At 43.9% G+C, this 57,671-nt stretch carries 58 protein-coding genes and 2 tRNA genes (2 of these 60 cut by a window edge); 37 read left to right on the forward strand and 23 right to left on the reverse strand.

All coding sequences use genetic code 11. From position 1 onward, the window contains the following. The 3 genes in view from egtB to PO830_RS05590 are tightly spaced (at most 10 nt apart) and all read left to right on the forward strand, a layout consistent with a single transcriptional unit that may run on beyond the window. Window positions 1-916, forward strand: the 3' portion of a protein-coding gene (egtB, locus tag PO830_RS05580; RefSeq protein WP_272852553.1) for an ergothioneine biosynthesis protein EgtB. Its footprint begins 245 nt before the window's first position; 916 of the gene's 1,161 nt are visible here — the last part of the coding sequence; its start codon lies off the left edge, out of view; its stop codon occupies window positions 914-916. A gap of 10 nt (window positions 917-926) precedes the next feature. After that, complete coding sequence (locus PO830_RS05585; RefSeq protein ID WP_272852554.1) at window positions 927-1,904, forward strand: L-histidine N(alpha)-methyltransferase; 978 nt, start codon at window positions 927-929, stop codon at window positions 1,902-1,904. Continuing rightward, window positions 1,905-2,429, forward strand: coding sequence for a DUF3124 domain-containing protein (locus tag PO830_RS05590; RefSeq protein WP_272852555.1), 525 nt, complete (start codon window positions 1,905-1,907; stop codon window positions 2,427-2,429). Window positions 2,430-2,439: 10 nt separating this feature from the next. Here PO830_RS05590 and PO830_RS05595 read toward each other — a convergent pair whose 3' ends face one another. Beyond that, entirely contained in the window at window positions 2,440-3,510 is a 1,071-nt protein-coding gene (locus tag PO830_RS05595; protein ID WP_272852556.1) for an aminotransferase class V-fold PLP-dependent enzyme, read from the reverse strand. 54 nt (window positions 3,511-3,564) lie between these two features. On the opposite strand from PO830_RS05595, the gene PO830_RS05600 reads away from it, so the two are divergent. Genes PO830_RS05600 through fabD form a run of 4 tightly spaced genes read left to right on the forward strand, consistent with a single transcriptional unit; the run spans window position 3,565 to window position 6,272 of the window. Next, window positions 3,565-4,008, forward strand: a complete 444-nt coding sequence (locus tag PO830_RS05600; protein WP_272852557.1) for a 2TM domain-containing protein — start codon at window positions 3,565-3,567, stop codon at window positions 4,006-4,008. Continuing rightward, complete coding sequence (locus PO830_RS05605; protein WP_272852558.1) at window positions 4,005-4,487, forward strand: dihydrofolate reductase; 483 nt, start codon at window positions 4,005-4,007, stop codon at window positions 4,485-4,487. The genes PO830_RS05600 and PO830_RS05605 overlap by 4 nt, the downstream gene beginning before the upstream one ends. Before the next feature lie 6 nt (window positions 4,488-4,493). After that, a complete protein-coding gene (locus PO830_RS05610) occupies window positions 4,494-5,339 on the forward strand; it encodes a fructosamine kinase family protein (RefSeq protein WP_272852559.1) in 846 nt (281 codons plus the stop codon). 51 nt (window positions 5,340-5,390) lie between these two features. Next, window positions 5,391-6,272, forward strand: a complete 882-nt coding sequence (gene fabD / locus PO830_RS05615; RefSeq protein ID WP_272852560.1) for an ACP S-malonyltransferase — start codon at window positions 5,391-5,393, stop codon at window positions 6,270-6,272. 65 nt (window positions 6,273-6,337) lie between these two features. Here fabD and PO830_RS05620 read toward each other — a convergent pair whose 3' ends face one another. The 4 genes from PO830_RS05620 to PO830_RS05635 form a co-directional block, all read right to left on the reverse strand. Further along, on the reverse strand, window positions 6,338-6,529 hold the full coding sequence (locus tag PO830_RS05620; RefSeq protein WP_272852561.1) for a hypothetical protein: 192 nt from the start codon (window positions 6,527-6,529) through the stop codon (window positions 6,338-6,340). A gap of 78 nt (window positions 6,530-6,607) precedes the next feature. Continuing rightward, window positions 6,608-7,885: a metal-dependent hydrolase family protein gene (locus PO830_RS05625; protein WP_272852562.1), complete on the reverse strand. Its 1,278-nt coding sequence runs from the start codon at window positions 7,883-7,885 to the stop codon at window positions 6,608-6,610. 9 nt (window positions 7,886-7,894) lie between these two features. Continuing rightward, window positions 7,895-8,914: a UDP-glucose 4-epimerase GalE gene (galE, locus tag PO830_RS05630; RefSeq protein WP_272852563.1), complete on the reverse strand. Its 1,020-nt coding sequence runs from the start codon at window positions 8,912-8,914 to the stop codon at window positions 7,895-7,897. Next, window positions 8,911-10,071 carry a DegT/DnrJ/EryC1/StrS family aminotransferase gene (locus PO830_RS05635; RefSeq protein ID WP_272852564.1) on the reverse strand — a complete coding sequence of 387 codons (1,161 nt, stop codon included), beginning with the start codon at window positions 10,069-10,071 and terminating at the stop codon, window positions 8,911-8,913. Before PO830_RS05635 ends, galE begins: the two co-directional genes overlap by 4 nt. A 145-nt stretch (window positions 10,072-10,216) precedes the next feature. Between PO830_RS05635 and PO830_RS05640 the strand changes: the two genes are divergently transcribed. Beyond that, a complete protein-coding gene (locus tag PO830_RS05640; protein ID WP_272852565.1) occupies window positions 10,217-11,470 on the forward strand; it encodes a 3-deoxy-D-manno-octulosonic acid transferase in 1,254 nt (417 codons plus the stop codon). Here the strand turns inward: PO830_RS05640 and PO830_RS05645 are convergent. Next, window positions 11,452-12,105 (reverse strand): DUF2461 domain-containing protein, encoded by a 654-nt coding sequence (locus PO830_RS05645; RefSeq protein ID WP_272852879.1) that lies wholly within the window; start codon window positions 12,103-12,105, stop codon window positions 11,452-11,454. The genes PO830_RS05640 and PO830_RS05645 overlap by 19 nt on opposite strands. A gap of 116 nt (window positions 12,106-12,221) precedes the next feature. On the opposite strand from PO830_RS05645, the gene PO830_RS05650 reads away from it, so the two are divergent. From PO830_RS05650 to PO830_RS05660, 3 genes are read left to right on the forward strand one after another with little or no spacing between them, the layout of a single operon-like run. Next, a complete protein-coding gene (locus tag PO830_RS05650; RefSeq protein ID WP_272852566.1) occupies window positions 12,222-12,437 on the forward strand; it encodes a hypothetical protein in 216 nt (71 codons plus the stop codon). Between the two features lie 30 nt (window positions 12,438-12,467). Continuing rightward, complete coding sequence (locus PO830_RS05655) at window positions 12,468-12,722, forward strand: hypothetical protein (protein ID WP_272852567.1); 255 nt, start codon at window positions 12,468-12,470, stop codon at window positions 12,720-12,722. A gap of 32 nt (window positions 12,723-12,754) precedes the next feature. Then, on the forward strand, window positions 12,755-13,012 hold the full coding sequence (locus PO830_RS05660) for a PepSY domain-containing protein (protein ID WP_272852568.1): 258 nt from the start codon (window positions 12,755-12,757) through the stop codon (window positions 13,010-13,012). Between the two features lie 57 nt (window positions 13,013-13,069). On the opposite strand, the gene PO830_RS05665 is transcribed toward PO830_RS05660, so the two are convergent. Beyond that, window positions 13,070-13,867, reverse strand: coding sequence for a LexA family transcriptional regulator (locus PO830_RS05665; RefSeq protein WP_272852569.1), 798 nt, complete (start codon window positions 13,865-13,867; stop codon window positions 13,070-13,072). Between the two features lie 72 nt (window positions 13,868-13,939). Here PO830_RS05665 and PO830_RS05670 point away from each other — a divergent pair, with 72 nt between their 5' ends. The 9 genes from PO830_RS05670 (at window position 13,940) to PO830_RS05710 (ending at window position 18,098) form a co-directional block, all read left to right on the forward strand. Continuing rightward, window positions 13,940-15,226, forward strand: coding sequence for a putative DNA modification/repair radical SAM protein (locus PO830_RS05670; RefSeq protein ID WP_272852570.1), 1,287 nt, complete (start codon window positions 13,940-13,942; stop codon window positions 15,224-15,226). A 9-nt stretch (window positions 15,227-15,235) separates the two neighbouring features. Further along, window positions 15,236-16,012, forward strand: a complete 777-nt coding sequence (locus PO830_RS05675; protein ID WP_272852571.1) for a TIGR03915 family putative DNA repair protein — start codon at window positions 15,236-15,238, stop codon at window positions 16,010-16,012. A gap of 33 nt (window positions 16,013-16,045) precedes the next feature. Further along, complete coding sequence (locus tag PO830_RS05680) at window positions 16,046-16,297, forward strand: hypothetical protein (protein WP_272852572.1); 252 nt, start codon at window positions 16,046-16,048, stop codon at window positions 16,295-16,297. 62 nt (window positions 16,298-16,359) lie between these two features. After that, entirely contained in the window at window positions 16,360-16,581 is a 222-nt protein-coding gene (locus PO830_RS05685; protein ID WP_272852573.1) for a hypothetical protein, read from the forward strand. Window positions 16,582-16,667: 86 nt separating this feature from the next. Further along, window positions 16,668-17,099 (forward strand): hypothetical protein, encoded by a 432-nt coding sequence (locus PO830_RS05690; protein ID WP_272852574.1) that lies wholly within the window; start codon window positions 16,668-16,670, stop codon window positions 17,097-17,099. A gap of 95 nt (window positions 17,100-17,194) precedes the next feature. Then, window positions 17,195-17,317 (forward strand): hypothetical protein, encoded by a 123-nt coding sequence (locus PO830_RS05695; protein ID WP_272852575.1) that lies wholly within the window; start codon window positions 17,195-17,197, stop codon window positions 17,315-17,317. Between the two features lie 10 nt (window positions 17,318-17,327). Further along, window positions 17,328-17,789 (forward strand): hypothetical protein, encoded by a 462-nt coding sequence (locus tag PO830_RS05700; RefSeq protein ID WP_272852576.1) that lies wholly within the window; start codon window positions 17,328-17,330, stop codon window positions 17,787-17,789. A 107-nt stretch (window positions 17,790-17,896) separates the two neighbouring features. Next, window positions 17,897-17,969 (forward strand) — tRNA-Gly (locus PO830_RS05705). A gap of 43 nt (window positions 17,970-18,012) precedes the next feature. Beyond that, window positions 18,013-18,098: transfer RNA gene (locus PO830_RS05710), tRNA-Leu, on the forward strand. Window positions 18,099-18,202: 104 nt separating this feature from the next. Here the strand turns inward: PO830_RS05710 and PO830_RS05715 are convergent. Both PO830_RS05715 and mutS read right to left on the reverse strand, forming a co-directional pair. Continuing rightward, complete coding sequence (locus PO830_RS05715) at window positions 18,203-18,994, reverse strand: tail fiber domain-containing protein (protein ID WP_272852577.1); 792 nt, start codon at window positions 18,992-18,994, stop codon at window positions 18,203-18,205. A gap of 50 nt (window positions 18,995-19,044) precedes the next feature. Next, window positions 19,045-21,660 (reverse strand): DNA mismatch repair protein MutS, encoded by a 2,616-nt coding sequence (gene mutS, locus PO830_RS05720; protein ID WP_272852578.1) that lies wholly within the window; start codon window positions 21,658-21,660, stop codon window positions 19,045-19,047. 120 nt (window positions 21,661-21,780) lie between these two features. Between mutS and PO830_RS05725 the strand changes: the two genes are divergently transcribed. Next, on the forward strand, window positions 21,781-22,323 hold the full coding sequence (locus PO830_RS05725) for an RNA methyltransferase (RefSeq protein ID WP_272852579.1): 543 nt from the start codon (window positions 21,781-21,783) through the stop codon (window positions 22,321-22,323). Here PO830_RS05725 and folK read toward each other — a convergent pair. After that, on the reverse strand, window positions 22,320-23,450 hold the full coding sequence (gene folK / locus PO830_RS05730; RefSeq protein ID WP_272852580.1) for a 2-amino-4-hydroxy-6-hydroxymethyldihydropteridine diphosphokinase: 1,131 nt from the start codon (window positions 23,448-23,450) through the stop codon (window positions 22,320-22,322). The genes PO830_RS05725 and folK overlap by 4 nt on opposite strands. Window positions 23,451-23,529: 79 nt before the next feature. Here folK and PO830_RS05735 point away from each other — a divergent pair, with 79 nt between their 5' ends. Together PO830_RS05735 and PO830_RS05740 are read left to right on the forward strand one after the other, a co-directional pair. Beyond that, entirely contained in the window at window positions 23,530-24,234 is a 705-nt protein-coding gene (locus tag PO830_RS05735) for a queuosine precursor transporter (RefSeq protein WP_272852581.1), read from the forward strand. Window positions 24,235-24,240: 6 nt separating this feature from the next. Beyond that, the gene (locus tag PO830_RS05740) at window positions 24,241-26,859 is read left to right on the forward strand and encodes an AsmA-like C-terminal region-containing protein (RefSeq protein ID WP_272852582.1); all 2,619 of its coding nucleotides are present in this window, start codon (window positions 24,241-24,243) and stop codon (window positions 26,857-26,859) included. Here the strand turns inward: PO830_RS05740 and PO830_RS05745 are convergent. After that, window positions 26,849-27,646 (reverse strand): DUF2797 domain-containing protein, encoded by a 798-nt coding sequence (locus PO830_RS05745; RefSeq protein WP_272852583.1) that lies wholly within the window; start codon window positions 27,644-27,646, stop codon window positions 26,849-26,851. The two genes, PO830_RS05740 and PO830_RS05745, sit on opposite strands and share 11 nt — an antisense overlap. 45 nt (window positions 27,647-27,691) lie before the next feature. On the opposite strand from PO830_RS05745, the gene PO830_RS05750 reads away from it, so the two are divergent. Both PO830_RS05750 and PO830_RS05755 read left to right on the forward strand, forming a co-directional pair. After that, window positions 27,692-29,206: a GH3 auxin-responsive promoter family protein gene (locus PO830_RS05750; protein ID WP_272852584.1), complete on the forward strand. Its 1,515-nt coding sequence runs from the start codon at window positions 27,692-27,694 to the stop codon at window positions 29,204-29,206. Between the two features lie 172 nt (window positions 29,207-29,378). Next, window positions 29,379-29,558, forward strand: coding sequence for a hypothetical protein (locus tag PO830_RS05755; protein ID WP_272852585.1), 180 nt, complete (start codon window positions 29,379-29,381; stop codon window positions 29,556-29,558). A gap of 74 nt (window positions 29,559-29,632) precedes the next feature. Here the strand turns inward: PO830_RS05755 and clpX are convergent, their stop codons facing one another. The 8 genes from clpX to PO830_RS05795 form a co-directional block, all read right to left on the reverse strand. Next, on the reverse strand, window positions 29,633-30,865 hold the full coding sequence (clpX, locus tag PO830_RS05760; protein WP_272852586.1) for an ATP-dependent Clp protease ATP-binding subunit ClpX: 1,233 nt from the start codon (window positions 30,863-30,865) through the stop codon (window positions 29,633-29,635). Window positions 30,866-30,890: 25 nt separating this feature from the next. Continuing rightward, window positions 30,891-31,562, reverse strand: a complete 672-nt coding sequence (clpP, locus tag PO830_RS05765) for an ATP-dependent Clp endopeptidase proteolytic subunit ClpP (RefSeq protein WP_272852587.1) — start codon at window positions 31,560-31,562, stop codon at window positions 30,891-30,893. Window positions 31,563-31,670: 108 nt separating this feature from the next. Further along, window positions 31,671-32,993, reverse strand: coding sequence for a trigger factor (gene tig, locus PO830_RS05770; protein ID WP_272852588.1), 1,323 nt, complete (start codon window positions 32,991-32,993; stop codon window positions 31,671-31,673). Window positions 32,994-33,084: 91 nt separating this feature from the next. Next, window positions 33,085-33,429 carry a phage holin family protein gene (locus PO830_RS05775; protein ID WP_272852589.1) on the reverse strand — a complete coding sequence of 115 codons (345 nt, stop codon included), beginning with the start codon at window positions 33,427-33,429 and terminating at the stop codon, window positions 33,085-33,087. Window positions 33,430-33,507: 78 nt separating this feature from the next. Further along, window positions 33,508-35,040, reverse strand: a complete 1,533-nt coding sequence (locus PO830_RS05780) for a G-D-S-L family lipolytic protein (protein ID WP_272852590.1) — start codon at window positions 35,038-35,040, stop codon at window positions 33,508-33,510. A gap of 21 nt (window positions 35,041-35,061) precedes the next feature. After that, entirely contained in the window at window positions 35,062-36,312 is a 1,251-nt protein-coding gene (locus PO830_RS05785; RefSeq protein WP_272852591.1) for an OmpP1/FadL family transporter, read from the reverse strand. A 132-nt stretch (window positions 36,313-36,444) separates the two neighbouring features. Continuing rightward, window positions 36,445-37,206, reverse strand: coding sequence for an alpha/beta fold hydrolase (locus PO830_RS05790; RefSeq protein WP_272852592.1), 762 nt, complete (start codon window positions 37,204-37,206; stop codon window positions 36,445-36,447). A 2-nt stretch (window positions 37,207-37,208) separates the two neighbouring features. Beyond that, window positions 37,209-37,922 (reverse strand): pyridoxine 5'-phosphate synthase, encoded by a 714-nt coding sequence (locus PO830_RS05795; protein WP_272852593.1) that lies wholly within the window; start codon window positions 37,920-37,922, stop codon window positions 37,209-37,211. A gap of 83 nt (window positions 37,923-38,005) precedes the next feature. Here PO830_RS05795 and PO830_RS05800 point away from each other — a divergent pair, with 83 nt between their 5' ends. The 8 genes from PO830_RS05800 (at window position 38,006) to murI (ending at window position 45,960) form a co-directional block, all read left to right on the forward strand. Next, complete coding sequence (locus PO830_RS05800) at window positions 38,006-38,662, forward strand: CBS domain-containing protein (RefSeq protein ID WP_272852594.1); 657 nt, start codon at window positions 38,006-38,008, stop codon at window positions 38,660-38,662. A gap of 3 nt (window positions 38,663-38,665) precedes the next feature. Next, window positions 38,666-39,550 carry an NAD kinase gene (locus PO830_RS05805; RefSeq protein WP_272852595.1) on the forward strand — a complete coding sequence of 295 codons (885 nt, stop codon included), beginning with the start codon at window positions 38,666-38,668 and terminating at the stop codon, window positions 39,548-39,550. Between the two features lie 99 nt (window positions 39,551-39,649). After that, entirely contained in the window at window positions 39,650-40,342 is a 693-nt protein-coding gene (gene porG / locus PO830_RS05810; RefSeq protein ID WP_272852596.1) for a type IX secretion system protein PorG, read from the forward strand. A 1-nt stretch (window position 40,343) separates the two neighbouring features. After that, complete coding sequence (locus tag PO830_RS05815) at window positions 40,344-41,087, forward strand: isoprenyl transferase (protein ID WP_272852597.1); 744 nt, start codon at window positions 40,344-40,346, stop codon at window positions 41,085-41,087. Then, window positions 41,068-43,659, forward strand: coding sequence for a BamA/OMP85 family outer membrane protein (locus PO830_RS05820; protein WP_272852598.1), 2,592 nt, complete (start codon window positions 41,068-41,070; stop codon window positions 43,657-43,659). The genes PO830_RS05815 and PO830_RS05820 overlap by 20 nt, the downstream gene beginning before the upstream one ends. Window positions 43,660-43,694: 35 nt before the next feature. Beyond that, entirely contained in the window at window positions 43,695-44,558 is an 864-nt protein-coding gene (locus PO830_RS05825; protein ID WP_272852599.1) for an OmpH family outer membrane protein, read from the forward strand. 35 nt (window positions 44,559-44,593) lie between these two features. Then, window positions 44,594-45,100, forward strand: a complete 507-nt coding sequence (locus PO830_RS05830) for an OmpH family outer membrane protein (protein WP_336375863.1) — start codon at window positions 44,594-44,596, stop codon at window positions 45,098-45,100. A 71-nt stretch (window positions 45,101-45,171) separates the two neighbouring features. Then, window positions 45,172-45,960 (forward strand): glutamate racemase, encoded by a 789-nt coding sequence (gene murI / locus PO830_RS05835; RefSeq protein WP_272852600.1) that lies wholly within the window; start codon window positions 45,172-45,174, stop codon window positions 45,958-45,960. Here murI and PO830_RS05840 read toward each other — a convergent pair whose 3' ends face one another. Further along, window positions 45,961-46,692 (reverse strand): LytR/AlgR family response regulator transcription factor, encoded by a 732-nt coding sequence (locus tag PO830_RS05840; protein ID WP_272852601.1) that lies wholly within the window; start codon window positions 46,690-46,692, stop codon window positions 45,961-45,963. 1 nt (window position 46,693) lies between these two features. Beyond that, window positions 46,694-48,907 carry a histidine kinase gene (locus tag PO830_RS05845; protein ID WP_272852602.1) on the reverse strand — a complete coding sequence of 738 codons (2,214 nt, stop codon included), beginning with the start codon at window positions 48,905-48,907 and terminating at the stop codon, window positions 46,694-46,696. 191 nt (window positions 48,908-49,098) lie between these two features. Here PO830_RS05845 and PO830_RS05850 point away from each other — a divergent pair, with 191 nt between their 5' ends. After that, on the forward strand, window positions 49,099-50,247 hold the full coding sequence (locus tag PO830_RS05850) for a vWA domain-containing protein (RefSeq protein ID WP_272852603.1): 1,149 nt from the start codon (window positions 49,099-49,101) through the stop codon (window positions 50,245-50,247). A 56-nt stretch (window positions 50,248-50,303) separates the two neighbouring features. On the opposite strand, the gene PO830_RS05855 is transcribed toward PO830_RS05850, so the two are convergent. After that, window positions 50,304-51,314 (reverse strand): PorP/SprF family type IX secretion system membrane protein, encoded by a 1,011-nt coding sequence (locus PO830_RS05855; RefSeq protein WP_272852604.1) that lies wholly within the window; start codon window positions 51,312-51,314, stop codon window positions 50,304-50,306. Window positions 51,315-51,531: 217 nt separating this feature from the next. Continuing rightward, window positions 51,532-54,876: a T9SS type B sorting domain-containing protein gene (locus tag PO830_RS05860; RefSeq protein ID WP_272852605.1), complete on the reverse strand. Its 3,345-nt coding sequence runs from the start codon at window positions 54,874-54,876 to the stop codon at window positions 51,532-51,534. Between the two features lie 162 nt (window positions 54,877-55,038). Here PO830_RS05860 and PO830_RS05865 point away from each other — a divergent pair, with 162 nt between their 5' ends. From PO830_RS05865 to PO830_RS05875, 3 genes are all read left to right on the forward strand, one after another. Further along, the gene (locus PO830_RS05865) at window positions 55,039-55,947 is read left to right on the forward strand and encodes a NifU family protein (RefSeq protein WP_272852606.1); all 909 of its coding nucleotides are present in this window, start codon (window positions 55,039-55,041) and stop codon (window positions 55,945-55,947) included. A gap of 76 nt (window positions 55,948-56,023) precedes the next feature. Further along, on the forward strand, window positions 56,024-56,224 hold the full coding sequence (locus PO830_RS05870) for a dodecin family protein (protein ID WP_272852607.1): 201 nt from the start codon (window positions 56,024-56,026) through the stop codon (window positions 56,222-56,224). 71 nt (window positions 56,225-56,295) lie between these two features. Beyond that, window positions 56,296-57,671: the 5' portion of a thioredoxin domain-containing protein gene (locus PO830_RS05875; RefSeq protein ID WP_272852608.1), read on the forward strand. The gene runs 736 nt beyond the window's last position; 1,376 of the gene's 2,112 nt are visible here — the first part of the coding sequence; the start codon lies at window positions 56,296-56,298; the stop codon falls past the right edge of the window.

A 57,671-nucleotide genomic window follows, 5' to 3' on the forward strand; every position in this document is an offset into this window, starting at 1 on the left:
AGGGAAGCGTGTGATGCGTTCCGATCGCGGCAACCTATCCAGGCCCGGTGTAGCAAAGGTGTATGATTACCGACATTATGTGACGGAAGCACTTGAAACACTTCTATCAGGACCGGTGACAGAGGAAGTGGAAGCCCTCCTGGAAATAGGAATACATCACGAAAAGCAGCATCAGGAACTATTGATCACAGATATTAAGTATATTCTGGGTCACAATCCCCTGTTACCTAAATATGCCGATGATGTTTCAGAGCATCTTCCCGAACCCAATAAAAGCACTTGGATTTCCATTCCCGGAGGCATCTACGCCATTGGTCACGACGGAACCGGTTTTCATTACGATAATGAAATGGGTAGACACGAAGTATTACTGGAGCCTTTTGAAATAGCTTCCAACCTCGTTACCAACAGAGACTTTCTAGCATTTAGGAACGACGGAGGCTATCAAGATCACAATCTCTGGCATGCAGAGGCATGGGATTGGGTACAACAGCAGCAGATCAATCGCCCCATGTATTGGCATCAAGTGGATGGAAAATGGCACTATTATACGCTCAACGGTCTTCAACCCATTGACCCCGAAGCTCCTCTTTGTCACATATCGTATTTTGAAGCCTTTGCGTACGCCCAATGGAAGGGGTGCCGTATTCCCACTGAGTTTGAATGGGAAGCGGCTCAAGACGAATTTAATTGGGGTCGGCGCTGGGAATGGACCGAGAGCGCATACCTGCCTTATCCCCGCTATAAGAAAGCACCAGGCGCTATTGGCGAGTACAATGGCAAATTTATGGTAAATCAAAAAGTATTGCGCGGAGGGTCGGTGGCCACTTCTCCAAAACATACAAGAGCCACCTATCGAAATTTTTTTCAACCCAATTTGCGGTGGCAATTTACCGGCCTTCGCCTCGCTAAATAATAGTCCTTTTATGCCAACTCAAGTAGCCAACTCCTTCGACACCATGTTTCAGCAAGACGTGTACGACGGACTCACATCTCACCCGAAATACCTATACTCCAAATATATCTATGATCAGAAAGGCGATGCCCTATTTCAAGACATCATGGCGATGCCCGAATATTATCTTACCGGGTGCGAGTATGAGATCATTGATACCCATTCTGAAGAAATAGCTTCCCTTTTTGAAGATAAAGAGACCGGATTTGACTTGATTGAATTGGGGGCAGGCGACGGAAAAAAAACCAAAGTACTGCTGAGGGAGTTAGTGGCACAGCAGATCGATGTTACCTATAAACCCATTGATATTAGCCAGAATGCCATCGATTCTCTGGCGGCTTCCTTAACCACCGAATTTCCGCACTTAGAGGTAGCCCCAGAACGCGGGGAATATTTTAAAGTGCTCAATCGATTGAAAAGTTTTACCGACCGTAAAAAGGTCATAATGGTATTGGGCTCAAATATTGGCAATTTGCTGCATCCTAAAGCCATTAACTTTTTAACGCAATTGCAGCAAAGTCTTGCGGAAGGAGATCTATTGTTCATGGGATTCGACCAAAAGAAGCACCCACAAACCATTCTAGACGCCTATAATGATCCCGCCGGTATTACCGAAGCCTTTAATAAAAACATACTGCATCGTATTAATGCAGAACTCGGCGGTGACTTTGAAGTCGATAAGTTTACCCATTGGGAAGTCTACGATCCCGAAACAGGAACAGCCAAGAGCTTTCTGGTGGCAACCGAGGCGATGAAGGTGTGTATAGATGCCCTTGACCTTACTATTACCTTCGATCCATGGGAAACGATTCACACAGAAATATCGCAGAAATATAACGATAAGATCGTATCTTGGTTGGCCGAAGAATCTGGGTTACGCATCCGAACTTCTTATTCGGACCAAAAAATGTATTACAAGAATTACGTATTTGAAAAAGGGAACGGTTAAATGAAACATCGTACGATAGCGTTGATATTAGGTTTGTTGATTGTGGGCTTCGGAAGCTGTGAAAGTCCGGTGAAACAACATAATGAATTGCTATTGCCAAAAGTAGATTGGTCGGCTCACGAATGGAAAGGAGAGCACACAGACAGCTTGGAAAGCGGAAGCACCTATCTTCCGGTCTATTCTGAAATTTACCAACGTACCGATGCATACACCTACCCGCTTACCATCACGGTGAGTATTCGCAACATGAGTAAAAGTGACACTATTTTTCTTCAAAATGCTGAATACTTCAACACCCATGGTGATCTTATCAGAGACTACGTAAAGAGCAAAGTGTTCGTAAAACCCATGGAAACCATAGAGATCGTGGTTCGTGAAGATGATCTTCATGGCGGTACTGGGGCCAATTTTATGTTTGACTGGGAAAAAAACCCGGGCACCGTAGACCCGCTCTTCGAGGCAGTAATGATTTCAACTACGGGACAGCAAGGTCTTTCCTTTACCACTCGTGGCGTTCGTAAGTAACGTCTGGCGCTTACAGAAAGTCGAGCAATTGTTGCAAATCGTCTTCCGTATTGTAAAAATGAAACCCCACACGAATTCCTCCTCCCCGTTGCGAAACCACTATTCCTGCTGATTTCAAGCGATTGAACAACGCTTGATCTCCCTTTAGATTGAAGAATGGAGCATGTTGTTTTCGATCTGCAAACGCTTCCGCTAAGCGACCCTTTTCAATAAAAGCGAGCAAGGCCTTGTGCGCGAGTTTTTTACTAGCTGAATATAATTCGGCTTTTCCCCATTGTTCGATAAGCTTTAGAGATTGGCCCATACTTCCGAAGGGTATCGGTGCTAAATGTCCGGGTTCCCAATGCTTCATAAAGCGGCTCGCTCCCGGCGGACTTCCAAACCCTTCTGAAGAATTGAACCCCACTGTTTTCGGAAAAATATGCTTCTGCGCTGCTTCCTTGATCATAAAGAAACCATTTCCGTAGCCACTCAACAACCACTTGTAAGCACTACCTCCCATGACGTCGACAGCGCTGTTTTGAAAGGAGAAAGTAGCTGTGCCCAGATATTGAGTGCCATCTGCGATTAATAACATTTGAGGGTGGTATGCCTTTACCTGGTGCAAAAAATCCTCCGAGATTTGAAGTCCGTTGAGCCATTGTGTCTGACTAAAAATAAAGATATCCGGACGGTGTTCGGCAATAGCGGTTTCAATATTTTTTTCCAGATTGGTATCTACCTTCGCATAGCAAACATCAAAATCGCGATGTTCTACCGGCCAGTTTACGGATGGGTAATCATTCTCCAGTAGCAGGATTTCTTGCCCCTGGGGTAGGCTATCCAGTAGCATATTAAACCCCAATGAGAAATTTGGAACCAGGGCAACCGTATCGCTAGGAGTATTGAAAAATCCGGCAATCCGATCACGTACGCTTTCGATGAGCTTAATAGCTTGTCCATAATCGCTTCCATGGGCAAGAAATGCTTCCTCTTGCTCACTGCGCCAGGTCGCGAGAGAGGTAGATAACAATCCTGAAGCAGGCGTGTTTAAATAGGTTTTTTCGGCAAGCGCGGGAAACTCATTTCTGATGGCATTCATAGGATTAACGATTGAAAAACGGTATTTTTACGATACGCTTAAAAGTAACCAACTATGGCTTCAAAAACCAACAAATCGGCAAGAATCGACGCCGAACAACGCGAACAATACGAATATGCCCGCAGACGCATCAAGCAAAAGAAGCGTTTGATGCAGCATTTCATTATCTTCTTAGCGGGCGCTGTGCTATTTATCATTCTCAATCCCGTATTGGGCGTAGGGGAAGATTTTCTCATCGCCGACTGGTATATATGGGCGATCCTTATCTGGGCTTTTATTTTGATCATTCATGTGTTCAATGTGTTTTTGATGAACAAGTTTATGGACAAAGAATGGGAGAACAGACAATTGGAAAAGCTAAAAGCCAAGCAGGAACAACGCATCGCTGAACTTGAAGCAGAGGTACAGAAAGATCAGGCACCAGACGTGCAACTTCCGACGGAAGAAGAAGTAAAAAAAAAGGAACATCCCAATCTCCTACCCCCCGACGTAGAATGATTACCCTTATTGCGGCAGCCGGCGAAAATAACGAATTGGGAAAGGATAATGACCTTGTATGGCACCTTCCGGATGACTTCAAACGCTTTAAACGGCTCACCACCGGCCATCATATCATTATGGGGCGAAAGACTTTTGAATCCTTTCCGAAGCCGTTACCCAACCGCACTCATATTGTCATCACCCGGAATAGGGACTACCATAGAAATGGTATTATTATAGTTCATACGCTTTCCGAAGCCATAGAAAAAGTTACTGAAGACGATCAACCGTTCATCATTGGAGGCGGTGAAATCTATCGTCAAAGCATGGAGATCGCACGAAAAATAGAACTTACCAGAGTGCATGGTACCTTTGCAGCCGATACCTATTTTCCCGAGATTCCGAAGAAACAATGGAAGTTGATCGAAACAAAATCGCATGAAAAAGATGACAAACACGCTTACCGATTCACCTACGAAACCTGGGTGAGAAAGTAATTCAGTTTGAAGCATATTCTTTCCGAAATAGCGAAACAACACCAGTGGCACATTATTAAAGCGAAACCCCTGTCGGGAGGCGATATCAATGCCGTCTATCTCTTGGAATGTTCTGAAATTTTTGTGGTGGTTAAACTGAATCAAAGCAATGCCTTTCCCGGCATGTTTTTCGCTGAAGCCAAAGGACTTTCGTTGTTGGCCTCTTCCAATAGTTTCCGCATTCCGGAAGTTTTGGCTACAGGACAATGTGATGAATACGACTATTTGTGTTTAGAATACATCCCCAATCGCGCTCCAAAGGCTGCCTTCTGGAAACAATTTGCTTCAAAACTCGCAAGCCTGCACTCGGTTACCTCCCCACAGTTCGGATTAGATCACGATAATTATATTGGTAGTTTGCCCCAGCAGAATGCAACCCAGCCCGATGCTGCTTCTTTTTACCTGGAGGAACGATTACAGCCGCAACTGGCGCAATCTGGGGTGTTGGGTTTTACCTTTCCGAAGGCAGCCTCAGCCTTTAAAAACATCGCTAAAGAAATTCCTCAAGAGCCTGCTAGTTTGATCCATGGCGATCTGTGGAGCGGTAATTTTTTAGCTTCGGAAACTGGCGAACCGGTTTTGATCGATCCCGCCGTAGGGTATGCTCCACGAGAAATGGATTTGGCCATGATGGCGTTATTCGGTGGCTTTCCTGCGGAAGTATTCGACCACTATACGGAACAGTTTCCCTTGGAGTCTGGATGGAAAGATCGGCAAGAATTGTGGCAGTTATACTACTTGTGGGTACATCTTAACATCTTCGGAAGAAGTTACTACGGCCGAGTTGCCGATATTCTGAAGCGCTATTCTTAATAGAATGGTTATTTTTGCTGCTACTAAAAGTTATGTAAACGCAATAAATCTATGAAAGCATATATATTTCCTGGCCAAGGCGCTCAATTTTCAGGAATGGGGCAAGACCTCTATGAAGCTTCTCCCATGGCAAAAGACTTGTTTCAAGAAGCTAATGAGGTACTGGGGTTTGACATCACCAAAATCATGTTTGAAGGTGCTGCCGAAGAACTGAAAGAAACAAAAGTAACCCAACCGGCCATATTTCTACATTCCACCATCCTTGCCAAGGTGTTAGGCGATTCCTTTCAACCCGATATGGTTGCCGGACATTCCCTAGGAGAACTCTCTGCATTAGTGGCCAATAGAACATTGGCATTTGGAGACGGACTCCAACTGGTCTCAAAGCGTGCACAAGCCATGCAGAAAGCTTGTGAACTGGAGCCTTCTACCATGGCAGCGGTATTAGGACTTGAAGATAGCACCGTGGAAGCCATCTGCGCGGATGTCGCCGGAACAGTAGTAGCCGCAAATTATAATTGCCCAGGGCAGTTGGTGATAAGTGGTGATGTGGCAGCCGTGGGAAAAGCGTGTGAGGCGATGTCGGAAGCCGGAGCCAGAAGAGCTTTAGTATTGCCAGTAGGAGGCGCATTTCACAGTCCGTTGATGGAACCGGCACGAGAGGAACTGGCCGCAGCCATCGAGGCGGTTCGCTTTACAGCACCAGCATGTCCTATATATCAGAATGTAAGTACCTTCGCGGTGACGGATCCTGCCGAGATCAAAAAGAACCTTATTTTTCAACTCACCGCACCGGTAAAGTGGACGCAGAGCATTCAGAATATGATACAAGACGGAGCAACACAATTTATAGAAGTAGGCCCCGGAAATGTATTACAAGGACTGGTACGAAAGATTGATCGTAGCGTTCAGACAGAAAAAGCGACGCTATAGCGAAAATCACCCCCAAACTAAAAAAGCCCTCAATTTGAGGGCTTTTTTAATACATTAGGTGTCTATTAAGCACTTAAAGAACAGGACTTGCAGTCCTTGATTTCCCCGTAATAGGTTTCACGATATTTGTGAACCGTTTTCACGGGAATATTTAAAAATCGTTTTTGGATATACACCACGTTTGCGGTTAAAATCCCCATTTTTTCGGAAAATCGTTTCTCTTGTTTGGTCTTTCTTCTGACCGTTACTAGCTTCATTGTCTTGGTTTTGTGCAAAGAAACAAAGGATCCTTCCCGAGCCCAAGCGATACTTGTTAAAGCTATGTTAAGACCTTGTTAATCCTTATAAACAACACCGTGTTTCATCACGAATACCACATTTTCCATAGTGTCGATCGTACGGGTAGGATCGTCTTCCACCGCGATGATATCTGCTAAGAAGCCTTCTTTAATTTGCCCAAGAGATGTTTCCATGTCAAGCAATTTTGCATTGGTAATGGTAGCTGATTGCAAGGTGGCCATTGCCGGCATTCCGGCTTCCACCATATAGCCAAATTCCTTTCCGTTTTGCCCATGCGGAAACACACCGGCATCGGTACCAAACGCAATATTCACTCCCTCTTCATACGCCATGGCGTACATATTTTGGATCTTGGAACCAATTTCCAATGCCTTGGGCACGATAATCGCCGGATAATATCCGGGTTCCTTTGCTTTATCCGCTACATAGCGCCCTGCAGAAATGGTAGGTACTAAATACGTTCCGTATTGCTTCATTAAGGCCGCGGTTTCCTTATCCATTAAAGAACCGTGTTCTATGGTCGTAACACCAGCGCGAATGGCTCGTTTCATACCTTCAATGCCGTGGGCGTGTGCCGCCACTTTCATGCCGTATTCCTTCGCCGTGCGTACAATTTCATCTACTTCTTCTTGCGTAAATTGAGGATTTTGTCCGCTTTTCGCCACACTTAAGACTCCCCCTGTGGCGGTAATTTTTATCCAATCGGCACCGTTTTTGTAACGTTGTCGTACCGCCTTTCGTGCGTCATCAACACCATTAATCACTCCCTCTTTAGGCCCTGGATCTCCCATCAATTCTCGATTTCGACCATTGGTAGGGTCTGCGTGACCTCCTGTGGTTCCGATCGCTTTTTCCGCCGTGAACACACGAGGACCCTTCACTTTTCCTCGGGCAATCGCATCTCGTAACGCTACATTCACGCCACTCCCCCCCAGGTCTCGTACCGTGGTAAAACCGGCCATCAAGGTACGCTCGGCAATTTCTGCGGCATTATAGGCAACGTCGGCGTCGTTTAACGTAAAGGTTTCTAGATACCGGTTGGGATTGGTTTCACCTTCAATATGAATATGCATATCGATCAATCCCGGCATGACTGTTTTGTCACTGAGATCGATGACGACATCGTCTGCGCGTTTCGTGGCAAAAAAGCCATCTCGAACCTGAGTGATCTTATTACCTTGAACGACGATCGTTTTTTGTTCTGAAATCGTTCCGGATTGGGTGTCTACCAATTTTCCGCAATGAATGTAAGTACTCTGGGCCGTAAGACCTCCAAACGCAAGAATAAAAATGAGACAGTAAAGATATTTCATAATGAATAATTATTGGTTTCTAATTTGTTGCTCCCACTTCCAAGCGGAAGCTAGCGCCTCCTCCATTGACTTTTTTGCCTTCCACCCAAGGACATTGTTCGCTTTAGTGGTATCGGCATACACCGAAACAACGTCACCTTGGCGTCTATCGGTTACCTCGTAGGGTAACGTGATTCCGGTTGTTTTTTCAAAAGCTTGGATCACTTCTACGACCGAACTTCCTTTCCCGGTACCTACATTAAATACTTCAAACGCTTCTTCAGATTGTTGCTGTAGCAATCGCTGTAAAGCTACCACATGAGCTTCAGCCAGATCTACTACGTGAATATAGTCGCGTATGCAACTGCCATCTGCTGTAGGATAATCGTTTCCGAAGACCCACAGTTTTTCTCGTATCCCTGCCGCGGTTTGCGTTATAAAAGGCACCAGGTTCTGCGGAACGCCTACGGGAAGTTCTCCAATTTGAGCCGACTTATGGGCTCCAATCGGATTAAAATAGCGGAGCGAAATGGCTTGCAGCTTAGAAGCCGCACAGGTATCTCTTAAAATTTCTTCATTGATCTGTTTGGTATTGCCATAAGGAGAAGTGGCCTGCTTTACCGGAGCTTGCTCGGTAATTGGGAGTTGATCTGGTTCCCCATAAACAGTACATGAGGAACTAAAGATGATATTGGGAATTTGATGTTCGATACAGTTCTGAAGCAGATATACCAGAGAATGAAGATTATTCTCATAATACAACAGCGGATTTTCAACACTTTCACCCACCGCCTTGCTCGCCGCAAAGTGAATAATGCCGTCCAAATCTTGATGTTCTCGGAAGAAATCGGCTACAGCCGACTTATCTCTAAGTTCCAGTCGCTCAAATTCTGGGGCCGTGCCTGTAATGGCTTCAATACCCACCAGTACGTCAATGGAAGCATTGGAAAGATTATCCACCACTACCACTTTAAACCCCCTTTCCTGAAGCGCGACTACGGTATGAGAACCGATGTATCCTAACCCACCTGTTACGAGTATTTTTTTCATGATGAGGTTACAAATTCTATCACCGCTTGAGTGATGTAGTCAATTTGTTCGTTGTCTAATTCGGTATGCATCGGTAGGGAAATCACTTCCTTGACCAATTGATTGGTTACCGCAAAATCTGCTTCTTGATAACGGGTATCGGCATATGCTTTTTGCAGGTGAAGTGGAATAGGATAATAGACGCCACAAGGTATTCCGCGCTTATTCAAGAAGGCTACCAATCCGTCGCGATCGGTGTCTAATACGCGCAATGTATATTGATGAAAGACATGACAGTCGCATACGTCGCAAATTCCTAAAGCCGCGTCACAAAAACCGGTTGGTGTGACAATTTTTTCTACACCTTGAAAGGCCTTTGTATAGGCTCTGGCAGCATTTCTCCTGCTAGCGTTGTATTGATCAAGTAGCGGCAATTTTGCCCGCAATATGGTCGCCTGAATAGAGTCCAGGCGCGAATTCACCCCTACCACGTCATGATGATACCGCACGTACATTCCGTGATTTACGATTCCTCGAATAGTGTGAGCTAAGGCATCGTCGTTGGTGAAAATGGCACCGCCATCACCATAGCATCCCAGATTCTTGCTCGGAAAGAAGGAGGTTGAACCCACGTGCCCAATGGTTCCTGTTTTTTTCTTGCTCCCGTCCTTGGAAGTGTACGTGCCTCCAATGGCTTGTGCGTTGTCTTCGATTACGTACAACTCGTGCTTTTTGGCGAGCTCCATTAGTTCGTCCATGGGCGCGGCAAGTCCAAATAAGTGCACCGGCACAATGGCTTTTGTCTTTGGTGTGATCGCTTTGGCTACCGCTTCAATGTCTATATTGAAACTCACCGGATCCACATCCACCAACACAGGGGTAAGACCCAACAAAGCGATCACCTCTACGGTAGCCGCAAACGTAAAATCGGCGGTAATCACTTCATCCCCGGGTTGCAACCCCAGACCCATCATGGCAATTTGTAGGGCGTCGGTTCCGTTTGCACAGGGAATGACGTGCTTCACATCTAAATAAGCTTCTAATTCTTGTTGAAACGCCTGAACTTCAGGACCGTTAATATAGGCGGTGGAAGAAATTACTTCCAGCACCGATTGATCTACCTGTTCCTTTATTTTTTCGTATTGACCTTTCAGGTCGACCATCTGTATTTTTTTCATACGCTGCGTTGAAATCTCCTATTATATACCTCGTAAAATTACAAATTTGTTCGCGTTAAACCGGCTTGAAAAAAGCTTTTTAGCAATAAGCGGAATGTTTCCGTTATCTTTGTTCTCTTCGATCCTGAAATTGCCGAGAGCGTTCATGCAACTTTTATACAACTTCTTAATTCGACTATCGTACGCCGCCATTTGGTGCCTCCAAGTGGTTAGTCCGAAACTGAAGACCTTCGTTCGAGGGCGCACTCAAAGTTTTCCGAAGCTTACCAACCACCTACAGCCACATGACAAAACTATGTGGTTTCACTGCGCTTCTTTAGGAGAATTTGAACAGGGTCTTCCTATCATGGAAGCCATGAAAAAAGCCTATCCCGCCTTCAAAATAGTCGTATCATTTTTTTCTCCTTCGGGTTATGAAGTGAAGAAGGACGCCCCTATAGCCGATGTGGTGGTCTATTTACCCTGGGATACCCCCTCCAACGCCAAACGGTTTGTTACGCTCGTGAAACCTAGTTTCGCCTTTTTTGTGAAGTATGAATTTTGGCCCAATTATTTGAAAGAATTAAAATCGAAGGAGGTGCCTACGTTTCTGGTATCGGGACTTTTTCGACCAAAGCAACTTTTTTTTAAGTCGTATGGAGGTTTCTATCGGAACGCACTGGGGAATTTTGATCACTTTTTTCTTCAAAACACAGCTTCTGAAACCTTGCTTCATGGCATCGGACTCACGAATACGACAGTAAGTGGAGACACGCGATTTGATCGTGTGGCCAAGCAAATTGAAATGGACAATACAGTGCCCCTGGCGGAGCAATTTGTACAAGACAAGCTTTGTTTGGTCTGCGGAAGTACTTGGCCTGAAGATGAAACCGTATTGCTTCCGTTTCTTCAAGACCTTCCGGAAGGGGTTCGATGCATTCTTGCCCCTCACCATGTAGATGCTGCGACCATTCGTCGGCTTCAAACCGCATTAGGGGAAAAGAGCCTATTATATTCCGAAGCAAAACAGCGCTTGCAAAAACCTGAGGCGACAATATTGATTATTGACAACATCGGACTCCTAAGCAAGCTATACAGTTATGCTGATATTGCCTACGTGGGAGGCGCCATGGGCAGCACCGGCCTACATAATATTTTGGAACCCGCTACTTTTGGAGTGCCGATCGTTATTGGTAAGAACATTGAAAAATTTCCAGAAGCCAAACGATTGCGGCAGTTAGCAGGGTTGTACGTGGTAGATCGTGCCGCAGCCTGCACCGAACGCCTTCAACACTTTATCCAAGACAAAACCTTCCGAGAAAAAACCGGAATGATTGCAGGCCATTACATTAATAGTAATACAGGGGCCACGGCAACTATCCTAGATTTTCTTCAGAAGCATTACACCGTAACGGCCTGATTGAGATAGCGCCGAAACGGAAGCATTTCTTTGTAGATTTCAACAACTACCTCTTCAAAATTGTCCGCCACAATTTCCGTTCGATTCAGTGGTCGTGTTACGGCAAACGATTTTCGCCTCAAGAGATTTATGTGCTCATGGTCTTGCGAAAAACCTTTGGGAGCGGTCTTTAACGGATCATCCACCACAAGCGAGCCAAACATTTTCTTAAAACTTGGGGTATCTAAGATCTTTTGCAACTCATTTCCGTTATAATCAATAGCCTGTCTTATGCTGCGAAGCAATTTTGAGTTGGGATGCCAATAGCCTCCACCAATAAAACACGCTTCCACGCCAAAGTGGAGATAGAAATCGCCTTGTTTGCTAACCTGATCGAGACCCGCGCCAAAATGATCCTTATAAACGGGACGGTTAGGATGAAACATTAAGTTATTATTGATTCGATTGATCGCTTTTTTACCCGGAGTATCAAAATAATCAGGGTCTAGCTGCGCCAAACGTAGGTTCATCTGGTCTAGCCAAGCAATAAAATCATCTCTAATGTCATGGTATTCGGACCGATGGTCGTCCATCCAATCGGTTGAATTATGCTGCACGAGGCGCTCTAGAAAAGAAAAAAGGGCGTTAAAATTCATATCTCGCATAAAAGTAGTAGTATCTCCAACGAAGCCACAAAAAATTTAATAAAACTTTACAATATGTCAAATGTTAAATCCTGTAGCTTTGTTTCCTAAATCAAAACCCTAACCTTATGAAACGTATTGTTTTAGTCATTGCCTTAGCTGCTTCTACAGCACTAACGTATTCTTGTAGAGAAACCACAGAAAAAGAGGTAATTCGCGAAGTTGAAGTGGAAACAACCGACGAAGAAGCCGAAGGAATTCTTGAGCGTACCGCCAAGGAGGTCGACAAAGAAGTCAATGAAGAGATCAACGAAGAAATTGACAAAATAGGGAACGACGATTAATTCTAAAACAACCTAATCAATTATTTTTTTATGAAAAAGCTAATGATAAGCTTGCTACTGGTAGCTGCTTTTAGTACCACCTTCATTTCCTGTCGCGACACCAAAAAAGCCGATGATATGGAAGATGTTGTGGATGATGTTGAAGATGCCATTGATGATGCAGCGGATGAAGTAGAAGACGCAGTAGATGACGACGCTACCGATCCTGTAGAGAATACGCTTCAAGAAGGCGTAAACGAAGCTCAGGAAAACACCGGTTTAGGCGGTACCGACGATGCCTCCTAATTAGAATTTACAAAGTAACCAAAATGAATATTATGAGAAAAATACTGTATATCAGTTTATGTATGCTCTTTATGGCTACCGCTTTTACTTCTTGTCGCGAGACCAAAGAAGAGGAAATGACGGCGGAAGAACTCGTGGAAGAAATGGAAGCCGAAGGAGCCGAGATCAAGAAGAAAGTAGATGACGACGAAACGAAGATCAAGATGGAAACCGAAAATAAAGAGGTGAAAATCAAAACGGAAGACGGCGAATCTAAAATCAAGATCAAAACCGAAAATGACGACGCTTAAGAAGCGATCATCCGAAAGTTAATGTTTTACAAAGGGTTTCTGAAAAGAAGCCCTTTTTTATGTATTCAAATTATGGATCTGTCCTTTAAGTTCTTCCATAGACTGCTGCAATTGGCGTAATAAAGTACTATCATTAGGTTCGTCTACACCAAAGGTAAGTTTGCTGTTCACTTGCCAAAGCTCTTGAATATCTTTTACCTCCACATCGATAGGTAAATACTCCGGGTTAAGGGAGATCAACCGAACTTTTTCAGGGTTTCCGGCGACTTTTTGAAGTTTTTTTACCAGCACCGAATCGTGTAATACAACGATAAAGATCTTACTGTCATTAGCTTCTGAAATGCTGGACACCGCCTTCCCCAGCACCCATTCATTGGGACGGATGTTAGGAAGCATACTATCGCCTTCTACCTGAAACCCTCGATAGGTCGCGTTTCGGTATTGCGGTAGAGGAATGTTGAAAGCTGGCAGACTTTGATACCACTCAACGTCCTGAATATTGTGAGGGTAACCCGCTGCCGCTTTTTGATTTACTAATAAGATACTGTCTTCGGAAGCTTCGTTTAAGGTGATCACTTTCGGACTTACATCGCCACCATTGATATCTACATACTGTCGAATACTGTTTCCGAACAACCACAACGGATTAATCTGAAACTGTCGCAACAGCTCCATCACTGCTTTTCCGGAAATCTTTGTCTTCCCGCGTTCAATATCGGCCGTAGTAGTACCAATTCCTAAGAGTTCTGCAAACGATTGTTGGGTGTGATGCTGTTCCTCACGAACACGCTTAAACCGTTTAGCCTCAATAGATACATCTTTTACCATACCCGAAAGATACGGTATTTTGGACATATTCCAAATTTTAAACGGACTTATTCCTTCTTATGGGATTTTTTCCATATTTTTGGAACAAATCCAATTGCTGTGAATTTTGAACGTATTAAAGAAAAATTAGAAGTATTAGCAGATGCTGCCAAGTACGATGTTTCGTGCGCCTCTAGCGGAAGCACTCGGAAAAACACAAATAAAGGTTTAGGCAATAGTTCGGGTATGGGTATTTGCCATTCGTATACCGAAGATGGTCGTTGTGTTTCCCTTCTGAAGATCTTATTGACCAACTATTGTATCTTCGACTGCGCCTATTGTGTCACACGAAAAAGTAATGATATAAAGCGTGCCGCGTTTCAAGTGCAGGAGGTGGTTGATCTTACCATTCAATTTTATAGAAGAAATTACATTGAAGGATTGTTCCTTTCCAGCGGAATATTTAAGAACGCCGATTACACCATGGAACGCCTCGTTCGGGTGGCGAAAAAACTTCGTGAGGAAGAAAACTTCAATGGATATATTCATTTGAAGTCCATTCCGGGTGCCAGCGATGAACTCATGCGCGAAGCAGGGTTGTATGCCGATCGTTTATCGGTGAATATTGAAATTCCCACGGAACAGGGATTAAAAAAACTAGCTCCGGATAAAAATCGGGAAGATTTCATTAAACCCATGCGGAAGGTGAAGCAGGAAATTCAGGTGTATCGTTCAGAGAAGAAAAAATTTCGCCACACGCCGGTGTATGCTCCGGCTGGGCAAAGCACTCAAATGATTATTGGCGCCAGTGGCGAATCGGACGCTCAAATTATGTACACTTCGGCCTATTTTTACAAGAAGTTTCAAATGAAGCGGGTGTATTACTCGGGCTATATTCCTATCAGCTACGATCCTCGGCTTCCGGCCATTGGCACTGAAGTCCCTATGATGCGCGAAAACAGGCTCTATCAAACCGATTGGTTATTGCGATTCTATGGCTTCGATATTCGTGAATTATTAAACAAAGAAACTCCTAATTTGGATATGGATATCGACCCAAAATTAAGTTGGGCGCTTCGCAACCTTTCCTTTTTCCCGGTTGATATTAATACTGCAGACAAATCATGGTTGGCCCGTATTCCGGGTATTGGAATGAAATCTGTTCATAAGATCCTCAGCGGAAGAAGACATCAAACCATTCGATGGTACGATTTAAAGCGTATGGGCGTGGCATTGAACAGAGCGCAATACTTTATTCATTGTCCTGGGAGTCCGCATACCCATAAAGACCACACTTCCGCTCAAATTAAAGGACTCATTATGTCGCAAAGTACGAGTAAATATCAGCACGCTTATAACGGTCAGCTTAATTTATTTCAATCGGCCACCACCGCCCTGGTCTCATAACGATATACTATGCTGCTCACCTACGATGGAACTTTTGAGGGGATGCTCACCGCCGTCTTTATGATGTATGAAGAGAAGATAGACGACCTTCAATTAGTACTTGCCAACCAACCCCAGGCATCATTGTTTATGACTTCGGAAGAAGTATTTAGCGATGCGACCAAAGCTGCACGGGTGTGGGACGGTATCGCGAAAAAAGGTGGAAAACGGGTGCAGCAATTAATGTATAAGGTGTTCTTAAGCGAATTACCCGAACGAGAATCATTGCTTATATCCTTTCTAAAAGCCTTCTTTAGCTCTCAGGGCACTGTGGCGAAGAATCCGGCGCACCCCCTAACAGCGCGTATGCTTCAGATTCAAAAAATGATCGGAAGAGAGAAACATCGCATGGATGCTTTTATTCGGTTTATGCAGACCAAAGAAGGTTGGTACGTAGCCACCGTGGCACCCGATTTCAATGTACTCCCGTTAAATGTTGCCCATTTTAAAGCGCGGTACGCAGACCAGCAGTGGTTGATTTACGATGTAAAGAGAAATTATGGATTTTATTATAACGAACAGACGGTTGAGGAAGTGCAATTAGAGCAGGCACTAGCTCCAAATCTTTCGGAACGACTAACGACCCTGTATCTTTCGGAAGAAGAACTGCAATTTCAGACCTTGTGGCAATCGTATTTTCAACATACTAATATCGCCTCACGCAAAAATACCAAACTCCACTTACGGCATGTTCCGAAGCGCTACTGGAAATATTTAACCGAAAAACAACCCGTAATAAAAAAATGATTAATTTTAACAGGTAACAGAAAACTAATCACCATGAAAAAACTCACGTTAAGTCTCTTACTTATGCTCTTTGTATTGGGAGTAAGTTGTAGAGAAACTACCCAAGAAAAAGCGGAAGATGCACTAGAAGCGGCTGCTGAAGACACTGAAAATAATTTAGAAAAAGCCGGAGAAGCTGTAGAAGAGGCTGTGGAAGAAACTGGAGATGCTCTTGAGGAAGCCGGAGAAGAAATAAATGAAGAAATTGAAGGCACCGACGAGATGCCGGGTGGTGATGATAACTAAATTTTAACAGATTTGTTTTATTATTGAAGTACCTTCGTCTTATTAACACAAAATATACCATTATGAAAAAACTATTTATAGCAATAACCGCTTTATTACTGAGTGTTTCTGTATTCTCTTGCCGAGAAACTACGGAAGAAAGAACAGAAGAAAACATTGAAGCCGCTATCGACGATGCAGGAGACGCCATGGAAGATGCCGCTGAAGATGTGGAAGACGCCGCGAACGAAGTAGGTGAAGAAATTGAAGAAGAAGTAGAAGGAACAGACGATATGGATAACTAGTCAGATTTCTCTCAAGAATAAAAAAGCCCGGTATATACCGGGTTTTTTTGTAGCTAATTTTATCTTAGACAAACATTATAGACATTATGCATCGCCTTATAGAACCCCTTGAAAAAACAACGCATCTTCAGTGGATCGTATACATCCTTTTCTACTTTTGTTGGGGACTCGTAATGAATTGGATTGGCCAGGAATTGGAAATTGCGAAATTCACTTACTGGTGGCAGGTCATTACCACCTATGTACTTTATATGGTTCCTATTTCGATCCTATTGCGACCCTATCCCGTTTTTACACAATATGCCTACGGACTAATTGCGATGGGATTGTTAGAATTTGGCGGATATGCGTTACAAACCTCCTATATATACCCTGATAATATTCTGGAAAGATGGTTCGGACCCCATGTGTTTGCCCTGTGTATGACGCTCTTTTTTGCGTGGTATTTTACCCTCGGAAATTATGTAGTTAATCGTATATTTGTGCCGTTAATCGATAAAACTGAAAAAAATAACTAACAAAGGTACCATAAACTTATATTTTTAAGGCTATTACATTTTTGGAAAGATCTGCGTAGGTTTGTTACATAATTAACAACAAAAACCTATTCTTCATGAAAAAATTAATGTTTATTTTAGCATTGCTTGCATTCGCTGCAAGTTGTACCCCAGAAGCCATCACTACTGATGAACAACAAATCGACAAAGCAGACTACGAAGTTCCTCCCAACGGATAAGAAACTCTCTATGATATCAGGGGTGTTCCTATCATTTTTATTGATAGCGACACCCTTTCTTTTTTACATCTACAAGTATGCACCTACCGATTCAAAGGAATGGCATACAATCGTAGGCACCATCGACGCTGGAAATTTCGCACATGCGCAATCGTATATGCACGCCCTTTTCACTAAAATTACCTTTGTACTCTTAACGGGGATTTGGTTCTTAACTTCCAAAAATTGGTGGAAATATGCCATTCTAGTGCCGCTAACCATGTTCCTCTTTCAACTGGCGGGCGTCATCAATCACAAGAATGATTATATTGATGAATTTGATTTTTGGTACTCGTTACCTATCATATTACCGATTCTTATTTTCTTGATTTATATCTCATATCAAATCGGAAAGCGACAGGAATCGAACACCATGGATCTTAAAGATCAGGTGGATGATGAGATCAGCAAAATTTTTAGTGATAAGTTATAGGTGCACCGGCAAACCCCTTTAAATTTTCCGAAATAAATACTTTGCATTTAGGACAAAAGTTTTAAATTTGCTCCCGCTTTCGAAGGAAAGCACGTTCTTTAGAATACGCGAAAATAGCTCAGTTGGTAGAGCGCCACCTTGCCAAGGTGGAGGTCGCGGGTTCGAATCCCGTTTTTCGCTCTAAGGCCGAAATTTGTTTTCGGCTTTTTTAGTAAAGTCTGATGCTCGGGTGGTGGAATTGGTAGACACGTTGGACTTAAAATCCAATGACCAGTAACGGTCGTACGGGTTCAAGTCCCGTCCCGAGTACTTGAAGCGAAAGCCGAACCGATAAGGTTCGGTTTTTTTATGCACAAAAGCCGTGAAAAACTGGTTTTTCTAAGGATAAGTTTCGGAAGGGTTATAAAACGTACTTACAGCGAAATCCCTGTTCGCTCTAAGGCCTTTTCTATTGTCAAAATACGTTCTTGAAGATCGCTGATTTTCTCATTTTTCGTCTCTAACTCCTGCTGTTGCTCCTGAATTGCGCGTACCAATAAGGGTGTTAATTTTCCATAGTCAATAGCCCATACAGTATCCTCCAAATGCTCTTTCGCTAAGGGACCATCACTACCTTTTTTAACAACATAGGGAAAATGTTGATAGAGTTCTTGGGCTAAAAATCCAACCTCTTTTTGAGTCTTGTCTACACCTTTGAAATTGTAGGATACCGGATTTATCTTTGCTACTATCGACAAAGCGCCGTGAATAGGCGTAATATTTTCCTTCAATCGCTTGTCTGACACTGAATTGAAAAGCACACTGCCTGAACCATTTCCGGAAACTGAACCGATTTCTGCACCATTGGCCAAAAAACGAAGAAATTTATTTGATGACTCGGGAGTTGTTCGTCCTAGGGCTAAATAAAGCACATCAGCGGTGGTCCCTGAACGCGTGTTCTCTATTTGCGCCACGGCATTGTTGTCTTGACCACTTACATCTATGAGCCTTGCCGGACTAATATTTCCAACGGCTATATCTCCATTGTCGAGCAGCTGCAGTCGTTGTAGGCCGCCAGAGCTAGTAAGATTGATAATTGGGAGGGTGGTACTGCTACTTTCCACATCGAGTGTGGCTTGCGGGGAGGTTGTTCCTATTCCTACTTGAGAGCTAGCAGTTACTCCAATAATTAAAAGGAAATTGAGAACAAAAAAGTGTTTATTCAAATTAATTGGGTTTTCTCAAAGGTACGAGAAAAAGACCTCCTCAGAAAACCTCAGCTTTTCAATTTCACCTTGTCCCTGGGCTGTAACAACCTCTTTATTTCATTGAGCTTCATTAACGCTTCCACCGGAGTGAGCGTGTCTATGTCTAATTGTAAAATCTCCTCTCGGATTTCAGCCAATAACGGGTCGTCTAATTTAAAGAAACTCAGTTGCATCTCGTCTTTGCCGATCTCCTTCATTTGATTTGATAGCTCTTCGGAACCGTGTGATTTTTCTAAGCGCTCTAATATGTTCTGAGATCGTTTCAACACCGTTTGTGGCATTCCGGCCATCTTCGCTACATGAATTCCGAAACTATGATGAGAGCCTCCCGGCACCAATTTCCGAAGAAACAATACCTGATCTTTCATTTCCTTTACGGCCACATTATAATTCTTAATCCGCTCGAACGTATCGGTCATCTCATTCAACTCGTGATAATGCGTCGCAAATAGCGTCTTGGGCCGTGCTGGATGCTGATGTAAATACTCGCTGATCGCCCAGGCTATAGAAATGCCATCGTAGGTGCTTGTACCGCGACCAATTTCGTCCAACAGCACCAAACTTCGGTCGGATATGTTATTGAGAATACTTGCCGTTTCATTCATTTCTACCATGAAGGTGGACTCTCCCATTGAAATATTATCGCTCGCTCCAACTCGTGTAAATATTTTATCGACACAGCCCATGGTCACTTCGGCGGCGGGTACGAAACTTCCCATTTGTGCCAATAAGACAATCAATGCGGTTTGCCGGAGTATGGCCGACTTACCACTCATGTTGGGTCCGGTAATCATAATAAGTTGTTGCGTCTCTCGATCTAAGAACACATCGTTTGGAATAAAAGGCGCTTCGGGGGGAAGCTGTCGCTCGATCACGGGATGCCGCCCCTCTTTGATATCTAAGACATAACTATCATTGAATTCTGGACGTTTATAATTGCAGCTTCGCGCTTGTTCGGCGAACGAACAGAGGCAGTCTAACCGACTCAAATGAGTGGCTGTTTGTTGCACCTTCGGAATAAACGCCAGGAGTTTTTCAAGAAGTTCTGAAAACAATTGTTGCTCCAAAAAGGCTATCTTTTCTTCAGCTCCTAGAATTTTCTGTTCGTATTCTTTTAATTCTTCGGTAATATACCGCTCGGCACTCACTAAGGTTTGTTTACGTACCCATGCTTCGGGAACCTTATCTTTGTGGGTATTTCGCACCTCGATATAGTAGCCAAAAACATTGTTTGAGGCGATCTTTAACGAGGTGATCCCGGTACGCTCACTCTCACGTGTTAACATGGCGTCCAAATACTCTTTGCCGCCAGAAGCGATGCTACGCAGGGTATCCAACGCTTCGTGGTAGCCTTTGGCAATAACATTTCCTTTGGACAGTTGTACGGGAGCTTCCTCTTGAAGTGCTTCCTTTATGATAGCACAAAGTTCATCACAGGGATCTAACGATTCGGCCATGGCTTTTATCTCCTTGGTGCCAGCCCCTTTCAGCAACGCTTGAATAGGTTCCACCGCTTGCAGAGACTGTTGTAACTGAATCACTTCTCTGGGATTGATCTTTCCCGTAGCCAATTTTGAAATGAGCCGCTCCAGATCATACATTCCAGCAAGTGCTTCTTGTACCAACTCCAACTGCTTTTGTTCTTGCACAAAATGCGCCACGCCCGACTGACGCTTCTGAATGGCCACTACGTCTTTTAATGGCAAGGCCAACCAGCGTTTCAACAGGCGCCCACCCATCGCAGATTTCGTCTTGTCGATCACATCCAACAGTGTGATTGCGTTCTCTTGGGTGCTATGATACAATTCGAGATTTCGTATCGTAAATCGATCCATCCAAACATAGGCCTCTTCAGCAATTCTTGAAATTCGCGTGATGTGTTGTAATCGATCGTGTCGCGTTTCGCTGAGATAATACAAGGCCGCTCCGGAAGCAATAATGCCTTCCTCCAAATGATCAATACCAAATCCTTTCAGCGATACCGTGCCAAATTGCTTTTCTAAGGATTCTTGCGCGAAATCTGCTTGAAAAATCCAATCCTCCATGTAGAACGCGTGATAACGGTCTCCAAAGATTTCCGTAAATCGTTTTCGCTTCGGTTTGCTTACCAATACTTCGGAAGGTTCAAAATTTTGAAGCAACGTATCGATGTATTCTGAGGAACCTTCTGCTGTAAGAAATTCGCCCGTAGACACGTCTAAAAAAGCAACTCCCAGCTCATGTTTTCCGAAGTGCACAGCGGCTAAGAAATTATTTCGCTTGCTTTCTAGAATATCGTCATTGAGTGCCACCCCGGGTGTGACTAGCTCGGTAACCCCCCGTTTGACGATCGTTTTTGTTTGCTTGGGATCTTCCAATTGATCGCAGATGGCGACGCGACAACCCGCCATCACTAGTTTTGGCAGGTAGGTATGTAAGGAATGATGCGGAAACCCTGCCAACTCAGTTTGATCCCCACCATTGTTTCGAGCCGTTAACGTGATATTGAGAATTTTCGCCGCGCGTACGGCGTCACTTCCGAAGGTTTCGTAAAAATCGCCTACCCGAAACAGCAAGAGCGCATCCGGATATTTCGCCTTGATGCTATTGTACTGTTTCATTAAGGGTGTTACCTTCTTCGCCATATGCTCAAAATTCAGAAAGAATAAAAATAAAAAATTACCCTCGGTCGTCCCGTCCTACTCTCGGCATTTTATCCGATGTTATCAACAAATAGTAGCTTCGCTTTTCTGTATTTTTGTACCATGCGTTATCGAAAATTAAAGAACAGCGAACTCGACCGAATCTCTCCGGAAGAATACAAGGAAGTTGAGAAAACCCGACTCATAGTTATCTTAGATAATGTGCGAAGCCTGAACAATATCGGCGCCATTTTTCGCACGGCCGATGCCTTCCTCATTGAAAAGATCTATCTCTGTGGCATTACTGCCAAACCACCCCACAAGGATATTCAGAAAACAGCTTTGGGGGCCACCGAGAGTGTCCCTTGGGAACATGTGGAAGACACCCTGCAACTCGTTTCACAGCTTAAAAGTGAAGGTGCTTTTGTAGCTGCCATCGAACAAGCGGAAACCGCCATAATGTTAGATTCGTTTTCGGTTCAAAAAGAAATGACCTACGCGCTCGTATTTGGCCATGAAGTGAAAGGCGTCGCACAAAAAGTGGTCTCTGCCTGCGATGCGGTCATTGAAATACCACAGGTGGGCACCAAGCACTCCCTGAATATTTCGGTAAGTTCTGGGGTGGTGTTATGGGACTTTTTTAGCAAGTTGAAGGCCTTACATTAATCGACGATCGTACGCACCAGGGTGAGATAGTCGCTTCGGTTCTTGACAAAATCTAAATCAGAGACATCGATCACCTTTACTTTTTCTGAAGGAAGCGATTTGATGTAATTGAAATATCCTTCATGAATCTGCTGCAAATATTCCGGTTGAATGTTTTGCTCGTAACTTCGGCCGCGCTTCTTAATGTTCTCCAACAATCGCTCGGTATGCTGATACAAATACACATACACATCGGGCTGCGGAAGTTCCTTATGCATGATCTGAAACAATTTTTTATACAAGGTAAATTCTTCTTCCGCCAAGGTAACCTGCGCAAAGATCAACGATTTATACAAGTCGTAATCGGTGACTACACAATCTTTAAAAAGATCAAATTGTGCGATATCCTCTACTAACTGTTGGTAACGATCTGCCAAAAAACTCATCTCTAACGGAAAGGCATACCGCGATTGGTCTTTGTAGAACTTTGGTAAAAACGGATTGTCCTTAAAGCGTTCCAATATCAGTTTGGCATTGAATTCTTCTGCGATCTGCGTACTCAAACTGGTTTTTCCGGCCCCAATATTTCCTTCAATCGCTACGTAATTAAATCGCGCGAAGTCGATATTCTTGATGGGGTTTCGCAACCATTTGGATTGCTTTTCAAGAGCACTTTCATCATTGGTTTCGGCCAGCAACCGTATCATGTTCTTTCCCGAAACGGGATGATGCCATTGGGGGTAGATCTCCGCCATGGGCTGTAGTACAAACCGCCGATGTTCCAATTCGGGATGCGGAAGGGTAAGTTGCGTCGTCTCTTTTATTTCCTGATCGTAAAACAGTACGTCAATATCGATGGGTCGAGAAGTATACGTTTCGGTGGTCTTTCGTTCGCGCCCTAGTCTTTTCTCTATAGTTAGTACTGCTTTCAACACTTTCGAAGCACTTAATCGGCTGCGCAACCACACCACACAATTCAAAAACGCCGGCCCCTCAAATCCCATGGCAGGTGATTCGTAGACAGAAGATATTTTTTGAATACCTCCTACCGTTTCAAAAAGGGCCTCTATCGCAGCTTGCAGGTGGTCGTATCGATTCCCCAAATTGCTGCCCAAGGCTAGAAACACATCGTGTTGAAGGTCTTTCAAAAACTTGATTTTAACATTTAGCACGAAATTAACGAAAAGAATACGTCTGGCAAGTACCTTTGTTTGTTAAAGAATTTGTGTGAGGACACTAACAACGAAAGACCAGCAGTTGGCACGACGCATCTATCTTATACTAGGAGCGTTATTTATTGCTTCTCTGGTCGTTTCAAACTTGATCTTTCAAAAGTTTTTCTCCTGGGATTTCTTCGGAATCTACACTTTCGAAATATCCGTAGGAATACTTCCCTATCCCATCACGTTTTTGATCACAGACATCATCAGTGAGGTTTACGGAAAGAAAAAAGCCAATTTAGTGGTGACCTCCGGAATTTTTGCGTCGTTCTTTTCTTTGTTAATCGTATATGTTGCAGCGGCGGTACCTGCCACCGAATGGAGCCCTATCAACGACAGTTTGTTCGAGACGGTCTTTGGCGCTACGGCCATCGCGGTTTTTGCGTCTATGATGGCGTATCTACTAGCACAGTATATTGATATTCAAATCTTCCATTTCTGGAAGCGCCTCACCAAAGGGAAACACCTTTGGTTGCGCAATAACTTTTCGACCTTCCTGTCGCAGTTCGTAGACACTTTTACCGTGTTGTTTTTGCTGTGTAGCTTCGGAAAAATTGAATGGTCATTGTTTGGAGCGCTCCTGGTTAGCGGATTCCTGTTCAAGGTACTTGTTGCCGCCCTGGATACTCCGTTGTTGTACGCATCTGTGTATGCGCTTCGGAAACGATTTGGACTGGAATGGGGAGAAGAATTGCCGCTTGAACATGAATAATTAGCTATGAAAAAAATACTGAAAATAGTAGGAATTGTACTCGGCATCCTGCTGATCGTACTCCTGCTATCTCCTTTCTTTCTGAAGGGATCGATAGAAAAAATGGTAAAAAACAGCATCGATAAAAATCTCGATGCAGACGTGGTCTGGAGCGATTTTGATCTCAGTCTGTTTCGCAATTTTCCAAATGCCGCGCTTAGCATTAAAGATTTTAGTGTCGTCAACCGTGCTCCGTTTGAAGGAGATACGCTCGCGGCCGGTAAACGTGTAACGCTTTCGATGGGCATCATGCAGTTGTTTAAAAGCAGCAACGAATCGATTCTTGTGGACGCCCTTACCTTTGATGAGACCTTGGTCAATATTCAATTAGACTCCTTGGGAAATGCTAATTACGACATCGCAATTAAAAGCGACGCTCCCTTGGCGGATGAAACGGAAGGCAACTCGTCTTTCCAATTTGATCTCAAAGAATATCAAATTCGAGATTCTCAAATTCGCTATCGCGATGAGGCTTCCGAAACCTATTTCCTGCTGAAAGAAGTGAACCACGAAGGACAAGGCGATTTTTCCCTATCGGAAAGCACCCTCGAAACAGAAACCACAGCGTTGGTGACATTTGGCCTTGGGGAGCTAGAGTACTTAACCAACAATAAGGTTTCCTTGCGTGCTGAAATTCAGATGGACCTGGAAGAACAAAAATATACCTTTCTGGAAAACGAAGCCAAGGTCAACGAACTTCCCTTACAGTTTGATGGATTTGTCCAGATCGTCGAAGAGGGCACGAACATGGAGTTGACCTTCCAAACACCATCCTCCGATTTTAAAAATTTCTTGGCCGTACTGCCTGAAACTTATGTAAAGAACATATCTAATGTGCAAACCACGGGTGATTTTACCGTAAATGGAATGCTGAAGGGAACAGTTTCAGAAGCCACTATTCCGCAAATGGACATTCAGGTAAAAAGCACGAATGCTTCGTTTAAATATCCCGACCTGCCTAAATCAGTTCAAAATATCACCATTGACGCCCGTCTGATCAACGATACCGGAAGTACTGAAGACACGTTTTTGACGATAGGAAACCTTACTTTTTCGATAGACAACGAACCTTTTCAAGCCTCGGGAACCATTAGAAACCTCACCGGAAACAGCCTGGTTAATCTCGATATGAAAGGTGCCCTTAATCTCGGGAACATTGAAAATGTACTGCCCGTTACCATGAAAGCCCCGTTACAGGGTCGCTTTGTCGCCGACTTAACGACGCGATTTGATATGGAGTCGATCGAAAAGGAACAATACCAAAATATTGAAGGCAGCGGAACGGCACAGCTCACCGACTTTACCTACAGCGATCCCAGCTTTCAAAATGATATTGAGATTTCACGAGCCCGTTTGGCGTTAGCGCCCGGAACGATTACCCTTCAGGAATTGAATGCGCAGAGCGGACAAACGGATCTTTCGGCTACCGGAAACATCCAGAACCTGATTCCCTTCTTGTTACAAAAGCAAGACCTCAAAGGAAATTTTGAAGTGCGATCCAAGACATTTAATGTGAATGACTTCAAGGCGCCTACGACCGCTTCCGAAGCAAACACGAAAAATGCAACAACATCCCCGAAGAAAGGGGTTAGTATCCCCGATTTTCTCGACGCCACCCTCAATTTTAGAGCAGACCGAGTGCTTTACGACGATCTGGAATTGACCAACGTGCAGGGAATCGCCGGAATACGCCAGGAGACCCTTCGCTTGCAAAATCTCACCTCCGATATTTTCGGCGGAACGGTTGCCGTGGGCGGAACGGTATCAACACAAAATGCCACCCCTACCTTTGCCATGGACGTCGATCTGAGCAAGATCAGTATTTCCGAATCCTTTCAAAAACTAGAACTTTTGGAATTCCTTACGCCTATTGCCCGCGCATTAGACGGAACGCTCAACACCCAACTGGAATTGCAAGGAAGCTTGACGGAAGACATGACGCCCAAGTTGGAAACGTTAGCTGGAAACGCCCTGGCGCAAATCCTTACAGCGGAAGTAGACAATTCCAAAACTCCGCTTATGGCGCGCCTGGGAGAAAAACTGCCTTTTTTAGACATTAGCAGATTGAGCTTGCGGGACGTGAGTACCGTTTTAAATTTCAATAATGGAAATATTGAAGTGCAGCCCTTCGATTTCAACCTTAAAGGAATCAATATCGAAGTGCAAGGGCGTCACGGTTTGGATAAAAGCATTAATTACAACGTAACAATGGATGTCCCCGGACGCTATATGGGAAGCTCGGTTGCCGGGTTGCTCGCCAAATTGGATCCCGCGGATGCTGAAAATGTAACGGTGGCGCTTCCGGTACAAATTGGAGGAACCATTAATAGTCCGCAAGTATCGGTTAACACACAAGCCGCTGTAAATACCTTAACGCAACGTTTAATCGAAAAGCAAAAGCAAGAATTAGCAGATAAAGGCACCAACATTCTTCAGGATATTATTTCAGGCGGAAACCGTCCCAAGGATACCACCGGCACCCAACAAGATAGCAGTCAGACGCAATCTTCCACCACGCAAGTGGTACAGGATATCTTAGGCGGAATTTTCAACCGAAAGCGAAAAAAGGATAGTACTAATCAGTGATTTCTAAAGAAACCACATACCCTTCGTTGCTGCGAACATTAAACACGGTATTGTCTGCAAACAGTAGATACTGCCCTTTGATCCCCTTGAGCACTCCTTCATAGAAAGGAGATTTCTCTAAGTTGAGACTTTTTAGCTTGGTGGGATACTGCAACACCGGAAAATCTAATTGCGTCTCTTTGTTGGAAGCGATGTAATATTCTTGCGCTTCCTCTGGAATATATTGCTGTAATCGATTGCGCCAAGCCACCAGATCTTCATCTTCCACTTCGTTCTTAAGCATGGTACGCCAATTGGTTTTATCGCTTACATGTTCTTTGAGCGCTACTTCAGTGATACCGGCGAGGTAGCGATTGGGTACTTCCACGATTTCTATGGCTTCGTGTGCTCCTTGATCGATCCAGCGGGTGGGCACCTGACTCTTACGCGTGACCCCTACCTTAACGTTACTGCTGTTCGCCAAGTACACAATATGCGGCTGCAACTGTACTTTTTTTTCATATTCCAGGTCACGTTCTTCCTGATCGAGATGCGCCTTACTTAACTCGGGTTTGATAACCCAATCGGCTGCCTGCGGAATTTCAAAAAAACAATCATAGCAAAATCCTTGACGATAGATCTTCTTTTCTTTTCCACAATTCAAACATTGATAACGTAAAAAATTGATGGAAAGGGTTTTATCAAGCAACTGGTTCATGTGCAGAAAATCACTTTCAAAAACCAAATAATATTGAATAGGCGTTCCGTTCTCAGTTTGCATTTTTGTTAGGACACCTTCGTATTTCATAAAAAAAGAAATTGCTATTTTTATGAACTAAAGATAGGTTAAATAATGCCAATACCCATCGTAAATTCGATCGCTTCCTGGTTTTTAAAGAAACGATTCCATCAAATTGAATTGTTCCTTAAATACCCGAATGAAGTTCAGGAAGAGCTGCTGCTCGACCTACTTCACAAAGCGCGTAATACCGAATTGGGAAAGGAATATGATTTTGCTTCGATCGCCTCCTACAGCGAATATGCCCAGCGCTTACCTATCACTACCTACGAAGATAATGAAGCACGTATTGAACGGGCACGCCGTGGTGAAACCAATATCTTTTGGCCCAAACCCATCAAGTGGTTTGCGAAATCCAGTGGGACGACAAATAGCAAGAGTAAATTCATTCCAGTTAGTGAAGAATCGCTCGAAGACTGTCATTACGCTGCTAGTAAAGACCTGCTCTGCATGTATCTCAATAACAATCCCGAATCACAACTTTTTGTAGGAAAGGGCTTGCGATTAGGAGGTAGTAAAGAATTGTATCGCGAGAACGGTACCGTTTTTGGCGATCTATCGGCCATACTCATTGACAACATGCCGTTCTGGGCAGAGTATAGTAGCACACCAAAGAATGAGGTGTCGCTCATGGCCGACTGGGAAACGAAGATGCAGGCCATTGTGGAAGAGACCATGCGCGAAAATGTGACCAGTCTTGCCGGAGTTCCCTCCTGGATGCTCGTACTGCTGAACAACGTACTGGAAACTAGTGGGAAGTCGAACTTGTTCGAGATATGGCCACATTTGGAAGTGTACTTTCATGGCGGCGTTAGCTTTGAGCCGTACATAGAGCAATATCAAAAGATTCTTCCCAAGGAAAGCTTTAAATATTATGAGATCTATAATGCTTCGGAAGGGTTCTTTGCTATTCAAGATCAAAATCACAGCAAAGAACTTTTGTTGATGCTGGACTACGGAATATTTTATGAATTCATTCCCATGACCCAATATGGAACGGGTACTGAAAAAGTGATTCCGCTGAGCGAAGTAGAGATGGGTGTCAATTACGCCATCGTCATCACCACCAACGCCGGACTTTGGCGCTATCAGATTGGAGACACCGTTCGCTTTACCTCTGTCAATCCGTATCGTATAAAAGTAACGGGACGCACCAAACACTTTATCAACGTCTTTGGGGAAGAACTAATTATTGAAAATGCGGAGGCGGCTCTTCGGAAAGCCACCCAGTTAACCCATACCGAAATTGTGGATTACACCGCAGCGCCCATCTTTATGAAAGAACGTGAAAAAGGAGCACATGAGTGGATCATAGAATTCAAACATCCGCCTGAAGACTTTGCCTTCTTCTCAAAAGTGCTTGATAAAGCCTTGCAAGAGGTTAATAGTGACTACGAAGCCAAACGCTTTAAAAACACGACGCTCAATGCGCCCACCATACACTGCGCCAGAACACGCCTATTCTACGATTGGATGAAGGATAAAGGGAAGTTAGGCGGACAACACAAGGTACCCCGACTGTCTAATTCTCGCAATTACCTGGAAGAGTTGTTATCGCTCAATCACTAACATCGACAGGCGACATAATTCATCGATAATCTGCAAACCACTTTGTTAACGCGCCTTTACGAGGAATGCGGTTGTGTTTTTTATCGAATATTTTGGAGCTACATCTAAAAGTTTTGGTAGTCTTTTTCCTACGGACTAGATTTGAATCATCATTTAAACATTGGGGCTATAAATGAAACATTTACGTTACATCGCAGTACTACTTATCACAGTAATGTCATTCACTTCCTGTGCAACCACTTCAGAACTTTCTAAAGGAGAGATTGCCGGATATACCTTGAAGAACAAAAAGGAGTTAATGCACCAAAAAATTATGCGAACCTCGCAGGAAACTGTCATAGCGCACCCCTAAGACGCTTGATTTTATTTGTTTTGACCATAAAAAACCCGGATCGTTGGATCCGGTTTTTTTAATAGGTATTCGGGTTAGGACACCGCTTTTAACTTCTTTATCGTTGATTTGTTCAGCTTCTGTTCGGCGTATTCTCTGGTCACCTTCAGTTTTTTCTCTTCCGTTCCCGGAAGTTCAAACATCGCATCGGTTAGAATCGCCTCACAAAGCGATCGCAATCCTCGGGCGCCCAGTTTGTACTCGATGGCTTGATCGACGATAAATGCTAACGCCTCTTCCGTAATGACGAAATCTATTTCATCCATCTCAAACAACTTGTGATATTGCTTGATGATAGCATTTTTAGGTTCGGTAAGAATGGCGCGTAATGTACCTCTATCTAGGGGATTCATATACGACAGCACCGGCAAGCGACCGATGATTTCAGGAATCAATCCAAAATCCTTTAAGTCCTTCGGAATAATATAGCGCAACAAGTTCTCCCGATCGAGAGTATCTTCAGACTTTGAAGCACTAAATCCTACGGCTTGCATGTTCAGGCGCTTGGAAATGTGTCGATCGATGCCATCAAAAGCACCTCCGGCGATAAACAGTATGTTTTCGGTATTAACCTCTATAAATTTTTGATCTGGGTGCTTTCGGCCCCCTTTTGGCGGCACATTCACCGTAGTACCCTCCAACAATTTTAATAAGGCTTGCTGCACGCCTTCTCCACTCACATCTCGCGTGATGGAAGGATTGTCGCTTTTACGAGCAATTTTATCGATCTCGTCAATAAACACGATTCCGTGCTGGGCCTTTTCCACATTATAATCGGCTGCCTGCAATAAACGCGTTAAAATACTTTCTACATCTTCACCCACATATCCGGCTTCTGTCAAAACCGTGGCATCCACAATGGCTAACGGAACGTTTAGCATACGCGCTACGGTCTTCGCCAACAAGGTCTTTCCGGTACCGGTTTGCCCCACGACGATGATGTTACTTTTTTGGATGTCGATATCGTCATCCGACTTTGGCTGAAGCAATCGTTTGTAGTGATTGTACACCGCAACCGACATCACTTTTTTGGTATATTCCTGCCCAATGATATAATCGTCCAAAAAGGACTTGATCGCCTTGGGCTTTTTTAGCATTAATTCTTTACTGAGCTCACTGTTGGTAGAATGCAATGCTTCCTCGACCACGATCCCATGGGCCTGTTCGATACAGCGATCGCAAATGTGGGCGTCCAATCCGGCAATAAGTAAATTGGTTTCCGCCTTTTTACGACCACAAAATGAGCATTCTAATTCTTCTTTCGACATAGTATTTCTTTTTCAGCAATGAGGTTTACCGGGCCAGGATCTCGTCAATCATTCCGTATTCCTTTGCCTTTTCGGCTTTCATCCAATAATCTCGATCACTATCTTCATACACCTTTTCATAGGGTTGCCCGCTGTGTTTCGAGATGATCTTGTACAATTCTTCCTTTAAGGTGATGATCTCCCGTGCCGTGATTTCAATATCACTTGCCTGTCCCTGAGCTCCCCCTAGCGGTTGGTGAATCATGACGCGCGAATGTGTCAATCCGCTTCGCTTTCCTTTCTCGCCAGCGCACAAGAGCACGGCGCCCATGGAAGCAGCCATACCGGTACAAATGGTAGCTACGTCCGGCTTGATGAATTGCATGGTGTCATAAATACCCAATCCGGCATACACACTACCTCCCGGTGAATTGATATAGATCTGGATGTCTTTCGACGCATCCGTACTTTCCAAAAATAGTAATTGCGCCTGCACGATATTGGCTACCTGATCATTGATCCCGGTACCCAGAAAGATGATGCGATCCATCATTAAACGCGAAAATACATCCATGGCCACCGCATTCATTTGGCGTTCTTCAATAATATTGGGCGTTAGTCCCACGGGATGCATACTGCTTATGATCTTGTCATAATAGGTGCTGCTGATTCCCTGATCTTTAATAGCAAATTCTTTAAATTCTTTTCCGTAGTTCATATAGGTATTTCTCCTTGATTGATGATTCTATTCGAATGTATTAAACAATAACTAAAAAGGCGTTAAATGTACCATTCAACGCCTTAAAGATAACCATTTATCGTTGAATTACGCGTAGGCTTCCTTTACGAATTGATCGTAAGGAATCTCTTTGGTTTTTAGTTTCGCTTCTTCTTTAAAAAACGCCAAAAGCTTATTGGTATTGAGTTGTTCGGAAATGCGCTTCACTTCTTCTTGATTGCTCAAGATGCGCGCCGCAATTTGATTGACTTCTTCCTCGCTAGGATCGGTCTGTCCAAACTGGGCCATCTGCGCCTTGATCATGTTAGCGGCATAGGCCTTTAACTCTTCAAAGGTCACATTCAGTTCGTTCTCACTTCTAATCTTTCCTTCAATTAATTGATACCGTAATCCTTTTTCGCTACGCTCGTACTCGGCTTTTGCCTCATCTTCGGTCATCGGCTTTTCACCACTCACCTGAATCCAGCGTTGTAAGAACGCCCCGGGAAGTTCAAATTTGGTATTCTCTATCAGCGACTCTACCACATCATTCAATAGTTTTTGATCGCTCTGTTGCTCGAACTGACGCTCGGCATCTTCTTTAATTTTCTCACGAAGTTCGGCTTCCGAAGTAACGACTCCTTCTCCAAACAACTTGTCGAACAACTCCTGATTCATTTCCGCCAGCTCACGAGCATTCACCTCTTCGATGGCGAGGTTCACTTCAATATCCAGCCCATGGGCCTCATCGTGTGAAACTCCTAAATGACGCTGATTGTCGTGCTCATTTTTAAAGAGCCCTTTGGTTTTCAGGCTAAGGGTATCGCCTACCTTCGCGCCTAGAAGCGCTTCTTTTTGCTTTTTCCCTTGGATATCTTCCAGCGAAAAGGTGGCTTTATTATTTAGTTCCTTTTCTTCGGAAGTAAATGTTCCCGTGATCTCGTCTCCTTTTTCTACCGCTTTTTTGGCGATCAATTTTCCGTACTGCTTGCGAATGGTCTTTACTTGATTGTCGATCATCGCATCGTCTGCTACGATTTTATAGTGTGTGATGGCCTTTTTTCCTTTTACATCAACCTCAAAATCAGGCGCAAGTCCCAATTCGAAATCGAATGTAAAATCTTCCGCTTCCCAGTTGATATCCGCTTCATTCTTCGGAAGTGGATTTCCTAGTACGTCTAGTTTTTCTTCCGTTAAGAATTTCTGAAGTGAATCCTGTAGTATTTTATTTACCTCATCTACCAATACGGCCGTTCCGTACTTCTTTTTCACCATCCCCATAGGCACATGCCCTTTTCGGAATCCGGGAATATTGGCATTTTTTCGATAATCTTTTAAAATGCGATCTACTTTATCAAAGTAATCCTCCTTTGAAATTTCCACGGTAACCACCGCATTTAACGCATCGATGTCTTTTTTTGTAATGTTCATTGGTTCTGAAAAATTATCCCTTTAAAATCGGACGGCAAAAGTACGATTTTTATACCAACTCGACAACAATTATGAGTTGATGTTCAAGACCTTATTCTTCGGAACCGATAAGCGAATGGAGAATCGATTGTAAAAACGAAAGCAAGAGGCTGAACAAGAGTGCCCACCAGAATCCGGCCACGCCAAAACCCTCTAAAAATGCATCGGCCATAAGGATTATGAGCGCGTTGATAACCAATAAAAAGAGCCCGAGGGTGATGATGGTCACCGGAAGGGTTAGAATGACGAGTATGGGCTTTACAATGAGGCGCAGTAAGGCAATGACTATAGCTACAATCACTGCCGAAACATATCCTGCTACGGTAACTCCGGGTAGGATCTTAGCAAGAATAACAACAGCTACGGCTGTAAGCAATATTTTCAGAATGGTTTTCATACGTTGGTTTTAAGTTCTAAGGTACAAAAAAACCGCGCTTGAAGCGCGGTTTTTAATTACTGTTAAGGTCGTTTATCCCTAGTTATTGGCTGCCGTTACCGTGCCATAGTTTCCGATATTCACTTTCGGAATGGTAGCATTATAGGTATTGTTAATGGCGTCAATGATTAGGTTCGCTGTGTAGGCATAGCCACGGGGAGTAGGGTGTACTCCATCTAATGAAAATGCACCACCGGTTACGTATTGCGAGCTAAGCACTCCACCGTCGAAGGCAACACCGCCCTGAGCAACCTGTGCTAAAGCCGAACGCGCATCTACAAAGGCAAGTCCGTTTGCAGAAGCTAACCCTTGAATGGTCGCGTTATATGCCGCGGCCGCAGTTGCCACGCGCCCTTGTTCGGTAGCGGTAAGCACCAAACTATCTTCCAACGGAATCGAAACACCTACCACTCCAAGAGGGTTAGATGGGTCGGGAGTTGTTCCTAATACAGACGACGCCGGCAATACTACTAAATCATCAGCATTCGCCTGACGTAATTGTCCTAGTAAATTGGCCGTTGGGGCCGGTAAGTTGAAAGGAGGTCCTTGAAGGATTAGCGAAATATCAGTTAAATCATCATCAGCGATGATCGGGAAATTAACACCTTCAGAGAAGCTCACCATGCGTGCCGCTGCTTCTTCCGCAGAAATCACACCAACTCCTACCAATCCTGGAAGTACCTGAGAGTTATACAAGGCGAACTGTGCGTTCACCGTAGCTGCAGTGGTAGCATCCAAAGGAATGGATTGTACGGGTACCGTTGTAAAATACGGGATGGAGGTAACATCAGGGATATTAACCAGTGCTCCACCAGAGGCACCAGCAGATAAGGCAGCAACCTGCTCGCTGTACACGGATGCGAATACGTTGGGATCGGTAATATCATTACTTCCGTAGGTACTTGGGTCGAAGTTTCCGGTTTGGTCTACTCCAGATCCTCCGGAAGTAGCGTACCCTAAAATATCATTATTTCCAATCCAAAGGGTAAAGAATGACGGACTCAATGATGCCGCATCTCCAATAATGGTCGAACTCGCACTGGTCGCGAATCGCGCGTAGTATGGATTCGCCGCATCTGGCAATCCACCTACATTTCCATAACCGGGGGCCACCAAATGGAAACTCTTGGCTCCAGGTACTCCCATGTTATTATACGGCCCAGGGATGCTATTCCCTACATCGGTCGTTGGGTTTCCTTCTAAAAGAGTCGGACTCGGATTTCCGGAAGCATCAACCGATAGTACGAGACGATTGGGCTGAATTTGCACGCCTCCCAATAACAACCCACCGAGGTTATCGGCCATAAGAGGCTGCGTAAAAGTTTCACTTCCCCCCGCCTTAGCAAACTGTTGTGCCATAATGTTCGGGAATGAATTTTCTTGTCCTGTGATATATAAGGCACCGTCGGCATAGCCTGCAGTTAACGAGTTTCCAACTGCCACAAAGGTAGAAAGGTTGGCATCTCCACTGCTGTAAAATCCGGCGTCTTCCACCGAATCTTCAAATTCTGGTTCACAACTAGCTAAAACCGCAATGGCTGCTAGTGCTATATATTTTACTGTATGTTTCATTTTTCTCAATTTTTTTCTGAATTACATTCTATACGTTACTCCAAGTCCAGGAATAAAAGCATTCGACTTGTACTTTCCTTCAAACGGTACCACTTCTCCGTTTTCAGTATATCCTTCATAGGAAGCATCTACCTCTTTGAAATGAAGGTATAGGAAGGAGGCGTCAATTTGGAAGCGTTCTCCTACGTTAAACGTAAGACCTGCAGTATATCCATTACTATCGTTTCTGGGTGTTTCAGGCGCAAAGAATCCTTCTTGCACCGGACTCTCATCAAAGTAATAACCGGCACGCAAGGTGAACATTTTAGTCGCTTCATACTGTAATCCGAAACGATAAGTGGAAGCGTTCTTGTAGTTTCTAGGATTGAAAGAATCTGGAATATTAGGATCGGCGAAATCGATATCCAGAGAATCATACACATCCCAGAAAGCACGGTTGTAATCGAATGCAAACAACCACTTATCACAGAATTCGTACGACAGACCTACGCTCAATTCGGCCGGTAACGGCAAGGAAGCATCAATCTGGGTATCGGCAAAAGGTGTTAAGGGAGAGTTTGGAATATTTTCAAAATCGGCATCGCCGCCTTCCGCTTCCAAAATAATTTCAGAACGGTAGTTAGCCCCTATTCGAAGGCGATCGGTTGGTGAAAACATGGCTCCCACCGACCAACCCCAGTTGCTCACTCCGGAAGCATCAATCGTTACTTCACTGCGATTTCCGTCGAGATCGGTTAAGGTTCGATTCAGATTACGGTTAAAGTTAACCGATCCTGTCACATAGATAGGACCTCCACCCACACTAAAGTACTCGCTCAATTTGAACGACACAGTAGGTTGAATGTAAATGGCCTGAAGGTCGATATTGTTCACTAGGTGTGATCCAGCCCAATCATCTTCATACTCTACAGTACTACCATAAGGCGTATAAACACCAATACCAAAGGCCATCCAATCGGTAGCTTGGTAGGAAGCGTAAAAATAAAGTGGTGTCCCTACAGGACTGTCGGTACGAGCGAAAGCTCCAGTTTCTTCGTTTTGGTAAGCCACATTTGAGAATACACCGCTTACCCCGGCTGAAATACTCAATTTATTTTCCAAGTACACCAATCCGGCTGGATTGAAGAACAAGGATTCACTGCTATTTACGACGGCTACTCCGGTGTGCCCCATCGCAAGCGCCTTTTGCCCTTGCAAGCTCACCCGGTATCCACCGGCATAGGTTACTGCAGCCGTTAAAAAGAAGGCAGCAACTAGTAAAACTTTCTTCATAATTCGATTCATTTGGGTTCTGAAATTGTTAAAAATTATTGTTTTTTATTATTAAATTCTTGATATCAACCTACGTTAGCTTCAAAATTTTGACAACTTTTTATTATGTATGCATAATATCTCAATGCAATGTTATAAAAAATTAATAACATTTTGGTAAAATTCCTCAGGATTTTCAGCGTGTAGCCAATGCCCGGCATTTGAGATTTGAACGATCTTTGCCTTGGGAAAATGTTTGTGAATTAACACCTCATCCATGGGTTCAATATACCCTGATTTTGCCCCACCTAAAAACAGCGTTTTGCCCGAATACACCCGATCGTTCTCTAGCGCAATCCCAATGGCAGCAATTTCTTTCGTCAATACTGGAAGATTCATTCGTAGCCCTAACACGCCTTTCTCCTTCCAATACAAATTCTTCAATAAAAACTGACGCACCCCTTTTTCCGGAATATAACGGCTTAAGACAGTATCGGCAGCACCTCTGGAGGTTATTTCGGAAAAATTCAACTGCGAAAGCGCCTTTAAAATATCCTGGTGATGTTGCGGGTAGGCTTTTGGCGCAATGTCTGCCACCAGCAAGGCCTGAACTCGCTCAGGATTTAGGGTCGCGAATTCCATCGCTGTTTTTCCTCCCATGCTGTGTCCCAATAGAACACCATCATCTACCTTATGATGATCGAGGTAGGTGAGCAAGTCAGCCGCCATCACTTTGTAACTGAACGCAGCTTGATGAAAGCTCCTTCCATGGTTTCGCTGGTCTACCAAGTGCACTTCATAACCGGCATCAGCAAATCGATTCCCCAAGGTTTTCCAATTGTCACCCATTCCTAAAAATCCATGTAGGATAATCATGGGGGTACCGCTTCCTAATATCTGGGAATGTAATAGCATGGTTACTGTAGCTTGTTTAGGTATTGTTTAACTACGGAAGGTAATCCTTCATACAGAGATTCACATATTAAGGCGTGCCCAATGGAAACTTCCGCCAAATGTGGAACCTGTTCTTTGAAATAAGCAATATTCTCGAGCGACAAATCATGGCCCGCATTGATTCCCAAGCCCAACTCGTGCGCACGATTCGCACAGGCCACATAAGGAGCAATCGCTTCCTTATTTCCTGAGGCGTATTCTTTGGCATAAGCTTCCGTATATAATTCGATACGGTCTACACCGGTTTCAGCGGCCCCTTCAATCATAGCGAGCTCCGGATCCACGAAGATAGAAGTTCGAATCCCCTTCTTTTTACATTCCGAAGCCACCTCCGATAAAAAGGATTTGTGAACCAGCGTGTCCCAACCGGCATTTGAGGTGATAGCATCTACGGCATCCGGCACCAAGGTCACCTGCGTAGGTTGTATGGCTAGTACCATGTCTAGAAAAGCATCGATAGGATTTCCTTCAATATTATATTCGGTTGTCACTACCTCTTTAAGATCGTACGCGTCTTGATAGCGAATATGGCGTTCATCGGGCCTTGGGTGAATCGTGATGCCTTGCGCTCCCATCTTTTGAATAGCCACGGCTGCCGCTACTACGTTGGGCATATCCCCACCGCGAGCATTCCGCAAGGTGGCGATCTTATTAATGTTCACACTTAATCGTACCATAGTTTGCTTTTGTGCCACAAAAATACGAAGTTGAGATGCGCTTTTCCACCATTATTTTAAGTAATTTGCATAAAAACCAGACTGTGGATACAGAAACCTACATTATCAACGATATTAAGGCATTAGGACTCGATACTTTGGTACGGGAACTCCAGAATACCTTTAACCAACTCACCTTTTCACATATCCCAATTGTGAATGACCAGGGGTATTTGGGATGTGTTTCGGAAACAGATGCACATTGTTTTGAAGCCTCCAAACCTATAGCAGAGTTTCAGTATGCATTAGAAACCTTTCATGTGCGTAAGGATACCCATTGGCTGGATATCTTAGAAGCCTTTGCCTTACACGGAAGCAATATCATGCCGGTCTTAGGCGAGCTTAATGAATACCTGGGATACTTCGAACTAAGTGATATCATGAGCTTGTTCAACAACACGCCGTTCTTAAATGAAACCGGCGGAATCATTGTAGTAGAAAAAGGGCTGCGCGATTATTCCTTCAGTGAAATAAGTCAGATTGTAGAATCGAATGAGGGAAAAATACTAGGCATGTTCATTTCGCATATTAACGACGACACCATGCAGGCTACCATTAAAATTGGGCACTCGGCCATGAATGAAATCGTGCAAACCTTCCGCAGATACAGCTATGACATTGTTTCGAATCACGACGAAGATAAATTACTGGAAGATTTGAAAAACCGCTCGCGTTACCTCGATAAATACCTAAACATTTAACCTATGAAGATTGGTATTTACGGGCAATTTTATCACAAGCATTCTGAAAAATACGTACAGCTCATCCTGGAGGTATTACGCGCCAAGGCGGTGGATGTGTATATTGAAGAAGATTTTTTAGACTTGATCAACCTACACGAAGGAATTCCTGATAGTTTCGGATCGTTTCAAACCTTCACCCAGCTGGATGATTCATATGATTTGTTTTTTAGCATCGGTGGCGATGGTACCATTCTCAAATCGGTAACGCTGGTGAAAGACCGCAACATTCCAATTGTTGGGATCAATACCGGAAGACTTGGATTTCTGGCAACCCTTCCGAAGGAAAAAATTTCAGAAAGCATCACCCAAATTTTGCAAGGTAATTACACCTTATCTCATCGAACACTTTTGCAGGTGCAAACTACTCCCGCGAACCGGGATCTTCAAAAATGGCCCTATGCGCTCAACGAGATTGCTGTAAATCGAAAGAATACCACCTCGATGATTAAAGTGGAAACCCAAGTTAATGCCGAACATCTCACCTCGTATTGGAGCGATGGTCTTATCATATCGACTCCTACAGGTTCTACGGGGTATTCCTTAAGTTGTGGCGGACCCGTAATTGAACCGGGAACGCATAGTATTTCGCTCACCCCCATCGCACCGCATAACTTAAACGCCAGGCCTTTTGTTATATCAGATGAAAGCACAGTCACCTTAAGGGTAACCGGACGCGAAAAATCGTACCTCATCTCGCTTGATTCCAGAATTGCGACCTTGGAGAACAATACAGAAATTACTATTAAGAAAGCGCCCTTTTCCATTCAACTCGTGCAGCTTCAAGAAGACACCTTCATCAAAACACTCCGTAAAAAACTTCTTTGGGGAGAAGACAAGCGCAACTAGGCAATAAAAACAAGGAATTATTGTTAATCAACGTACACAAACGTACCGCTTCCTATGGGGAGCGAAGATAATTGTTATATTTGCAAACTTTTAAGGATAATGAAGCAGCTTACCACGGTATTTTTTGTTTTGATGATGGCCTTCGGAGCCACCGCTCAAACCTATGAAATCGGTCCGCTTGTGGGAGGATTGAACTACATCGGGGATGTAGGACGAACCAACTACGTAGCGCCCAACACCCTTGGTTTTGGTGGTGTTTTTAAATGGAACCGAAGTCCGAGACACTCCTTCCGGGCCTCTGTGCTCTTCGGAAAAATCAAAGGAGATGATGTCGATGCGAGCGATCCAAGAAGAACCCAACGAGGATTATCTTTTGAGAATAATATATTGGAGGCTTCGATTGGACTTGAATACACATTTTGGGAGTTTAACTTACATAAAGGAACCCCTCAATCCACTCCGTATCTTTATACCGGGCTCACTTATTTTCAATACGATGCGTTACGACGTACCGCAGATGATCGCATTGTGAGTTATGATGCAGCCGGAACCGCCGCCATTCCGATGGTTATTGGTTTTAAAACTTCCGTAGGAACCAAGCTGGTATTGGCGTTAGAAGGAGGTGCTCGCTATACGTTTACGGATAATCTCGATGGAAGTAACCCCAATAAAGGATTATCAGATGAGGAAGGATTAAAGTTTGGAAACGTTAATAGTAACGACTGGTATGTATTTACGGGCATAACCCTTACCTTTACCTTCGGTAGAAAACCCTGTTACTGTAACTTTTAGCATGGAAGTCGAAGCAAACATAAACTCTGAAAAACTTCCGCAACACGTAGCCATCATTATGGATGGTAACGGTCGTTGGGCGAAACAGAAAGGGTTGTTCCGCACGATTGGGCATGAAAATGGCACCAAAGCCGTCAAAGAAACCGTCGAATCCTGTGCGCGCTTAGGCATTCCGTATTTAACCCTCTACGCCTTTTCAACGGAAAATTGGAATCGGCCCAAGCTGGAAGTAGATACCTTAATGAAACTGTTGGTTTCGTCCCTAAAAAAAGAAATTAGTACGCTACAGGAGAACGACATTAAATTGCATGCCATTGGCAACTTAGATGCCCTGCCAGGCAAGGCTAAAAGAGAGTTGCAGGACGTTATCGACAAAACCAAGAACAATACGCGAATGACTCTCACGCTCGCACTCAGCTATGGTTCTAGGGAAGAATTGACAAAAACCATCCAAGAGATTAGTCTTAAAGTTAAAAATAACCTAATTTCGCCGTCGTCAATAGACGAATCGGTAATTAATAATCATCTTTACACCCGCGATTTACCGGATGTTGATTTGCTTATTAGAACGAGTGGGGAACAGCGTATTAGCAATTTTCTTCTTTGGCAAATTGCCTATGCTGAATTGCACTTTACCGAGACCTTTTGGCCCGATTTTACGAAGAACCATCTTTTTGAAGCTATAGTAAATTATCAAAACAGAGAACGAAGATTTGGAAAGACAAGTGAACAGATTGAAAATTAATACCTTACTACCTTACAAAAAGTTGTGCTTTATCTTACTCTTTTCGCTACTTGCGACCGTTTCGCTATGGGCGCAACAGAAAGAACTAGATAGCGGAAAAAAATACACCCTCAACTCCATTACGGTCACCGGAGAACAGTCTTTTAACGAAAATACGGTGATCGCGTTCACCGGACTAAGAAAAGGAGATGAGCTCTATATTCCTGGACAAAAATTGAGTGATGTAACCAAAAAGCTCTGGGAACAAAACCTGTTTAGTGATATTGCTTTTTATGTTACTAATATTGAGGGAGATCTGGTAGACCTAGAACTCTATATTGAGGAATTGCCCAAACTAGGGACGGTTACTATTGAAGGGGTTCGGAAAGGAAAGCAAAAAGAGATTATTAAGGATAACAATCTGACAGCGGGGGTTAAAATTACCAAGAACCTACTGGAAACAACCAAGAATTACATCCGGAATAAGTACAAAGAAAAAGGCTTTTATAACACGCAAGTGCGCATAAGCACCACTCCGGTAACCGACTCGACAGGCCAGGAGACGGCTCAGAACATGCGCATTTTGATCGATAAGCGTGATCGGGTGAAAGTGCGCTCCATTACCTTTAATGGAAATGACGCGTTAACCAATGGAAAGTTGCGCCGTTCTATGAAGAACACCAAGCGTCGCAATATCTTTCGGGTGTGGAAAATGTCGCGATACACTGAAGACGGTTTTGAAGAAGATAAGGCATCCTTGATCGATAAATACAAGGAAAACGGATATCGTGATGCTCGTATCGTACGGGATACCGTATTTCCTGTGAGCGATGATCGTCTTGCGATCGAAATGGACATTGAAGAAGGGCAACAGTATTATTTCGGAGATATTGAATTCATCGGAAACACAGTGTATACAGATGCCACGCTTCGAAGCTATCTAGGGATCGCAGAAGGCGATGTCTATAACGGTGTCTTACTCCAGGAACGTATTGCCGATAACGAAGATCCGGAAGCAGCAGACATTACCAATCTTTACCAGAATAACGGATACCTCTTTTCTCAGATCAATCCGGTGGAAGTGGCTGTTCGTCAGGATACCATCGATTTTGAAATTCGTATTCGGGAAGGCAAGCTCGCTTATTTCGATCACGTGACTGTAGTGGGGAACGACAAGACCAACGATCATGTTATTTATCGAGAGCTACGCACCCGTCCTGGTCAAAAATACAGCAAGCGAAATGTGCTGCGTACGATTCGGGAATTAGGACAGCTGGGCTATTTTGATGCCGAACAGCTGAAACCTGAATTTAAAAACGTAGATCCTAATAACGGAACGCTCGACATGGAGTATTCGGTAGTAGAAAAAGGATCGAGCCAAATTGAATTGCAAGGAGGTTACGGAGGAGGTGGTTTCGTAGGAACCCTCGGACTCTCGTTCAACAACTTCAGTCTGCGAAACATGTTCAATTTAGATGCCTACAAGCCGCTTCCTATGGGGGACGGGCAGAAGCTATCTTTACGTGCGCAGGCCAGTAGTTTTTACCAAACCTATAGTCTTTCGTTGATTGAACCGTGGCTGGGCGGAAAGAAACCCATTCAGTTTAGTACCAGTTTTTCACATACTATTCAATATTTATTTGACTTTGTTAATCGTGAAGCCGATCGAGATCGACGCTTCCTGATTACCGGAGGTTCGGTAGGGATCGCCAAACGACTACAATGGCCAGATGATTATTTCCAGTTGTCACAGGCACTCAGCTTTCAGCACTATAACCTAAAGAATTACAACACCGGACTCTTTACTTTTGGTGATGGATACTCCAATAACTTGGCGTATACCATTGGTTTAAGTAGAAACAGTACTACCGCCAACCCTATTTACCCGAGAGGAGGTTCTATTTGGAATGTTTCTGCCAAAGTCACTTTCCCTTACTCGGCTTTCAACGGGGTAGATTACGGAGCCCTGCGCAACGAGCGGGACGGTTTGGTAGATTTTCTTGCTGAAAACCCAACTAGTGTCGATAGCCAGGAACGTATTGCTGAGATCGATCAGCAGCGATTTAACTGGTTGGAATATTACAAAATCAAATTTTCTGGAGATTGGTATACCCCATTAACCAATGATTTGATTCTGCGGACCCGTACCGAATTTGGATTCTTAGGAGCGTATAACAACGATCGCGGAGTGCCCCCATTTGAACGATTCTTTGTAGGTGGAGACGGACTAGGAGCGTTTAGTCTGGATGGTCGAGAGGTCATTCAGCTGCGCGGATATCCAAACCAATCGTTATCTACGAACGATGGAAATACCATTTACAATAAATTTTCGTTAGAATTAAGACATCCGGTAACTTTGACACAATTAGCTTCCATTTATGTGTTGGCATTTGCAGAAGGAGGCGCTGCTTACGATGGCTTTAGAAACTATAATCCTTTCGATATTAGTAGGTCTGCTGGTGCAGGATTGCGTATATTTATGCCGGCATTTGGATTGTTGGGGATTGATTTTGGGTATGGTTTTGATCCTATTTTGAACGGTACAGAACGAAATGGATGGGAAACTCACTTTATTATCGGACAACAATTTTAAATTTGGCACGATATTTTCTAACTATAAATCGCATTATGAAAACCAATAAGCTGCTACTTTTTTTATTCATCTTCTGCTGCGTGATATTAACAGCGGAAGCCCAACGAGGTGCTCGCATCGGGTACATTGATATGGAATACATCTTAGAAAGTGTTCCCGAGTATCAAGAATCGGCTACGCAACTCGATGGAAAAGTACAGCGTTGGAAAGCCGATATTGAAAAGATGAGTAAGGAGATCGATCAAATGAAGCTAAACCTCAGCAACGAGCGGGTGCTTCTCACCACAGAATTGATCGAAGAGCGGGAAGAAGATATTAAGATCAAGGTAGATGAAATGTTGAAATACCAACAAGACCGATTTGGTCCTAATGGCGATTTAGACATTCAGCGGAGACAGCTAATTCAGCCTATTCAAGACCAAGTCTTTAACATAGTACAAGAAATTGCGGAAAACAAAAAGTACGACTATATCATGGATCGTTCTACCGATCCTTCGATCCTTTTTGCCGCCAAGCGGAATGATATCAGTGAAATGGTACTTCGCCAGATCAATCGCGCGGCCAAACGCGAAGAAGTGACCAATCGCCGTGAGAAGAAAGAAGTTGAAAAGCGGGAAGAACTTTCCCTAGAGGAAGAAGAAGCGATTACCGAGCGGGAAGAAGAAATTGAAGCGAAAAAAGAAGAGCGGGAGGCCATTATGGAAGAACGTCGTCGCGTTCGAGATTCGATTCGTGCCGCTCGTAAAGCCGAATTTGACGCACGACGACAAAAGCTATTGGAAGAGCGACAGGCCCGTCGTGATTCGATCATGAACGCTCGTAAAAATAGAGGCAATGGCGGACTTCCAGAAGGGGATGGCACCGAAGAGGAAGAAGGCGAAGGAAATAACGAAGAATAAAAATTATAACACTTAAAATAAATTTTAACTAGAGAATGATGAAACAAGTGAAATTACTATTGGTAGCAGCAGTGATGTTTTTAGGAGTTGCTACTGTTCAAGCACAAGAAGTAGCGCATATCAATACCCAAGAATTGGTGGAAGCTATGCCTGAAATGAAAGAAGCGCAAAGCCAATTGGAAAAGCTTCAGAAAACATATGACACCGAGATCAAAGCGATGGCGAAGGAACTCGATGCCAAGTTGAAGCAATACGAAGTGGAAGCGGAAAGCAAAACAGACGCTGAAAACCAAAAGCGTTTTGAAGAGGTGCAAACCATGCAAAACAACATTGGAGCCTACCGTCAGCAGGCGATGCAAGATCTTCAGAAAAAAGAAGTAGACATTTACAAGCCTATCCTTGATAAAGCGCGTCAGGCCATTCAAAAAGTAGGTCGTGCCAAAGGATACAAGTATGTAATCGATGCGAGCCCAGGAGGAGGTATCTTACTTGCTGAAGGTCCAAATCTTATGGCTGATGTAAAGAAAGAATTGGGAATCTAAGACCCTCAACTTTTTGTAAAAAAGCAAACAGCCCGTCGATAGTCGACGGGCTGTTTTTTTATCTTTATGGCATGAGCATACAACCCATAGGCATATTTGATTCTGGCGTAGGCGGCGTTTCTATTTGGAAAGAAATACATGCCTGCTTGCAACAAGAAAACACGCTGTATTTGGCAGACAGCAAACATGCTCCCTATGGAAATAAATCGGCTGATGACATTGTAGCGCTCTCTGTAAAGAACACCGAATACCTGTTATCACAGGGGTGTAAGCTAATCGTGGTGGCATGCAACACGGCCACTACCAACGCCATTTCCCACTTGCGAAGCAATTATGACATCCCCTTCATTGGTATTGAACCCGCGATTAAACCAGCGGCACTTCAAACCAAAACGAAAAGCATTGGAATTCTAGCGACCAAAGGTACCTTGAGTAGCGCATTGTTTCATCAAACGGCGGAAGCCTTTACTAAAGATATTTCTGTGATTGAAATTGTCGGGGAAGGATTGGTACCGCTTATTGAAGCCGGAGCTATGGATTCCGAAGAAACCATCGAACTGCTTACCACCTACATGAAACCCATGCTAGCCGCCAATATCGACTATCTGGTGTTGGGGTGTAGCCACTACCCATTTCTCATTCCGTCACTGAAAAAAATCCTTCCCCCGCACGTTACGATCATCGACTCGGGAGCTGCGGTAGCGAGGCAAACCAAAAGTATACTCGAACAATACAACATGCTCAATCACACCACAAGTGCACCCACACTTCAGTTTTTCAGCAATGGAGACACCCGTACCCTCACGCAATTGTTAGGCAATATACAGGCGGAGGTTTTTATAGAACCTCTGGATTTTTAGTTAGCTAAAAAAACTAAGCAGGTCTTTCTTCCGCGAGGGACTCACCATAATTTCCTTTCCAGAGCGCAACACCACACTCCCCCCTTTACCCTTCCGGTATTCGGTGACCGCATTCACATTGACCAGAAATGATTTATGAACTCTGGCGAATCCAAATTCGGCTAACAAATCTTCAAAATATTTAAGCGTCTTGCTAACCAGTTTCTGACCTTTTTCAAGGTGAATGTGCGTATAGTTATCATCGGCTTGGCAATACAAAATGTCTTTCACCTCTAACACTTCAAACCCTTGTTGTACCGGGATGGTGATCTTGCCTGCCACTTGTGAGAGCGAGGTTGTTAACACCGAATCCTGTAAGGCATTCTCTTTTTCTTTAATTTCATGAACGTAATCTACGGATGCAATCAGTTTGTCGATGGAAATAGGTTTCAGAATATAATAGGATGCATGCGCATTCAACGCATCAATAGCATAGTGATCGTAAGCCGTCACAAAGACGGTTTCAAACTGACGATCCCCAACCTGATCGAGCAGATCAAAGGCATTTCCATAAGGCATTTCCACATCTAAAAACACCAGGTCAAGCTCGTGATTCCGTATTAATTTAAGTGCTTCTTCTACGTTCGCTGCTTCCCCAACGACCGTTACTTTTGGACAGTATTTTTGGAGATAATTTTTCAGAATATCCCGACTTGTCTCTTCGTCTTCTACAATGATGGTTTGCAGTTTCATCTTACTCCTTTTTTACAAGCAATCGTACTTTGGTTCCTTCTTCGTTATCAAAAACGTTCTCAACGGTAACATCCACCTTATCCTGGTACATCCGATTGAGGATAGCAATACGTTTTTCAATATTTCCCATTCCCTTGCTCTGTTGTTTCTTCTGGTGTTCGGTTTTTAGTGCTTTCGACTTCTTTCGGCCAATTCCATCGTCTATAATCTCGATGGCAACAGTTTCTGCGTCGCGCTGTGAAAATAGAATCCTGAGGTTTCCTTTTTCTTCTTTGTATCGGAGTCCGTGCCACACCGCATTTTCCACATAGGGTTGCAACAACATGGGTGGAATCACGAATTGATCGACGGCAAGTGCCTCATCTACATGGATAGTATAATCGAATTTATCCTGAAACCTAAAATGCTCCAGCTTTACATACAATCGAAGCAATTCGATTTCTTTGGACAACGGAATGAAATCTTCCTCACTGTTCTCTAGTACAGAGCGCATCAACTGCGAAAACTCACTGAGATACTTATTGGCGGCTCGTTCGTCATTTCGAGCGATAAAACTGTTTACCGAATTGAGCGCATTAAAGATAAAATGTGGGTTCATTTGAGTGCGCAGTGACTTTAAAGCCAGCAAATTGTTGGCATATTTCTGTTGCCGAACACTCTTGTATTGCGTATAGGCCATCCCTAGGAACAACAACGCAATAACAATTAACGACCCAATGATCCAACGTTGTACCCGATTGTTCTTTTCGATAAGCTCCTGATTTTCGAACGCTAATTGATACCGACTCTCATTGAGTTCGCGTTCGTTTTCCAATCCGGCAATGCGACTTTGTTTTAAGGCCATTTCTTTGCTGAAACGCGCGGCTTGAGAGAGTTCCTGTTCTTTCTTTACGTATAGCTCATTTACCACATCGGCATACTTTTCGTAGGTTTCGGCCGCCTTTCCAAAGTTGCCAATATCTCTATAAATTTCTGAAAGTTTACGGGTCGCATCCTTCTTCACGACCAAATCTGAACTTTTTTCAGCTTCTTCAATACTTTTTTCTAGAAACGGAATGGCCTCTTCGTATTTGTCCTGCGATACGTAGGCGCTGGCTATTTTGTAGTTCTGTCGTTGGGGTGTCAACGGGTTACTCGCATCTGTGGTAACGGGAGAAGCCGTCACGATATCGTCCAGTTCACTTAAGGTTTCCTGTCGTAATTGAATTTCTTTATCGAAATCTTGATTCTGGTTGTAAAAATCGGCTACTCGATTCTTTTCGGTAGCGGCTCGCGTTTTATTCTCTCGATTGGCCAAATTTAAGGAGTTATCGAAATAATCTTCGGCTTCCTCCACCGCTCCGCCCTGGGCATAAGCTTCTCCTATCTTAGAATTGAGATCGGTGACCTTGGGGGTTATTTTATACCGCTGGGCGATCGAAAGACCTTGTTGGTAATTTGACACGCTGTTTACAATATCATCGATGGCTTTATATACATCGCCTAAGCCTTCGTAGATTACAACTTGTTGATAGTTGGATAAAGACTGTTGCAGCAGCGCTTCATAGGTAGCGATACTCTCCTGATAATTATTGTTCATCATATACGCCTGCGCCAATTTTAAGCGTGTATCTATGGCGTTCTGGGAATCCAAACTTCGTTTATAATTGGCAATGGCCAAATCGTATTGCTGCCATTGAGCATTGATATCACCCAAGGTAGTAAACGCATTGGCATTCTGCGAACGACTCGCCCCCTTGGCGGCCACTGCCTCCAACGCCTGAGTGACAAAACCGATACTTTTAGGAGCATCAATTTTTAAATAATAACGCGCCGAATCCATATATACCCGAAAGAAATCCACATTTTTATTACGCGCTACCTTTTTGATCGTGGCATTACCGGTTTTGGCTGGAACCGCCTTCACGGTAACCCGTTGCCGGTCTTCTACCGTATAATAAACCGTTTCAAAAGCATCACTTTTAATAACCAATTCATCTCCCACACTGGCTCGTATTCTAAATTCTCCAGCGTTGTTGGTGGTGGCATATTCCTTTCCGGTGATTTCAATATTTACCTTCGGAATAGGGAGATCGGTTTCGGCGTCAACTACTTGTCCGTTTAGCATGAATGCGGGCCGTGACGAGACCGATTCGGTACCTCGAACCTGTGCAAAGCAAACCGTGCTTCCGAAGAAAAACGATAACACCAACATATAAACAAGACGTAGCCTCATGATTTGGTAAACATACGCAGTTTGTTGCACATCTTAAAATAGGCGTTACGGTAAATGCGCTTCCGTTCCGCGATAAAATGAGACTTCCCTCATTGAAACGGATCATTTACGCATTATAAGCTAGCTTGCGCGCAATCTCGCTTTTTCCTTCTAAAAGATCGTGGTAGGTTTACCTCATCAAATTAAAAGTTATGAAACGATTTATCACCTTGATGCTGATTGCCGGAATGAGTTGGATGGCGTGTAAAGCAGAAAACCGCAGTTCCGATATTACGTCCAGCAACAGTACTTCCTCGGCTCCCGTAAAACAACACTATATTAAAGTCGCCTTACTCTTGGATACCAGCAATAGTATGGATGGACTCATCGATCAGGCCAAAGCGCAACTTTGGGAAATCGTCAACGAACTATCGTATGCGAAATGTCGTGGAACGCGCCCGAACCTTCAAATTGCACTCTATGAATACGGAAATGACCGCTTACCTGAGCGAACGGGTTTTATTCGGAAAATTTTAGGGTTTACTACCGACCTGGATGATGTATCTGAAGAATTGTTTTCTCTTACCACCAATGGTGGAAGCGAGTACTGCGGTACGGTGATCGATGCCTCCTTAAAAGACTTAGACTGGGGGCGTGACGCCGATGACCTCAAAATGATCTTTATCGCAGGCAATGAACCCTTCTCCCAAGGAAAGATTGATTACCGCGATGCGGCCGCGCAAGCCAAAGAAAATGACGTGGTAGTAAATACGATCTTCTGTGGCGCTTACGAACACGGAGTAGCTTCACACTGGAAGGACGGCGCCATGCTAACCTATGGCGATTATCTTGCCATCGACCACAATCAAGCCACCGTGCACATTCCGTCTCCATATGACGACATGATCCTTCAGTTAAACGTACGTCTTAATGACACTTATATTCCGTATGGTGCCCGCGGAAAAAGAAAATATGAGAAACAACAGCTGCAGGACGCGAATGCCGAAGAATACAGCAAAGCCAATGCGGTAAGTCGTACCGTGGCCAAAGGCTCTCACATGTATAAAAATAGCACCTGGGATTTAGTTGATGCTGAAGCCGAAGCTGATTTTGATTATTCCAATCTAAAGAAAGAACAGCTTCCGCAAAAGTTGCAAGACAAATCCACCGCCGAACTCAAGCGATACGTCAAAAATATGCGAGACGAGCGCGAAGCCATTCAATCGGAAATCGCGACGTTAAACAAAAAACGGAGGGAGTATCTTGCCGAGAAAAAACGTTCCGGAGACAACGCGCTCGAGGATGCTATGATCACAGCCTTAAAAAAGCAAGCCAAACGAAAAGAGTATACTTGGAACTAATTGGAGGGAGTTCCCGGTACAAAAGACAGTGTGTTCGCTAACGATCACACTGTTTTTTAATTAATGGCGGGGCAGTCGCAATTATAGGGTTCGTTACCCGAACCAAAATCATATCCTAAGGTGAGTTGATGAAACCCGCCACTGCTAAAACGAATGTTCCCGGTTTGATAGGAATAGGTATACGCAAACACGAAATTCTGATAGTTCACCCCGACTACAGGAGTGACGTACTGCAAATTTTCGGTGGCCACCTGTTGTCCATCAACAAACTCTGATCCCTCTAAAAACCTTCGGTAGGACAAGCCGGCCCAAAGGGTTCCGAAATTGAATTCGCGATAGGTTTTAAAGTTTAGGTCGAAGGCTTTTTCCCCCGTACGTTCTATCCACAAAAACAAGGCGGAAGGCTCAAAATTCCACGGACTATTTCCGAAGGTGTACGCCCCGGTAAAAACATAGCGACGTTGGTTGTTCGATTCGTAAGCATCTGAATAGATCCCACGATTAGAAAACAGGAGGTTCTTTACTGTAAGGTGCAGCGATAAATTCAGAAAATTGTACGAGGCGCCAATGTCCACATTCAAGTACGAGCTACTTTGAAGGATCCGGGAGATAATCGGGTCAAAATCATTGGGATTAAAACTTCGCTCATCCAGGCGCGACTCTACCCAGCCTACGTTCATTCCAAAGGAAAGTTGATTAAGATCTACCGGAGTTCGTGAAAACATGAGGTGGTGGGCATAGGTAACATATGCACCCACCTGGGAGTGGTACCCATTCTTATCGTTAAAGGCAATGAGCCCGAGTCCCGAACTTCTTCCCAGTCGGCCATTAATGCTCAACGTTTGCAGGTTGGGCGCCTCTTGTTGGTCGAACCATTGCTGGCGTGCGGTTAAACGAATCTGGTTCTTTACAGCAGCCCCCGCCATGGAGGGATGTAAAACATATAAGTTATCGGCGAAATAATCGGTATAGAAGGGAATGCCTTCTTGCGCCTTACTAAGGTGGCATCCTACGATGAGGCTAAGTAAAATAAAGCTTTTACAAAATCTAAATACGTTATGTATCACTTAAAAACTGTTTTTAGTATATGTAGAGGCGTTGTATCGACCTACGCTCAGCCTCTTATTTATTTAAAATCATATGCCCTGTCATCTGGAGTTCTCTAGCGGTAAAATCCGTAATTGGCCGAAGTTAATCCGAAATGAACCGTTTGAAAGGTACACTTATCATATTCTTACAAGGTCTTCGCGAATCAATCGATTGCGAACAACACAGCGTATCCATTTATCGCTTTAACGAGAAATGGTCGCGATATTCACGTTGCACCCCATCAATCTCATAGGTAATTACAAACCAGTAATCATTAGAAGGCAAAGGAGAACCGTTAAACGTGCCATCCCAACCCGTAGCCTGGACAGTCATTTGTTTCAGCAATTTTCCATATCGATCGAAAATAGCCACGGTGGCATTTGGATCGAGCATTTCAATATCAGAAATATTCCAATAATCATTATGACCGTCTCCATTAGGGGTAAAGAACTTCGGAAAATGAATTACTGTCACAGGAATGGAAACGCTTCCGCACCCATTTTTATCGCGAATGGTAATGATATGTTCCCCGGGATATACTCCTTCAAAAACATTACTATCTTGAAATCTAATATCCCCAATCTGAAACTCGTAATCCCCTTCCCCTGTAACAGAAACTTCGATGTTATAATTTCCGGAGAACACTTCTCCCACAACTTCCGCGCTGTATGTAGCCGGAGGTGCCGAGACAGAAACCACCGTTTCCGAAACCGTAATACATCCCGTTACGAGATTGGTGACAAGTACTTGGTAGGTTCCACCTACGCGTGCAACCACTATGGCATCTGTTTCAGGTTGTGTCGGATCTTCCTCATCAGCCATTACCGCTCCGTCTAAGGTCCATTCGAAGGAATACTCCAAGATGTTTAGTCCGGTATCCAATAACGGAGGGGACGATGCGCCCATTTCAGAAGCTATGGGTTCGCCTGCACTATTTACACAAAGTCGATAGGTATCTTCTAAGGTCACGATAGGAACCGGCAGTAAGCGTAGCGTTAGGGGTGCAATATCGAAACAACCGTCGAGCAAATCGGTATCGGTAATGAGCCGTTCCAAACGAACCCAGATCACTTGTTCATTAGGAGTTGTATTGGTATATGCCAAAGGTAATTGGGTATCGGGGTCACCCTCTAGGGCCGCCGTTTCAGAATCAAAAAATCGCACCTGTACCAGATCTTGGTCTCCAATTATTTCTGAAATTTTTGCTGATAGATCGAATTCCTCGAATCCGTCGTTTAGGTCATCACAAATCTCAAAATCGGCAACCGACCGAATCATAGGAGCTTCATACATTTGAAGTTCAAAACTGTCGGTAACATAGCAATCGGTTTCTACCACCTGTTGAACACGCACGTAGATTGTCTGTGATTCAACCACTACCTCATAGGGAGTGGAAATTGGATTTGTCCCGCCATTAGCTTCCAATTGTGAGCGATGGTAGGATACTTCAAATAACGCAGGATCTTGACCATCTAAGGCCTCTGCATCCTTAATTTCCGGAAGGTTCACCTCTTCTATGCCAAAAGGAGTGAAATCACATATGGCCAAATCGGTTACTTCCCCCACACGCACTTCCGAAAAAATAATGGGAAAGCTACTAGTGGCATAGCAGAACCCACTGCTATCTTCAATACGTATGTAGATGATTTCTTCGGAACCCGTAATAAGATAGTTTGTTTCATTGGGTATTGGGTCTGTCTGAGTTTGTGCATCCTCAAGCGAGGTATGAAAGGTCACCGAAAACTCGAAAGGATCCTGACTTCCCAAAACGATAGGTCGATTTTGCGCCAAGTTGAATTCGCCAGTATTCACCCCATCGTCACATTGAAAGAGCGATATGGGATCTTCTGCGATAATGGGCTGCTCTCTATAGTTCACCTCGACAGCATCAATGAGGGTACAAACAGAATCAGAAACTTCGCAACTGTAGGTTCCCGAATTAGGCCAAGAAACAACAAAAGTGGGATCATTGGCCCCCGAAATTAAGACCCCGTCCAGAAACCATTGGTAGGTGAATTCAGCACCGCTAAGACCTACATCCAGTGTAATAGTTTCCGTATCGCAAGAGTTAATATCTTCACCAATCTCTATGGCAAAATCAGGCGGTAAATACGAAATGACAAAGCTTGTAGTATCATAACAATCTTCAGAAGCATTTTCGATACGTACAAAAATGGTTTCGGTATCTCCAGTGATCGGATACGCTGCTTCGTTTGTTATCGCTGCAGCATCGTTCTCGGCATCCTCAAGGCTATTGTGGAAAGAAACTGAATACTCTAATGGATCCTGACCTCCCAACACCAGTGGTCGATTTACTCTGAGGTCGAATTCCCCCACACTGGCGTCGTCGTCGCATTGCGATAAATCATTTGCCGGATTGGCAATGGGCGTTTCGTAAAAATTCACTTGAGTCTCGTCACTAAGCGTACAGATTGCACTGGTAACATCGCACCGATAGGTTCCAGAATCGGGATAGTTTACCGAATATTCTGGATTGGTCGCACCAGAGATGAGCACGTCATCACGAAACCATTGGTAACTTACTCCTGGATCTCCAACCTCTGCGTCCAATGTTACAGCACTGGTATCACAGCGAACTACATCAGGTCCAATATCGACAACAAAAGGGCTATCTGCCGTTACTTCGACGTCATCGGTAAGTACGACCACATCACCATTACAGGTGTTGGTGTAGGTAACACGCGCCGTGTAGGTCTCGGTTCCATCGGGACAAACTGTTATGGTAGGCGATGTACTAATCACGTTTCCATCGGCGTCCAACCATTCAAAAACCGAAGTTTCCACTCCGTCTGGAGAAAAACGCCACGCTTCATTTGTGGTAGTCCAGGGCGAATCAGAAGTATTCCTACCGGGGGGAGTATACCCAACAGTACCGTCGTTATTTTGTATCCCCAGGGCAGCGTTTCCACTATTCCAACCCGTACAGGTAGGTTTATCTTGAATATAAAACTCTATAATATTTGAAAACTCATAGAAAACCACCATATGAGTGGCTAATAAACTGTTACATTGAAATAGTGGAACTTCATAAAAAGAAACAACAAGCACACGGTCGGGTGCCGTTCCTAAAACTTCGTATCCAATCTCTTCGGAACCAGAAACACTAGGATCAATATCATGAACGGGGGTAAACACGTTCGCCTCCGCCAGCGCTTCGACGGTATTGTTAGGAATATCCGAATTAAATGCCCATTCATTGGTAGTATCTCCCGCAGCAACATCGAAACGAAGCACTCCGTTAGAACCTACCTGAAACTCTTCTACCAATTCCCCAAAAAAACAAAAATCATAGGGTAGTGAGTCAACCGCCGACCAGGAATCATCTTGATTGGGATTGAGCTGATTGGCCAATCCGTTGAAAGCGAACGGAGGTGCATAGGGAATAGAAGTGACCGTATATGATGCGCTAATCGTTTCTCTTGTGGTAAGATATTGCGCCGTGAGATCGGTACAGCAATTTACGGTGACATCTGGACCGGCATCTACAAACAAAGAGCCAGGGCCCTGTGCTAATATCATATTACACCAAAAAAATATAATACAGCTTAGCGTGGGGAGTATTGGTTGTTTCATGAGGTTTATGCTAAGGCTTCCAAATATATTAAAAATTAACATTTATTTAATAATTGAGTCGGGTTTAACACCCCGTCTGCTTTTAGTACCTTTGCGTAAAATTTGTTTATGGATCAGTATACCATTGAAATACAACCTACTTCTAACGAAAGCATCGTAAAATTCGTGGCCAACTCTTTTCTAACGCGTGGAACGAGTTATGAATTCGAAAATATAGATGCGGCTACTCCGAGTCCGATTGCTCAAGAACTTTTTTACCTGCCTTTTGTGAAGACTGTGTACATCGCTCAAAATTTCATTGCGGTGGAAAAATTCAATATCGTAGCGTGGAACGATGTACAGGAAGAAGTTGCCAATGCTATTGCCGAGTATCTCAATAGCGGGAAAGCAGTGATCCTTCAAACCGAAGCCACTCCAAAAGTACCAGTAACGGTGTATGCGGAAAGCACCCCAAATCCGACTGTGCTTAAATTTGTAGCGAATAAAGCACTAGCGGACGGCACGTTTGAATTCAAGAATATAGATGACGCTACGCATGCTCCCTTGGTTCAAGCCCTGTTTAATTTTCCTTTTGTAAAAGAAGTGTTTTTAAGCGCCAACTATGTTTCCATCATGAAATATGACATGGCCTCCTGGGAAGAGATCTCTATGGAACTTCGTGAATTCATAAAAACCTATTTAGAAGCAGAGAAACCGGTTCTGGAAGATGCTTTCCTTCAGCGGCAAGCCACAAAGGAAACGGCCAGCAGCCCTGCTAACGGAAGCGAAGCCGCTTCAGAAATTGATAAAGAAATCATCCAAATTCTAGATGAATACGTACGACCTGCCGTGGCGGGTGACGGTGGACATATTGCATTTGACTCTTTCAACGAAGACACCAAAACCGTTCGCGTTATTTTACAAGGGGCTTGCAGCGGCTGCCCATCCTCTACGGTTACCTTAAAGAATGGTATTGAGACCATGCTACGAGAAATGATGCAAGGTCGAGTGCAAACGGTAGAAGCTGTGAATGGCTAACAGATCTTTAACGGACTTTTATCAATAGTCCCTCATCTTTTTTGTATCTTGAGAATTCATTTAAAATCAATACATTATGGCTGTTCTTAAGGTAATTGAAGTGCTTGCCAATTCTAACAAAAGTTGGGAAGACGCCACCCAGAATGCAGTAAAGCAGGCTGCAAAAAGTGTCAAACATGTGCGTTCAGTATACGTCAAAGAAATGAGCGCCAATGTTGACGGAGAGGATATTACAGAATATCGCGTCAATGTTAAAATTACGTTTGAAGTAAAGTAATCTTTCTAAAAATCTAGAAAATACGTTTTTGAAGGTTCAAAAACGTATTTTTGTTTTTTTAGTGCTATTCCATGAGATATTATTTCCTACTAGGCTTGTTATTATCGCTATCAGGCTGCAAAAAAAATGCTGAAACCACTTTGGAACAACACGATTATACCAATGAACTGATTCATGAAACCAGTCCGTACCTCTTACAACACGCTCACAACCCGGTGAATTGGCGTCCTTGGAATGAGACCACCTTACAAAAAGCCAGGGATGAAAATAAACTGATGATCATTAGTATTGGGTATGCAGCTTGCCACTGGTGCCACGTAATGGAACGTGAAACCTTCGAAGATTCTACGGCCGCTGCGGTTATGAACGAACATTTTATTTCTGTAAAAGTAGATCGTGAAGAACGTCCAGATGTAGATCAAATCTATATCAATGCGGTACAATTAATGAAAGGTACCGCGGGTTGGCCGCTAAATGTCATCACCTTACCTGACGGAAAACCCGTATGGGGTGGTACGTATTTTCAAAAGGAAGAATGGATCAATTCGATTCAGGAAATTCAACAACTCTATGAAAACGATCCTCAGAAAATGCAGGAATACGCCAACCGTTTAGCCGAAGGTATTAAAAGCATCGACCTCATCGAACGTAATAGCGACGCGATAGACTACAGCGATTATGATACCGAATCGCTGATGACGAAATGGAAACAACGCTTCGATCAGACCCATGGTGGGTACACTCGCGCACCAAAATTTATGATGCCAAATCACTGGGAGTTTCTCCTTCGAAAGGCCGTTCGCGATAATGATAGCGCGCTCCTAGATCATGTAACCTTCACCCTCGATAAAATGGCCTATGGTGGTATTTACGACCATATAGGAGGTGGATTCTCAAGATACAGCACCGACATACGCTGGCATGTACCCCACTTTGAAAAAATGCTCTACGACAACGCGCAGTTGGTTACGCTCTACAGCGAAGCGTATCAGGTCACGAAAAAACCATTGTATCAAGAAGTAGTTGCTGAAACACTAGATTTTATTGAACGGGAGATGACCCACGAGAGTGGCGCCTTTTACTCCTCGTTAGACGCCGATAGTGAAACGACCTCGGGCGAACTGGAGGAAGGGGCTTATTATGTCTATTCCGAAGAGGAGCTGAAAAAGGTCCTGGGACCCGACTTTAGCATGTTCGCTAATTATTATAATGTAAACGAAACAGGGTATTGGGAGGAAGAAGAAGCCTATGTGCTACTTCGACTCCAATCGGATGAAGCCATAGCAACACGGTTCGGCATCACTCCAGAAACACTTCAGCAAAAAAAATCTGGCTGGAAAAAGAAGTTGTTTGACTACCGTAATCAACGGGTACGACCCCGTCTGGACGATAAATCCCTCACCTCCTGGAACGGCTTGATGATGAGTGGCTATATTTCCGCCTACAA

It is taken from the genome of Altibacter sp. HG106 (genome assembly GCF_028561755.1).
Classification (GTDB): Bacteria; Bacteroidota; Bacteroidia; order Flavobacteriales; family Flavobacteriaceae; genus DFVG01.

Coding starts and splice junctions, on each gene's coding strand:
- PO830_RS05585 (WP_272852554.1), top strand. CDS start 927: ATGCCAACTCAAGTAGCCAACTCCTTCGACACCATGTTTCAGCAAGAC.
- PO830_RS05590 (WP_272852555.1), top strand. CDS start 1,905: ATGAAACATCGTACGATAGCGTTGATATTAGGTTTGTTGATTGTGGGC.
- PO830_RS05595 (WP_272852556.1), bottom strand. CDS start 3,510: ATGAATGCCATCAGAAATGAGTTTCCCGCGCTTGCCGAAAAAACCTAT.
- PO830_RS05600 (WP_272852557.1), top strand. CDS start 3,565: ATGGCTTCAAAAACCAACAAATCGGCAAGAATCGACGCCGAACAACGC.
- PO830_RS05605 (WP_272852558.1), top strand. CDS start 4,005: ATGATTACCCTTATTGCGGCAGCCGGCGAAAATAACGAATTGGGAAAG.
- fabD (WP_272852560.1), top strand. CDS start 5,391: ATGAAAGCATATATATTTCCTGGCCAAGGCGCTCAATTTTCAGGAATG.
- PO830_RS05620 (WP_272852561.1), bottom strand. CDS start 6,529: ATGAAGCTAGTAACGGTCAGAAGAAAGACCAAACAAGAGAAACGATTT.
- PO830_RS05625 (WP_272852562.1), bottom strand. CDS start 7,885: ATGAAATATCTTTACTGTCTCATTTTTATTCTTGCGTTTGGAGGTCTT.
- galE (WP_272852563.1), bottom strand. CDS start 8,914: ATGAAAAAAATACTCGTAACAGGTGGGTTAGGATACATCGGTTCTCAT.
- PO830_RS05635 (WP_272852564.1), bottom strand. CDS start 10,071: ATGAAAAAAATACAGATGGTCGACCTGAAAGGTCAATACGAAAAAATA.
- PO830_RS05640 (WP_272852565.1), top strand. CDS start 10,217: ATGCAACTTTTATACAACTTCTTAATTCGACTATCGTACGCCGCCATT.
- PO830_RS05645 (WP_272852879.1), bottom strand. CDS start 12,105: ATGAATTTTAACGCCCTTTTTTCTTTTCTAGAGCGCCTCGTGCAGCAT.
- PO830_RS05650 (WP_272852566.1), top strand. CDS start 12,222: ATGAAACGTATTGTTTTAGTCATTGCCTTAGCTGCTTCTACAGCACTA.
- PO830_RS05655 (WP_272852567.1), top strand. CDS start 12,468: ATGAAAAAGCTAATGATAAGCTTGCTACTGGTAGCTGCTTTTAGTACC.
- PO830_RS05660 (WP_272852568.1), top strand. CDS start 12,755: ATGAGAAAAATACTGTATATCAGTTTATGTATGCTCTTTATGGCTACC.
- PO830_RS05665 (WP_272852569.1), bottom strand. CDS start 13,867: ATGTCCAAAATACCGTATCTTTCGGGTATGGTAAAAGATGTATCTATT.
- PO830_RS05675 (WP_272852571.1), top strand. CDS start 15,236: ATGCTGCTCACCTACGATGGAACTTTTGAGGGGATGCTCACCGCCGTC.
- PO830_RS05680 (WP_272852572.1), top strand. CDS start 16,046: ATGAAAAAACTCACGTTAAGTCTCTTACTTATGCTCTTTGTATTGGGA.
- PO830_RS05685 (WP_272852573.1), top strand. CDS start 16,360: ATGAAAAAACTATTTATAGCAATAACCGCTTTATTACTGAGTGTTTCT.
- PO830_RS05690 (WP_272852574.1), top strand. CDS start 16,668: ATGCATCGCCTTATAGAACCCCTTGAAAAAACAACGCATCTTCAGTGG.
- PO830_RS05695 (WP_272852575.1), top strand. CDS start 17,195: ATGAAAAAATTAATGTTTATTTTAGCATTGCTTGCATTCGCTGCAAGT.
- PO830_RS05700 (WP_272852576.1), top strand. CDS start 17,328: ATGATATCAGGGGTGTTCCTATCATTTTTATTGATAGCGACACCCTTT.
- mutS (WP_272852578.1), bottom strand. CDS start 21,660: ATGGCGAAGAAGGTAACACCCTTAATGAAACAGTACAATAGCATCAAG.
- PO830_RS05725 (WP_272852579.1), top strand. CDS start 21,781: ATGCGTTATCGAAAATTAAAGAACAGCGAACTCGACCGAATCTCTCCG.
- PO830_RS05740 (WP_272852582.1), top strand. CDS start 24,241: ATGAAAAAAATACTGAAAATAGTAGGAATTGTACTCGGCATCCTGCTG.
- PO830_RS05745 (WP_272852583.1), bottom strand. CDS start 27,646: ATGAAATACGAAGGTGTCCTAACAAAAATGCAAACTGAGAACGGAACG.
- PO830_RS05750 (WP_272852584.1), top strand. CDS start 27,692: ATGCCAATACCCATCGTAAATTCGATCGCTTCCTGGTTTTTAAAGAAA.
- PO830_RS05755 (WP_272852585.1), top strand. CDS start 29,379: ATGAAACATTTACGTTACATCGCAGTACTACTTATCACAGTAATGTCA.
- clpX (WP_272852586.1), bottom strand. CDS start 30,865: ATGTCGAAAGAAGAATTAGAATGCTCATTTTGTGGTCGTAAAAAGGCG.
- clpP (WP_272852587.1), bottom strand. CDS start 31,562: ATGAACTACGGAAAAGAATTTAAAGAATTTGCTATTAAAGATCAGGGA.
- tig (WP_272852588.1), bottom strand. CDS start 32,993: ATGAACATTACAAAAAAAGACATCGATGCGTTAAATGCGGTGGTTACC.
- PO830_RS05775 (WP_272852589.1), bottom strand. CDS start 33,429: ATGAAAACCATTCTGAAAATATTGCTTACAGCCGTAGCTGTTGTTATT.
- PO830_RS05780 (WP_272852590.1), bottom strand. CDS start 35,040: ATGAAACATACAGTAAAATATATAGCACTAGCAGCCATTGCGGTTTTA.
- PO830_RS05785 (WP_272852591.1), bottom strand. CDS start 36,312: ATGAAGAAAGTTTTACTAGTTGCTGCCTTCTTTTTAACGGCTGCAGTA.
- PO830_RS05790 (WP_272852592.1), bottom strand. CDS start 37,206: ATGCTATTACATTCCCAGATATTAGGAAGCGGTACCCCCATGATTATC.
- PO830_RS05795 (WP_272852593.1), bottom strand. CDS start 37,922: ATGGTACGATTAAGTGTGAACATTAATAAGATCGCCACCTTGCGGAAT.
- PO830_RS05805 (WP_272852595.1), top strand. CDS start 38,666: ATGAAGATTGGTATTTACGGGCAATTTTATCACAAGCATTCTGAAAAA.
- porG (WP_272852596.1), top strand. CDS start 39,650: ATGAAGCAGCTTACCACGGTATTTTTTGTTTTGATGATGGCCTTCGGA.
- PO830_RS05815 (WP_272852597.1), top strand. CDS start 40,344: ATGGAAGTCGAAGCAAACATAAACTCTGAAAAACTTCCGCAACACGTA.
- PO830_RS05825 (WP_272852599.1), top strand. CDS start 43,695: ATGAAAACCAATAAGCTGCTACTTTTTTTATTCATCTTCTGCTGCGTG.
- PO830_RS05830 (WP_336375863.1), top strand. CDS start 44,594: ATGATGAAACAAGTGAAATTACTATTGGTAGCAGCAGTGATGTTTTTA.
- murI (WP_272852600.1), top strand. CDS start 45,172: ATGAGCATACAACCCATAGGCATATTTGATTCTGGCGTAGGCGGCGTT.
- PO830_RS05840 (WP_272852601.1), bottom strand. CDS start 46,692: ATGAAACTGCAAACCATCATTGTAGAAGACGAAGAGACAAGTCGGGAT.
- PO830_RS05845 (WP_272852602.1), bottom strand. CDS start 48,907: ATGAGGCTACGTCTTGTTTATATGTTGGTGTTATCGTTTTTCTTCGGA.
- PO830_RS05850 (WP_272852603.1), top strand. CDS start 49,099: ATGAAACGATTTATCACCTTGATGCTGATTGCCGGAATGAGTTGGATG.
- PO830_RS05860 (WP_272852605.1), bottom strand. CDS start 54,876: ATGATATTAGCACAGGGCCCTGGCTCTTTGTTTGTAGATGCCGGTCCA.
- PO830_RS05865 (WP_272852606.1), top strand. CDS start 55,039: ATGGATCAGTATACCATTGAAATACAACCTACTTCTAACGAAAGCATC.
- PO830_RS05870 (WP_272852607.1), top strand. CDS start 56,024: ATGGCTGTTCTTAAGGTAATTGAAGTGCTTGCCAATTCTAACAAAAGT.